Source organism: Curtobacterium sp. VKM Ac-2889 (assembly GCF_015350855.1).
Classification (GTDB): domain Bacteria; phylum Actinomycetota; class Actinomycetes; order Actinomycetales; family Microbacteriaceae; genus Curtobacterium; species Curtobacterium poinsettiae.
In genome coordinates this window covers 115344-171304 of the sequence record NZ_JADKSC010000001.1, presented here as the reverse complement: position 1 = coordinate 171304, position 55961 = coordinate 115344, and the positions used below count along the sequence as shown (strand labels likewise).

The window sequence follows — 55961 nt, the reverse complement described above, 5'->3', positions numbered from 1 at the left end:
GTATCGGTCGCTGGTCCTCGTTCCGTCCTGCCGAGCACGTCGTGCCCGGATGATCAGCCCGTCCCGCTCGAGCTCCGAGAGTGCACGGCGAACCGTGATCACGGCGACGCTCGTCATCTCTGCCAGGCGCTCCTGACCCGGGTAGCAGGAGTTGAACTCGTCGGCCATGTCGGCGAGGGCGAGGAGGACGAGCTTCCGCGTGCCGGGCAGCTTCAGCTCCCACGCCCACGACGTTGCCCTGTGCGCCATCGTCAGACCACCTCCGCCCGGATGGCCCGGGCAAGCATCGTCGCGACGGCGGGCAGCTGCCGGTTCACGTCGGCGTGCTGCAGTCGTCCCTGCTGCCCGTACACGGCCAGCCGGAGGACGTTCTGCAACTGCAGGAGGATGCCGAACGACACCCCCAGGACGTTGTCCGGGTTCGGGAGCTCCGGCGAGCGCTGACGGTCGGTGCGCTCGACGATGTGGTCGAGGAGCAGGAGCGCCGGCACGAGCTCGTCGAGCGAGTCCGTGGGGAGCTGCTGCGGGGCGACGGGACGGATGTCGAGGGTGAATGTGCCGTCCGCGACGGTGCCGTACCCGGCGTCGACGAGTTCCTGCGCGATCGACGCTGCGGCCCCGTCGGGCCATCCTCGGTCGGGTTCGATGATCGTGGCGATCTCGCACGAGGTGGAGAGGAAGTCGGCCAGCGCCTCGCGGGCGGCGGCCGACAGGGTAGAGCTGACTGCGAGATGGTGGGTCATGCGGGTACCTCGTGATTCGGGTTGATCATGAGTCGGTGTAGGAGATGTCGATGCGGCCGTCGCGACAGGCGGTGGCCTTGCTGCTGAGCGCTGCTGCGAGCTCGTCGGCGCGGTCGGGCGTGAGGGTGAGGGTGAAGCCGTCCCACTCGGGTGTCGCGCGGAGCTGGTCCAGCGCGATGGTGACGGCCGGTGGGTCGTCCTCGAACCGCTCCGAGGCCACGGGGAAGTCGGCCATCAGCTGGTGAGGGTTGCGGGCTTGCGGTTGAGGACGGCGGCGTACGCGCTCGCCTGCTTGTACGCGTCGGTGACGGCTAGGAAGCTCGCCGCCGAGAGGGCGAACGCTGCGTCGATGTCGACGTACACGACCCACTCGGTGTCCTGGTCGTCGTGCCGGCGGACGTCGATCGTCCAGTCCTCGCCGCGGAGGGTGAGGTCCGCGTGGTGCGCCTTCGGGTCGCCGGGTCCGTCGTCGAGCGGGTCGACGTGCAGCGTGTTGTCGCAGCCGAGCACGGGGCAGGGTCGGGGCGGGTCCTTCATGAGGTGGACGATCGCCTCGGTCACCTTCCGGACGTAGCTCAGTGCGGGTGACAGGACGCCGTCCTCGACCTTCGCGAGGTAGACGGTCGACGTGCCCGCCATCGCGGCGACGAGGGGCTGGGGGACCCGGGCTCGCTCGCGGAGAGCCTTGAGGTGAGTGCCGGTGCCGGCGGGTGCGTTCTTCATGCGTGCACCGCCCCGGCGACGCGGCGGAACTGGGTGGTGATCTCGAGCGTGGTCTGGTCGACACGAGCGCCGATGTACTCGTACACGCCGAGGTAGACGAACTCGAACCCGAGCGGGTTGCCTGGCTCGTCGGGGTCGTCGTGACCCCATCGGTATCCGGGCTCCTTGTCCCGCAGATGCAGCATGTGGTCGACACGGTCGGCGTAGACACTGATCGGCCTGACGTTGTCGCGGCGCGTCGTCAGACGGAAGCGGTCGCCGGTCCGGAACTCACGGTTCGTGATGCCCGGGTTCGCGTGGCCTCCGATGATCTCGACGATCTCGGTGCCGTACTTCTCGAGCACGGACGCCGCGGTGTCGGCGGTGTGTGACAGAGTGGAAGTGGACAAGTTCGTTCTCCTTCGGGAGGGAAGGCCCTGGCGTTGCAGCGCTGGGGCCTCCGTCGTTTCTGGGGTCAGGTGTTGGGGGACTCGGGGTCGGCGTCGACCCATCAGTCCGTGATTTCGACGTCGCCGGGCGTGGTGACGTCGAGGTCGCGCTGGGCCTCGCTCGCCGCGACCGGTGGTGGTTGCGCCAGCCGCGCGGTCCGAGGCCTTCGGTCACAGAGCGGACGGCAGGAACAGGGCTGCGAGGACCGCGGCGAAGAGCGCGATCGCGCTCAACCACTCCTTGAGTGCGTGCATGGGGACTCCTTCCACGGCGAGCGCCGTCGGTTCGGGGGAGAGGGGACGGACGCCAGGCGTGGGGGAACGCCGGCGTCCTGGTGCCCGCCATCGGGTGCCGATCCCGATGCGCCCCGCCGCCGCTTGCGCGTCGACTCCTGGGGACGGGCTGTCGCAGCAGTTCGACACCCGGCGCGGTGCGCTCGTGGTGGTGCCCCGTCGCTGCGACGGAAGTGTGTGTCTTGCTGTGTTGCCACGCTGTTGAGTTCTGAAGGTGCGAGTGCGGCGAGGGCATGCCCCTGTGGGAGCCGTTTCCAGGCGCGCCGACCAGCGCCGTCCGTACGGCGCGTTCGATCGGAAGAGGTGGGGGAGCGGCTAGGTGCGCTCGGGGAGGTTGGCCGCGTGGCGGTCGAGATCCTCCTTGCGGAACTTGATCCGCTTGGTGTCCCCGACGGGGATCAGCTCGCCCTTGGCGCGAAGGTCGTCGATGTCGCGGAGCGAGCAGCTGAGGTAGTAGGCCGCGAGTTCCCGGGTGAAGAGCGCGGGAGCGAATTCGATCCGAGGGTTCACGCGACCGCCCGTGTGGCTACTTCGAATGGCGGAGCCAGCAGATCTGCGATCGACACATCGAAGTGCTTCGCGATGTAGCCGGCTTCCTCGAGCGTGAAGGGCGAGTGCCCCAGAAGTCGTCGCTTCAGGGTAGATTCAGCGATGAGAGTTGCGGCTGCCAGTGCAGTGATCGTCTCGCCCCGGCTCGCCAGGAGAGAACGCACCGATCGGGAGACCTTGAGGCTCGGAGCGTCGTAGTTCGTGTGGACTACGGTAACTCATGCGAACTAGAAAAGTCCCAGAACTGGACACGGCGTGTCAAAACTGACACGATGAGTGTCGTGCCGAACTACGAAGTCAGTGATCTGACGCGACATGTCGCCTCCCGTCTTCGCGGTCTCATGGCTCAACACCGCGTCACCCAGGCAGAGCTCGCGGACTCGGTGGGTGTCTCGCAGTCGCAGCTCTCGAAGATGGTTCGTGGAGTGCGCCCCATCGATCTGGACCAACTCGACGGGATGTGTATCGCGTTGGGAGTCGACACTGGCGACCTCATCAAGGAAGCCGAGGCGGCGCTACAGAACTACGACTTCGTCCCCAACGCCCGCCTGATCTTTGTGGATGATGGTCTCCGGCTCAGCGAACCCATCGACACCACCGGTTGGGGTGACGGACCGATCGTCCTTCCTCACTCTGGTCGGAGGGAACGCAAGCGATCCGAGGACTAGATTCACCGCCGCTCCGGACCCTTCGGGCTCCGGCCGTCTAGGAACGGTCGTATGTCTTCAGCACTTGGGGCTGGGAAGGCAGGTGTAGACAGCGCTTTGAAAACGTCGAGCCTGGCTGCGACTCGTTCACCTGTTGCAATCCAGACCTGCAGGGCTTCGTCAGATCCGTCGTCGCGTCGTTGGAGCTCATCGACGAAGGCGCGCACCTCCTGATGCCGACGCCACACCGATGCCTGTTCCAGCAGCAGCGCCTCCTCCTGCGCCGCTCGGAAGAGCACGCGAGCCTGAGCCATCGCTGCCTCCCGATCTCGCTCTTTTCGCTCAGCGATCGCGTCGGCACGCTGCCGAGCGGCCCGAGCCTCGAGTCGCGATACCTCGACGAAGCGAAAGACCTCGCCTAAACGATCCTCGGTGCTCAGTGACTTAGTGTCTGACCACTTGCGGCCATCGAAGCTGAATCCAGGCCGAGCGGCCCGCACCTCGAGCTTCCCGGTCGGCACGAACCAGTAGTTGCGGTTCCGCTGCCACAAGGGGAGGCGCTGCACTTGGTCGTACCGCTTCCGATCGAATTCGCCGTCCTGGTAGTAATCAAACTTGTCGCCACCGCGACCCGGCAGCTCACGCACCTGCAGCCGCTGGACCATCTCATCAAGCTCTAGCTCGATGTGCCCACTCCACTCCCTGGCCGTGTCTCCGTTGCGGCGAGTGCGCTCGTCGACGGCGCGTGGATCTCTCGTCGCGATGCCGACTTTCGCTGCGTGCCGAACGATCGACTCGATGATGCGCGCCGCGCGGGGGAGTGACTCCTTCGTCACGAACTGATCGCCCTTGGATTCGAGGAAGGCCTTCGCGAGCGGGCCAAGGTGGGACTTTGAGGCGACCGCCTGGACCTCGGGGGCCTCAACCAAGTCCCAGAACCAGTCCCGGTACTCGAGTCGTAGCTGATTCTGGTCGAACCAACCCGGGTAGGACAGCTGCAGTTCCTTGCCACGAGGTCGGTACTCGCTCTTGTTGAAGCGCCAGACGAGTTTCCGGTAGTCGATGTCGTCACCGCGGTCGTCGACGTCGAGCCGCCCCCCGGCCGTCTCGACACGGTGTAGGAGGTCGACCACATCGTCGTCCGACTTACCAGGTCCATCGGTAGGGGGAGAGGGTGCTGGCTTAAGTTGAGCGACGCGTGATGCTCCTGCGTCAGTCAACGTCGCGCTCCACGATGTGCCATGGCCCTCGACCCGCACCAAACCGCGACTCGCCAGCGCCTTCGCGGTGATGCGATGGCCGTAGTTGTCGTCGACGTACTCGCCGTCGGGGCAGCCGCGCTCGACCCAGCGCAGGACGCGCAGCTGCTTGTCGTTGAGGCGATCGGAGGAACGAGGCATGCGGTAATGATGCCGGATCGAGTTCGCCAGAAGCTAGGTCGAGGGGCTAATGAGGCGACATCACTGAGTGGGTGTTTCTCCCATCAGCGATGCGCTGAAGTTGATCACTTCCCGCACATCACCGACGCTTACTTCGAGTTGATAGTTCCCCGGCGTGGGAATCGCCAGGTCACTCAAAGGGAAGACGAGAGGCGCTACCGCCCCAAATGATCCTGGGTCGTTCTCAACCTTGAATCGCGCCTCAACCTCGGCAACACGCTTAAGTACGTCGTCGACATGTGAAATGACCACACGGATCGAAGCCTCAGTGTCAATCAATTCACCGTCACTCGACCGCTCCAAACTAGCCAGAAGAGCAAGCTCAGCGCCGAGTGGAGCGGGAAAGGCCGGCCTTCGAAGGTTATTCAAGCCTCCTCCCAAAATATGGAGGAGCCCTTCACGAACGGTTGCGGCATCGCAGAGGATAGCCCCTACAAACTTCACGCGGCGGCTACCTTTCGACTGTGCGTGGTCGTTGTGTTGCCGACCCAAGGCATATTTGCTCCTGCGGCCCGCTTGGCAACTGTTCCAATGAACTTCGACAAATTCGTCGGGCTAGCAAAATTCTCTACTTTCCAGGCTGCCTCCGCAGCATGGAAAGAGCTCCAGTCCACTCGGAGATAAACAAGGTCAAACTCAGGATCGATGAATTCGACTACGGCAGTGCCGATGAAATCCGAATCCTCCTCGTCAGGCTGCACGACGGTAACCGACTGTCCCACGCGCACATTCGGACCCTCTGCAAGTTCAGCGGTATTCCAACCTGGGTTCCGGCGACTAACTTGGTTCGGATCGATTTCGAACCGCGGCTGCGTGATCACGCTTTGCGTCATCCGCACCTGGATGCCGTTCATCTATTCAGCCTTCTTTTGTCATCATTCTCGAACAAAGAGTAGAGCGTTTCAAACTCATCTATCTTTTCGAGATTCTTTATGAACAGGTCCCAATGGTGTTGCGGGGGTTCGGACTTCGCAATATGGAAACCTGCGACATTGAGTTGGGCTTCCGTGACGAACCCGACATGGCGTGCGGACGAAAGTTTCTTAGCGACATGATCTGCCAGAGAGGACGCCAGCTCTTCCGGGGTACAGGATCCGTCATATGACATGGTGTATACGGAGAGACTGGGTTTGGCATCCGTCATGCTCAGTTCTCCTCTCGACACCTGCGCTAGTTGATCCTTGTAGTCCGTCCTGCATCGCTTCTGGGAGTACTCAGGCTTCCAGCTCCAGCCTCGCGCAACGAGTAGGTCACCTGGACTCAGGTTCATCGGGCTCTGATCTTAGTTGCTTCAGTCTCAAGGCGGCCATTTTCTTGTTCAGCTCTCGGGTCAATATCGATACCTTCTCATCATCGCCACTGGTGAGCAAGGGGTGTCGCTTCCTGCCGCTGATTGGAAAGCGAGCACGGGCGGATCTGGCCTTCGGGGGACGTCACTGAGGTGGGGCCGTTGAAAGCGCGAAGTGTGATCCGAGGCGGTCCATGGCTTCGCGGGCGGCTGCGGACGACACGTGCTGGTATCGACGGGTGACGGCTTCGGACTGGTGTCCGACGATCTCGCCGATGATCTTCGCGTCGACACCAAGCTCCATGAGCACCGTCGCTGTCGTGTGCCGCGCCCAGTGCGTGGTCGGCACGGGGGAGCCGGGTCCACGCTGGTCCTCAGCAATGATGCCGGCCTCGAACAGGAGGTCGCGCCAGGTCTGCTCGTCCTCGCCCCAGAGGTAGGGCTCACCGTTCGCCTTGCGCCAAATCAGTCCGTACGGGTTCGGTCGGTCGGCTGTCTTGATCAGGTAGCGGCGGAGCGCTTCGGCGAGCGCCGGCATCAGCGGCACGTACCGGGGCTTGCCGGACTTCGGACGGATGAGGCAGAGGCGGCCGTTGAGCTGCTGGTACTCGAAGCCGTCAGGGATCCGGAGCCGGCGGCTTGCGCAGGAACCGGCACGGGTCTTGCCGCACCGCCAGCTGCCGTCGTCGGTGCGTCCACAGCCGTGCTCGAAGGGCACTTCCGACAGTGCCCACTCGACGCCGATCGTCGGCTGCTCAGAGTCGAGGTCCAAGGAGTCGAGGCGTGCACCGATGCGCTCGCCTTGGCGCAGGCCGCTGAGCAGTGCGACCCACCAGCGGGTGCCGTCGTCGTGCTCGGCTGCAACCTTGAGGACGGACAGTGCCGCTTCCGTGCTGAGTGCGCCGCGGTTCGACTCGCCCTGCACCGGCGCACTGACGTCCTCGCACACGTTGCGCGCGGCGATGCCCTCGACACGTGCCGACTCGAGCATGAGTGACAGCACCTGGTACGCCTTCCTCGCTGTCGCGGAGGTGCGGCCGGCGTCGGCGACGGCCTTCGTCATGATGCGCACGTCGGACGGCTTGAGGAATGCGACCTTCTTCGCGCCGATGGTCGGGACGATCCAGTTCCGGTTCACCGACTCGTACGACAGCAACGTGTTCGGCTTGAGGGTCGGTTTCCCGACCGTTTCCAGCCAGTGCGTCGCCCACTGCTCGAGCGTGGTCTTCGTGTCGAGTGCGGTGCCGTGCTGCTGGATCTGCTTCTTGATCGCATCGAGCTTGCGTCGCGCACCTTCCTTGGTCTTCGACGTCACAACGCGTTGGCGACGGCGGCCATCGGGGTGGAAACCGTCGTCGATGACACCCCGGTAGAGCTTGCCGCCGCGGATCGCGTAGAGCCCTCCGTCGCCGGAATCCCGCTTCCTTGGCACTGTTCCTCCCGGTACACACATCGGTACACACACATAACCGCAATCATGTGGTTGCAGTTGCTCTTCTCGATGGTAGTCCGATCCCTGTCATTCCGGGGATCGGCCGCTCGTTTCAGCGCTCACCGAGCAGCTCCAGTCTATCGCTCCTATTCACTCGTAATGAATAGGTCGTCGGTTCGATTCCGACAGGCGGCTCCGTGAACACCCCGGTCAGGCCTGCTCGAAGTGGCTCTGACCGGGGTTTTCGTATTCCGGACGAAATCCGTGTCCCTCACCCGAGGGACAGACCCCTGGCGTTCGCGCGGACTAACCTTGTCCGCGATACGGGGGACACCATGACCGAGCGCCAGCTCATCGCACCGACGGCAGTGACGCCGTGTTGAAGCGTGTGCTGGTCGTCGTCCTGGTCGCCGCCACCGCCGGAGCGCTTGCGATGACCGCAGCGGCCGTGCCCGAGTCGCGGGCGACATCTGCGTCGACCGCGTCGCCGGGTGCCCCATCGTCCGCGACGCCGACGGGGTCCTCGACCGGGCCGGCGTACCTGGCCGACCGTGAGCCGACCTTCTCGGAAGACTTCGACACCCCCGCTGCGGCCGGTGGTCCCTTCGCCGAGACGTACCGGAACTCGTGGCAGCCCTACCCCGACGGCGCCGGCGGCAAGTACTACTCGGACGAGCTCATCAGCGCGCACGACGGCTACCTTGACGTCGCGTTGGACGGTGAGCGGGGCGCCGCCGGCACCTTCGGCACCCCCACCGGCGCCTGGTCGCACGTCGGCGGCACCTTCAGCATCCGTGCGCGGGCGACCGGGGGCGACGGCAACGGGATCGCGGTGATGCTCTGGCCGACGTCCAACGCCTGGGCGGACGGCGAGCTGAACTACCCGGAGGGCCAGTTCGACGGCTCCCCGCGGGTCTTCCACCACTCGATGCTCCAGGGACTCGAACGCCGCACCGAGCACTACAACACCCGGGTGTCCTGGAACGACTGGCACACCTACACGACGGAGTGGGTGCCGGGGAAGATCATCCGGTACTACCTCGACGGCAAGCTCGTGTTCACGGTGCCGCGCAACGTGCCCACCACCCCGCACCGCTACATGTTCCAGATCGGCAACTGGGGTGCCCCGGGGCACGTCCAGATCGACTGGGTCCGCACCTACGACGCGGAGTGACCAAACCCCCCGGACGGGGGCTCCGAATCAGTCCGGTCGTACGACCCGACACCCGTGTGCTCGCGTCGATGACCCGAACCTCGACGCGGGTGCGCGGGTGGGGCCGTTCCCCGTTCTGGGGCTGCCCGTCGTCGTCGGGGCGGTCCACGATGAGTGGGAACCCGTTCCGTCGTCACCGAGAGGTCGTCATGCTGCTGTCCCTGGTCTACATGAGCGCGGCGAACCAGGTGTTCGACCAGGAGCTGCTCGACGCGTTGCTCGAGCACGCGCGGGAGCACAACACCGCGTCCGACCTGTCCGGCCTGCTCGTCTACAAGGACGGCCGGTTCATGCAGCTGCTCGAGGGTCCCGAAGCGGCCGTGCTCGAGACCTACCGGCGGATCACCGACGACCCGCGGCACACCGAGATCGGCCTGCTGGTCGAGGAGCGCATCCACACCCGGCGCTTCGGCGAGTGGAAGATGGCGTTCCACCGCGAGGCCGATGGCGACCTGCCCGACGGCTTCGACACGTTCCTCGCCCAGGGCGACGCGAGTGCGGACACCAGCCGCGCGCGCGAGCTCCTGCGCTGGTTCCGGAACCACCCGCTGGCCGCTCCCGACGCCGCGCTCGGCAAACACCGCCGCTGACGCACGGCACCGGCCGCACCGCGCAGCAGCCCAGCACCGCGCAGCACCGGCAGCCCCGCGCAGCAGCCCAGCACCGCGAGGCGCCACCGCCGCGGCGCTGGTAGACAGGACCCATGACGGTTCGCTGGGGAGTCATCGGTACAGGCGGCATCGCGCGCTCCTTCGTGGGTGACTGCGCCGCGGCAGGCGTCGTGTTCACGGCTGTGGGCAGTCGCACCCGCGCGCACGCCGAGGCCTTCGCCGCCGAGTTCGGCGTCGAGCGGGCGCACGGGTCGTACGAGGACCTCGTCGCGGACGACCAGGTCGACGCGGTCTACGTCGCGACCCCGCACATCCGGCACGCCGAGGACGCCCTGCTCGCGATCCGCGCGGGCAAGCACGTCCTGGTCGAGAAGGCCTTCACGATGACCGCGGCCGAGGCCCGGACGGTCGTCGACGCCGCGAGGCAGGCGGGTGTCGCGGTGATGGAGGCGATGTGGACGCGGTTCCTGCCCCAGATGGCGATGATCCGCGAGGTCGTCGCCGAGGGCCGCATCGGCCGCCCGATGGTCGTCGAGGCGACCCACCACCAGGCCCTGCCGACGGACCCCGACCACCGGCTGCGCGACCCGGCACTCGGTGGGGGAGCGATGCTCGACCTCGGGATCTACCCGGTGTCCTTCGCGGTCGACGTGCTCGGGGTGCCGACAGCGCTGGTCGCGGCGGGCACGCTGAGCGAGCAGGGCGTCGACGAGCAGATGGGCCTGGTGATGACGCACGAGGGCGGCGCACAATCGATGATCCACTTCGGCATGGACCTGCGCAGCCCGAACACGGCGTCGGTCATCGGTGAGTCCGGCCGCATCGACATCGACTCCACCTGGTACACGCCGACCACCTGGCGGATCCGCGATCGAGACGGCATCGTGGTCGAGGAGTTCGACGGTCGCGAGGAGCTCGCCGGCTACGCGCACGAGGCCCACGCCTTCGAGTCGATGATCACGTCCGGCCGCCACGACGGCGGCCCGATGGACCCGGACGAGACGGTCGCGATCATGGCCGTGCTGGACGAGGCACGTCGCCAGGTCGGGGTCCGCTACCCGGCCGACGGTCCCGCCACGGCGCCCTGATCCGGCTCCCGTCCGCCACGGATCCCGCATCCGGCCTGGAGGCTCCTGCCGCAGTTCCGTAGGATCGGTCGCGATGTCCGAGCAGCAGCCCACCCCGCCTTCCGTCCCGGAGCGGTTCCGCGCCGCCGTCGCCGCGGTGCGTGCCTCCGCGGCGCGACGCCCGGTGCCCTGGATCGCGGGTGGGCTCGCGGCGCTCCTCGTGGTCGGCTCCGGTGGCGCCGTCGCCGTCGCGGCGGCCACGACCTCGGCCTCCCGGTCGGCCGCCGCGCCGAGCCCGACCCGGGGCGGGTCCTCGGCGCCGGACTCGACGACCACCACGAAGCGCCCGACGACGAAGCCGTCGCCGACCCCGACCGCGGCCGCCCGTGCGGTGCCGAAGGACCTGGCCGGCCCGTCCGCACTCCGGACCTGTTCGATCGCCACCTCCGCGTCGGCGAGCGGCCTCGGCGACTTCGAGGGGTACGTGATGGACGCGAAGACGGGCAAGGTCCTGTTCTCGAAGAACGGGGAGCGGGCTGCCCAGACCGGCAGCGTCATGAAGACCCTCACCTCGGCGACCGCGCTCTCGGTGCTCGGGGGCGACCACCGCATCCCGACGACGGTCGCTCGGGAGTCCGCGAACACCGTTGCCCTGGTCGGCCACGGGGACGCCACCCTGTCCGCCGGTGGCGGCACCGTCTACCCGGGCGCCCCGACCCTCGCGCAGCTCGCGCAGCAGGTGAAGGCCAAGGTCGGCGACACCCCGATCACCACCATCGTCACCGACGACTCCTACTGGAGCGACGCCGACGCCTGGGACCCCACGTGGCCGGTGTCCGAGCGCACCATCGGGTACCAGCCGGAGGTCACCGCGCTGATGGTCGACGGTGACCGGGCGAACCCCGCCGCGGCGACCTCGCCCCGGTCGGAGGACCCCGTCGGTCGTGCCGGCGCCGCGTTCCGGACAGCACTGGCCAACGCGGGCGTCGCGGGCGCAGGTTCCGCACAGATCGTCAAGCGTGCGACCACAGGTACCGAGACGATCGCGACGGTGAACTCGCAGCCGGTGTCGACGCTCATCGGGCAGATGATCCCGAACTCGGACAACACCCTGGCCGAGATGCTCGCCCGGATCTCGTCGAAGGAGTCGGGGTCGAACGGCTCGGCGGCCTCACTGACATCGGTGTACCAGTCGGCGCTCCGCTCGTACGGCCTCGACCCGGCCGGCATCACGATCAAGGACGGCTCGGGCGAGAGCGCCTCGAACGCCGTGTCGCCGGAGTTCGTCGCGCACCTCATGGTGCAGGTCGCCTCGGGCGCGAAGGGCCTCGGGACGCTCGCGAACGCCCTGCCGGTGTCCGGGCAGTCCGGCACCCTCGCCAGCCGGTTCACCGGGGCGAACGCCGTCGCGCGCGGCAAGGTGCACGCGAAGACCGGCTGGATCGACAGCGCGAACACCCTCGGCGGCTACATCGACGCTGCTGACGGCTCCCGGTTGACCTTCGCCTTCTACGCCATCGGTTCACCACGCGCGGCCGCCCTGCCGGCACTGGACGCGGTGACGGCCGCCACCTACTCGTGCGGGAGCAAGCTCACCGGCTCCTGAGCCGACGGGTGTTGGATGGACCCATGGCAAGAGCACTGCTCGTCGTGGACGTCCAGAACGACTTCACCGAGGGCGGTGCGCTCGCGGTCACCGGGGGAGCGGCGCTCGCGGAGCGCATCACGGGGTTCCTCGGTCGGCACGGGGAGGAGTACGACCTGATCGTGGCGTCCCGTGACTGGCACCACGGCGACGACGACAACGGCGGGCACTTCGCCGGACCCGAGGGACCCGACTTCGTGGACACCTGGCCGGTGCACTGCGTCGCGGGCTCGCCGGGCGCCGACTACCATCCCGATCTCGACACCGCTCTGATCGACGTCGAGGTCTTCAAGGGCCAGGGCACGCCGGACTACTCGGCGTTCCAGGCCCGGACCGAGGCGGGCGTCCCGCTCGCCGCAGTACTCGCCGAACGCCGCGTGCACACGGTCGACGTCGTCGGGATGGCGACCGACCACTGTGTCCGGGCATCGGCACTCGACGCCCGTGCCGCGGGCCTCGACGTCGCGGTGTACCAGGACCTGGTGGCCGGCGTCGACGCTGAGCGCAGTGCCCGGGCGCTGGACGAGATCCGGGCGGCCGGCGGACACGTCGACCGCAGCGACATGGACGAGGGCCTCGCGAACCCAGGAGGAGCACGACTGTGACCGAAACCACCACGAACGACACCCCCACCACCGACGCCGCGGACGACGCGCGTCTCGTGACGACCGTCGCGGACGAGCACGTCCGCGTCCAGGGCGTCCCCACCGGCCTGTTCATCGGCGGCACCTGGCGTGCCTCGTCGAGCGGGTCCACCTTCGCCGTGCACGACCCGTCGACCGGCGCCGTGCTGGCCGAGGTCGCCGACGCCAGCGCCGAGGACGGCATCGCCGCGCTCGACGCCGCGGCCGCAGCGCAGGAGTCCTGGGCGGCCACGGCCCCGCGCACGCGTTCCGACATCCTCCGCCGGGCCTTCGACCTGGTGCACGAGCACACCGACGACCTGGCGGCCCTCATGTCGCTCGAGATGGGCAAGCCCCTGGCCGAGGCCCGGGGTGAGGTCGTCTACGGCGGCGAGTTCCTGCGCTGGTTCTCGGAGGAGGCCGTCCGCATCACCGGCGACTACCGCACGAACCCCGAGGGCACCGGCCGGGCGATCGTGCTGAAGCGTCCGGTCGGCCCCGTCTACGCCATCACACCGTGGAACTTCCCGCTCGCGATGGCGACCCGGAAGATCGGCCCGGCGCTGGCCGCCGGTTGCACCGTGGTCGCGAAGCCTGCCGACCTGACCCCGCTGACGACCCTGTTCCTGGTCGAGCTGTTCCGCCGCGCGGGGCTGCCGGACGGTGTGCTCAACGTGATCCCGTCGAGCGACGCCAAGGGACTGTCCGGACCGATCATCGCCGACCCGCGCCTGCGCAAGCTCACGTTCACGGGCTCGACCCCGGTCGGGTCGGCACTGCTCAAGCAGGCGGCCGACAACGTGCTCAAGACGAGCATGGAGCTCGGCGGCAACGCCCCGTTGCTCGTGTTCGACGACGCCGACCTCGACACGGCTGTGGACGCCGCGATGCTCGCGAAGTTCCGGAACACGGGCGAGGCCTGCACCGCTGCGAACCGGTTCTTCGTGCAGGACGGCATCGCCGACGCGTTCGTCGCAGCCCTCACCGCGAAGGTCGACGCACTGCGCGTCGGCCGGGGCACCGAGGACGGAACGACGCTCGGACCGCTCATCGACGACCGCGCCGTGGACAAGGCCGCCGGGCTCGTCGACGACGCCGTCGGCCGGGGTGCGCGGCTCGTCACCGGCGGACACCGGATCGACCGTCCGGGCACGTTCTACGAGGCGACGGTGATCGACGACGTGCAGCCCGGCTCGGAGATCATGACGACGGAGATCTTCGGACCGGTCGCGTCGGTCACGCGCTTCAGCACCGAGGACGAGGGCATCCGGCTCGCGAACGACACCGAGTACGGCCTCGTCGCGTACGCCTTCACGACCGACTTCCGGCGTGGTCAGCGGCTCGCCGAGCGCCTGGAGACCGGCATGCTCGGCCTGAACACGGGCGTCGTGTCGAACGCGGCGTTCCCGTTCGGCGGCGTGAAGTCGTCCGGCCTCGGCCGTGAGGGGGCACACGAGGGCATCGAGGAGTACCTCGAGACCGTCTACGTGCTCACCCCGGACCCGTTCGCCGCCTGAGCCTGCGCGTGGTCCCACGGTGCGGCCGCGGTGGACGCGGCCGCACCGACGCTCACACCAGCAGCTGGTGCTTCGCCAGGTCGCGGTAGAGCGGGGTCGACTGCACGAGCTCGGAGTGCGTGCCGCTGCCGACGACGCGGCCGTGCTCGAGCACGACGATCACGTCGGAGTCGACCACGGTCGACAGCCGGTGGGCGATGACGAGGAGCGTGCGGTCCTCGGCGACGGCGTCGATCGCGAGCCGCATCTTCTGCTCGTTGACCCCGTCGAGGGAGGACGTCGACTCGTCGAGCAGCAGGATCGGGGGAGCGGCGAGCAGCGCACGGGCGATGGCCAGGCGCTGCCGTTCCCCGCCGGAGAGCATCACGCCGTCCTCACCGACCTGCGCGTCGAGGCCGCGGGGATCGCGGTGCAGGACCTCGCCGAGGTTGACCGCCTCGAGCACGCGGACGCAGTCGTCCTCGGTGGCGTCGGGCGACCCGAGCAGCAGGTTGGCGCGGATCGTGCCGGCGAGCACGGGTGCGTCCTGCTCGACGTAGCCGATCTGGGCACGGAGCTCGTCGCGGTCCATGCCGCGCACGTCGATGCCGCCCAGGCGGATGACGCCGTCGGTGGGGTCGTAGAACCGCTCGATCAGCGCCAGGGTCGTCGACTTGCCGGCACCGGACGGACCCACGAGTGCGACGCGCGACCCGCGCGGCACGCGGAACGACACGTCGTGGAGCACCACGTCGTCGACCGGTCGCTCGTCGTCGACGCGATCCGGGCCTCCTGGGTGATCCGCGGCGTCGGACGCGACCGCGCCGTCGGCACCCGAGGCGTCCGCCTGGCGGCGGTACCGGAACGACACGTGCTCGAACGCGATGGCGTCGTCGGTCGCGACCGCCGCAGCCGGCCGGACGGACGCGTCGTCCTGGGACTCGGTCGGCAGGTGCAGGATCTCCTCGATGCGGCCGAGGGCACCGAGCGCCTGGGCGACGGCGACGACCGCGCCCATCGCCTGGCCGAGCGGCATGATCATCATGAAGAGCAGCAGGATGAACGTGATGAGCGTCGCGATGGTGATGGTGCCGGCCGCGACCTGCGCGCCGCCGACGCCCAGGACGGCGATGAACGCGACCTGCATGACGATGCTCGCGACGGGGACGACGAAGGCGGACATCTTGGCGATGTCGAGCCCCCGCTTGTACGCCTCGGTCGCGTGGCCGTCGACCTCGTGCACCTCGCGCTCGGTCGCGCCCGCTGCACGGATGGTGCGGACCGCGCCGATCCCGCGTTCGACCGCGGCGGTGAGGTCGCCGACCTTCTCCTGCGCGCGCTTCGACGCGACCCGGATGCGACGGCTCAGTCCGCCGACGACGACGATCGCGACCAGGACGATGACCACGACGATCACGAGCAACAGCGGGTCGATGACGGCCATCGCGATGACGGCGCCGACGAACGTCAGCGCGCCGCCGATCGACTCGATGAGCCCCTGGGTCAGGACGGCGCGCAGGAGCGTGGTGTCGCTGCCGACGCGGGACACCAGGTCGCCGGTGCGGCGGGTGTCGAACTCCGAGATGGGCAGGTTGAGGATGCGCGCGATGAGCTTGCGGCGGGTGGAGAGCACCACGCCCTCACCCGCGCGCTGCAGCAGGAAGTGCTGCACGCCGTTCAGCACGCCCGCGATCATGACGAGCCCGACCAGCAGCCACACGAGCGTGCTGAGGGTGTTGCCCTGCTGCACCGCCGTGATCACCTGGTTGACCAGCAGCGGCTGGGCGAGCGACGCCCCCGCGCCGAGGACGCTCAGCACGATGATGACCACCATCGCGGGCTTGTTCTCGAACAGGTAGGACAGCAGGCGACCGAACGTGGCGCGGGGGCCGTCGGAGGTCTTCGGGCGTGCGAAGGGGAAGCTCATCGTGCTCCTAGTTTCTGCCGTACTTCTTGTGCACTGCCTGTCGGCTGACACCGAGCAGCGTCGCGATCTCCTGCCACGATGCGCCGGCGGTGCGTGCACGGCGTGCGGCGAGTTCCTCGGCCCGGTCGAGCTCACGACGCAGCTCCCGCACGCTGGCGAGGGCGGAGAACGGGTCGTCCCCCGAGGCTCCGGCCGCGAGGCTCGTGATGGTCGGTCGGTCCACGCCTGTCAACGTACATTGACGCACCGACACTCGTCAATCTGGGTTGACGAGTGCCGGGTGAGGTGCGCAGACGCCGGCGTCTTCGTTCGACGCCGCCACGCGCGCGAGACGCCGCCGGATTCGGCGGCGTCTCGGCGGGCTTGCGGCGCCTTGCCGGTACGACGGCGTGTTGCGCGGGGCGCGAGGCACGCACACGACGGACGGGAGGCCCGGTGCCAGCTGGCATCCCTCCCTCGCAGGCTCGGTCGGCGCACCCCGCGCAACGCTTCGCGTCGCTGCTGAGCGGGGGCCTCCCGTCCCTCAGGTGGTCGCCGATCAGGCGTCGGCGATGTCCTTCGACTTCGTCTCGCGCACGAAGAGCAGCGCGACCAGCGTCACGACCGCGGCGATCGTCAGGTACAGGCCGACGAGGAAGATGTCGCCGTCCGGCCGCCAGAGCGCCAGCGCGACCGTCGGCGCGAGCGACGCACCGAGGATCGACGCGACGTTGTAGGCGATGGCCGAGCCGGTGTACCGGACGTTCGTCGGGAACAGCTCGGGCAGCAGCGCACCCATCGGGCCGAAGGTCAGACCCATCAGGGAGAGCCCCACGATGAGGAACGTCACCACCGTGATCGGCCCGCTCGACGCCGCGAACCAGAACTGGAACGTCAGGCCGAACAGCGCGATGCCGATCGTGGTCGGGATGAGGGTCTTGCGGCGGCCGAACCGGTCGGCGAGCAGGCCCGCGATCGGCGTGAAGATCCCGAAGAACACGACGCCGATCATCAGCAGCGTCAGGAACTCACCGCGGGAGTACCCGAGACCGACCTTCGGCACGAGCGCACTGTTCACGGTGCCGGTGGTGCCGTACTGCAGGGTGAACGTCGTCAGGAAGTAGAAGAGCACGTAGGTGGCGACCATGCCGAAGGTGCCGACGATGACGGCCTTCCACGAGGTGCGGAACACCCGGCCGAGCGGGACCTTCGCGACCGTGCCGGACTCCTGCACCCCGCGGAACACCGGCGACTCGACGAGCTTGAACCGCACGTACAGACCGATGATGACGAGCACCGCGGACAGCAGGAACGGGATGCGCCAGCCCCACGCCTGGAAGTCGGCGTTCGGGGTGCCGTCGGCACTGGCGGGCATCGCCGCGTTGATGGCGATGAACAGGCCGTTCGCGAGCAGGAAGCCGATGGGGGCACCGAGCTGCGGCATCGAGCCGAACACGCCGCGCTTGCCCTTCGGCGCGTTCTCGGTCGCGAGCAGCGCCGCACCGGACCACTCGCCGCCGAGGCCGACGCCCTGGGTGAAGCGCATCACGGCGAGCAGGACCGGAGCCCACACCCCGATGGTGTCGAACGTCGGCAGGCAGCCGATCAGGAACGTGGCCGTGCCCATCACGAGCAGCGACGCGACGAGGGTGGTCTTGCGGCCGATCCGGTCACCGAAGTGCCCGAAGATGATCGACCCGACCGGCCGGGCGAAGAACGCCAGGGCGAAGGTGACGAACGACGACAGCTGCGAGGCCGTCGGGTCCTCGTTGGGGAAGAACAGCGTGGGGAAGACGAGCACCGCGGCGGTCGCGTAGACGTAGAAGTCGTAGAACTCGATCGACGTGCCGACGAGGCTGGCGATGACGACGCGGGAGCGCGGGTTGCCGGCGGGGGCCGGAGCGGAGGTGGGCGTTGCGGGTGCCGGAGCGGCGGTCATGACAGGGCGGGGTCTTCCGTGCTGCGTGCTCCCGGGGGAGAGCACGAGGGTCCGGACGGCGGACACCGATCGGTTCGCGCGGGGTGGCGCGGGCACCGATCGGGTGCGTTCGGCTGAGGGGGACCGCTTGTGACGGAAGGCCGATCATACGACAGATGTCGTCTGGCTGCGAATCAGCCCAGAGTCAGCTGGTCGCGGCCGTCCGTTGCCCGTGCGCGCTCAGGCGCCGGCGCCGGCCCCGGCTTCGAGGTGCTCGGGCAGCTGGTGGCCCATCCGGTCGCGCTTGGTGTCGAGGTACCCGGCGTTCTGCGCCGAGATGCCGACGACGAGCGGCACGAGGGAGTCGACGGTGATGCCGTGCTCCTCGAGCTGGCGGCGCTTCTCGGGGTTGTTCGACAGCAGCCGGACGCGGGTGATGCCGAGGTCGGCGAGGATGCCCGCGGCACCGCCGTAGGCACGGGAGTCCGCAGGCAGCCCGAGCGCGAGGTTGGCGTCGAGCGTGTCGAGACCGTCTTCCTGCAGGCGGTAGGCCTTGAGCTTGTTGATGAGACCGATGCCGCGGCCCTCGTGCCCGCGCAGGTAGATCACCACGCCGCCCTCGGCCGCGATGGTGTCGAGCGCCGCGTCGAGCTGGGGGCCGCACTCGCACTTCAGCGAGCCGAAGGCCTCGCCGGTCAGGCACTCGGAGTGCACGCGGACGAGCGCGCCGTCGGCGGGCAGCGAGCCGTCGGGCAGGGCGCCGATGATGGCGACGTGCTCCGCGCTCGTGACGAGGTCGCGGTAGGCGCGCATCTGGAAGGTGCCGTGGGTGGTCGGCACGTTCGTGGACACCTCGAAGTGGACCGGGCTCCCCGGCGTGGGTGAGGTCAGCGCGTCGGTCATGTGGTGCTCCGGTCGTTCGTGGGCCCGTCGTTCCCGAGCCCGGATGTCGCGTCGTGCTGCCGCTGCAGCTGGTGGTCGTGGTGCTGTGTCCGCTGCGGCCGGGCTCGGACCAGCAGGTCGGGGCCGAGGCTGGTGGTCGATAGTACGTCCAACCGGCGACGGTCGGAGATGCTTCCCACGCCCAGGTCGCCGAGGGCCACTCGGGGACCGCCGAGCAGGACCGGGGCGATGTACACGAGGTACTCGTCCACGAGTCCGGCGGCGATCAGCGCCGAGGCGACCGTCGGACCCCCTTCGACGAACACCGAGTGCACGCCGTGTCCACGCAGGGCTCCGAGCGACGTGGCCAGGTCGTGTCCGGGCAGGGCGATGAGTCCGCGCGGGTGCCGGCGGACCGCGGCGTCGTCGGGCACCGGGCGGTCGCCGAGCACCACGGCGAGCGGCTGGTCGGCGAGCAGCTCGCCGGCGTCGCCGCGGGCGGTCAGACTCGGGTCGTCCGCCAGGACGGTGCCGGTGCCGACGAGGATCGCGTCGTGGGCGGCACGCTGCTCGTGGACGTGCTGGCGGGCGGCGGCGCCGGTGATCCACTTGCTCGTGCCGTCGGCAGCGGCGGCACGCCCGTCGAGGCTGGACGCCCACTTCACGGTGACCCACGGGCGACCGAGCCGCACCGACAGGAGCCACCGTTCGAGGAACGCTTCGGCCTGGTCGGCCTGGACCCCGGAGACGACCTGGACCCCCGCTGCGCGCAGTCGGTCGGCGCCGCCGTGCACGTCGGCTCCGGGGTCGTCGATTGCGTACACGACCCGGGCGACTCCGGCGTCGAGCAGTGCCACGGCACAGGGGCCGGTGCGACCGACGTGGTTGCAGGGCTCGAGGGTGACGACCGCTGTCGCGCCGCGGAGCAGCGCCGGGTCGACCTTGGCCATCGCGTCGACCTCGGCGTGCGGGGTCCCGGCGCCCTTGTGCCAGCCCTCGGCGAGGACCTCGCCGGTGGGGGACAGGATCACCGCGCCGACGCGTGCGTGGTCGCCGACAGCGGGTCCGAGGGCCGCGAGTTCGAGCCCGCGGCGCATTGCCCGGACCTCGGTGGGTCGTGCCGTGTCGCTCACGGGCCGAGCCTACCGGCGGCATTCGGGTGACGCGTCACCATGGTTGTGAGCGTGTTCAGACGACGGGCCACGGGAGGTCGGAGGCAGGTGCGCCGTCGGCGCGTCGGAGCGCCGTCCACGCCGCCGTGGGGCCCCCGTCCCGGTCCGGCACACGGGCTTCGCCGCGGCCGGTGTACGAGAACCCGGCCGCACGGGCGACAGCCGCCGACGCTGTGTTGCCCTCGTAGCACTCCCAGTAGACGTCCGGGGCGCCCTGCTCGAGCGCCCAGTCGACGACGAGCCGGACAGCGTCGTGCATGATCCCGGCGCCGCGCGCGGACGGCGCGAGCCAGAACCCGAGGTCGCGGCCGGCGGTGCGGTAGCTGATGATGCCCGCGAGCCACGTCGAGCCGGCGGGCCTGATCGCCCAGGTGTACTCACGGTCCGAGGCCCAGCCCGGGCCGACGAGCGCGTCGACGAAGGTGCGGGCGTCCTGTTCGCGGTACGGGTTCGGGACCGTGGTCCACCGGACGATCTCCGGGTCCTGGCAGGCTTCGGTGATCGCCGCGGTGTCGGCGCGGGTGGGCAGGTCGAGCCGGACGCGCGCCGACTCGAGCGTGACGGGCTGCACGCTCAGCCGCGCGACCGCGGGACGAACCCGATGCGGTCGTAGACGCGGGCCAGGGTGTCCTGCGCGATGGACTCGGCACGGTCGGCACCGACGGCGAGCAGGCGGTCGAGCTCGGCCGGGTCGTCGAGCAGTTCGAGCGTGCGGGCGCGGACCGGTTCGAGCTCGGCCACGACGGCGTCGGCGACCTCGCCCTTCAGGTCGCCGTAGCCCTTGCCGGCGAACGACTCCTCGAGCGCGGCGATCGACGTGCCGGTGAACGCCGACAGGATCGACAGCAGGTTCGTCACACCGGGCTTGGCCTGGCGGTCGGCCCGGATCTCGCGCTCGTCGTCGGTGACGGCCGACTTGATCTTCTTCGCGGTGCGCTTCGGGTCGTCGAGGAGGCGGATGAGGCCGTTCTCCGACGCTGCGGACTTGCTCATCTTGCTGGTCGGGTCCTGCAGGTCGTAGATGCGCGCGGTCTCGGTCAGGATCCGCGCCTCGGGCGTGACGAAGGTGTCGCCGAACCGCGAGTTGAAGCGTCCGGCCAGGTCGCGGGTCAGCTCGACGTGCTGTCGCTGGTCGTCACCGACCGGCACGACCTTGGTGTCGTACAGCAGGATGTCGGCGGCCATCAGGATCGGGTAGGTGAAGAGCCCGACCGACGCCGCCTCGGCGCCCTGGCGCGCCGACTTGTCCTTGAACTGGGTCATCCGGCTCGCCTCGCCGAAGCCGGTCAGGGTGTTCAGCACCCAGGCGAGCTCGGCGTGTGCGGGGACGTGGGACTGCACGAACAGCGTCGCCTTCGACGGGTCGATGCCCGACGCGATGTACTGCGCGGCGGTGGCCCGGGTGTTCGCACGGAGCTCGGCAGGGTCCTGCGGGGACGTGATCGCGTGCATGTCGACGACGCAGTAGATGGCGTCGTAGTCGTCGAGCAGAGTCCTCCACTGCATGAGTGCCCCGACGTAGTTGCCGAGGTGCAGCGAGCCGGCGGACGGCTGGATGCCCGAGAAGATGCGGGTCTTGGTCATGGTGGTGCTCCGGTGCGTCAGGTGAAGCGAGAGAAGTGGGGTCAGAGTTCGTAGTCGACGACCACGGGGGCGTGGTCGGACCATCGCTGGTCGTACGCCGCAGCGCGGTCGACCGTGTACTCCGTGACCTTCGCGGCAAGGTCGGGCGTCGCCATCTGGTAGTCGATGCGCCAGCCCGTGTCGTTGTCGAAGGCCTGACCGCGCCACGACCACCACGTGAACGGCCCGTCGACGTCACCGGCCTGGGCGCGCCCCACGTCGACCCACCCGAGGCCGGGACCCGTGGAGCCGTCGGCGCCCTCGACGGGCTCGCCGTCGGCACCGAAGAACCGCGAGAAGTAGGCACGCTCGCGCGGCAGGAAGCCGGCACGCTTGACGTTGCCCTTCCAGTTCTTGATGTCGCGCTGGTCGTGCCCGACGTTCAGGTCACCGACGACGACCGCGAGCGGGTTGTGCGCCCGGAGTGCGGGCAGCCGCTCGGTCATCGCGTCGAGGAACTTCCACTTCTCGTCCTGCTTGGGGGTGTCGACCTCGCCCGAGTGCACGTACGTCGAGACGACGGTCACGGTGGTGCCGCCGATCTCGTAGTCGGCTTCGAGCCACCGGCCGGCGGAGTCGAAGTCGTCCGGTCCGAGCGCGACGCGGTGGATCTGCGCCGAGTGTCGGGACGCGATGGCCACGCCGGCGCGACCCTTCGCGGTCGCCGGGTCGTGCACGATGTCCCACTCGTCGCCGAGCAGCGCCGTCAGGTCGTCGCTCGACGCGCGCACTTCCTGCAGGGCCAGCACGTCGACGTCACGGGTGGCGAGCCAGTCGCCCATGCCCTTGCGGAAGGCGGCGCGGACGCCGTTCACGTTGACGGATGCGAGGCGCAGGCGTGTCATGCAGAACACCTTATCGGCGGGTGCCGACAGCCCTGGACGCCCCCGACGGACGGACGGGAGGCACGGTGCCAGCTGGCACCGTGCCTCCCGTCCGTCTGGTGGTCGCGTGCAGGACGCGACCTGCGCGATCAGGCCGCGTCGTGGTCCGTCCCGAGGAACTCGACCAGGCTGTCCGCGGTGGTCTCGGCGTCGTCGCCCGAGACGGTGAGGGTGACCTCGTCGCCGTGCTCGATGCCGAGTCCGAGCAGGGCGAGGATGCTGCCGGCGTTCCCGGACTTGTCGCCCTTGGCGATCGTGACCTGGTGCCCCGACGCCGTCACGGTCTGGACGAAGAGGGAGGCGGGGCGAGCGTGCAGGCCGGATGCGCTGGCGACGGTCACGGTGCGGGTGGCTTCGGACATCGATGTACTCCTGTCGACGGGTGGTTGGCTCATGCTAGCGAGCGCTGGGTGGGCGGGAACGGGGCACGGTCAGGCTCGGCCGGGCCAGAAGACCTCGGTGCCGGCGGCCTCGACCTCGCGGACCAGGTCGAGGTTGACGGCGGGGTCGGTGATGATCGTGTCGATCGCGGCGAGCGGGGCGACGCGTCCGAACTCCTCGCGGCCGAACTTGGTGTGGTCGGCGAGCAGGATGCTCCGCCGTGCGGACTTGATCATCGCGCTCTTCACGGCGGCCTCGGCCACGTTGTGGGTCGTCAGGCCGCGCTCCGGCGTGATGCCGTTGATGCTGATGAAGGCGACGTCGACGCTGACCATGCCGATGAGCTGGTGCGTCCACGTGCCGACGCCGGCCAGCGAGTCGCTGCGGATGTTGCCGCCGAGCAGGTGCAGGTCGAGGCCCGGGCGGTTCGCGACGGCGGTGGCGACCGGCAGCGAGTGCGTGACGACCGTCAGGCCGCGGTCGGTCGGGAGCATCTCGGCCAGGCAGATGGTCGAGGTGCCGGCGTCGATCATGATCGAGCCGTTCTCGGGCAGTTCCGCCAGGGCGGCCTCGGCGATGACCATCTTCTCGGTCTGGTTGATGCCGCCGCGGTCACCGACGCCGGGGTGCAGGGTGATGCGCTCGACCGGGATCGCCCCGCCGTGCGCGCGCCGGACGAGGCCGCGGCGCTCGAGGCTCGTCAGGTCGCGGCGGATGGTCTCGGGCGTGACGGCGAGCAGCTCGGCCAGGTCCTTGACGTCCACCCGGCCCTGCGCGCGCGCCTGCTCGACGATGCGCTGGTGGCGTTCTGGTGCGTACATCGGACCTCGTCGTCTCGGGTCGGAACGGAACGGACATGTTCGGGCGCGACATCCGTGATGTCGGTGCCGTCGGTCGATCCGCCAGACGCAAACGGGCATCTGTTTCTGTATTTTTATCCCCGGATGTGTTTGTTTGTCAACGCTGATCGGGGTAGTGTGCTGATCAGCCGCACGGGCGTGGTCTGTTCCCGTGCCGCGTGCACCGAACGATCCACCCCACCGCAAGCGCGTGTGAGATGAAGGAGTCTCGAATGTCCGAACTGCTCGGCACCGGCGTCGGCCGTGGCGTTGCCCACGGCCCCGTACTCCGCATGGCTGACCCGCTCGGCGAACCGTCGAAGGATGCCCTGGTGGGTTCTGCGGACGACGCGAAGCAGGCCGTGCATGACGCACTCGCCGCCGTGGCGGACGACCTCAACAAGCGCGGACAGCTCGCCGGTGGCGACGCCCAGGCCGTGCTCGAGGCCCAGGCGCTGATGGCGCAGGACCCCACGCTGCTCGACGACGTGCACGCCCGCATCGACGGCGGCACGAACGCCGAGCGTGCCGTGTACGAGGCCTTCGCACAGTTCCGCGACCTGCTCGTCGGCATGGGTGGCTACATGGGGGAGCGCGCGGCCGACCTCGACGACGTCGCCCAGCGCATCATCGCCAAGCTCCGCGGCGTGCACGCCCCCGGTGTCCCCGAGTCGGACACCCCTTTCGTCCTCGTCGCCCGCGACCTCGCACCGGCCGACACCGCCCTGCTCGACCTCGACAAGGTCCTGGCGCTCGTCACCCGTGACGGCGGCCCGACCTCGCACACCGCGATCCTCGCCCGTGCCAAGGGCATCACCGCCATCGTCGGTGTGACCGGTGCGGACGACCTGGTCGACGGCCAGTCCGTCGTGGTCGACGCAATCGCCGGCACGGTCGTGACCGACCCCGACGCCGCACTGGTCGCGGACGTCGAGCGCCGCATCGCCGACCGCCTCGCCGCCGCAGCGGCACCGCTCACCGCCGGTGCCCTCGCCGACGGCCACGTCGTGCCCCTGCTCGCGAACCTCGGCAGCCCCGCCGACGCCGCCGGCGCCGTTGCTCTCGGTGCGGAGGGCGTGGGGCTCTTCCGCACCGAGTTCCTCTTCCTCGACTCGCCCAAGGCCCCCACGGTCGACGAGCAGACCGAGTCGTACCGCCAGCTCCTCGCGGCGTTCCCCGGCAAGAAGGTGGTCGTGCGTGCGCTCGACGCCGGCGCCGACAAGCCGCTGCCGTTCCTCACCGACAAGGACGAGGAGAACCCCGCCCTCGGGCGCCGCGGTCTCCGTGCCCTGCGGAACCACCCCGAGGTCCTGCGCGACCAGCTCACCGCGCTCGCCCAGGCCGACGCCGCGACCGAGGCCGACCTGTGGGTGATGGCCCCGATGGTCGCCGACGCCGAGGAGACCGAGTACTTCGTCACCCTGGCGCGTGAGCTGGGCATCCGCACCGCGGGCGTCATGGCCGAGGTGCCGTCGCTCGCGCTGATGGCCGACCAGGTGTTCCAGAACGCCGACTTCGTGTCGATCGGCACGAACGACCTGACCCAGTACACGATGGCCGCCGACCGCATGCTCGGCACCGTCGCGTCCTACCAGGACCCGTGGCACCCCGCCGTCCTGCGCCTCGTCGCGCAGCTCGGCACCGCGGGCGCGACCGCCGGCAAGCCCGTCGGGATCTGCGGCGAGGCAGCAGCCGACCCGCTGCTCGCCGTCGTCCTGGTCGGTCTCGGCGCCACCACCCTCTCCATGACCCCCGCGGCCCTGGCCGACGTGCGCGCCGAACTCGGTCGCTACACGCTCGAACAGGCCCGCGAGATGGCGACGGCGGCACTCGCCGCGAGCACGGCGGCGGCCGCGAAGTCCGCTGCCGCGTCCGCGGTGCACGCCGCCTGACCCACCACTCCCAGCACCACCCTCCCAGCACCACGCAGCAGCTCCACCACACAGAAAGTCACCGCACATGACAACGTCGTCCGTTGCAGCGCCCGACGCACCCGCGAAGTCGCGGGGCGGCGCACGCGTCGCCGTTCAGAAGTTCGGCACGTTCCTCTCCGGCATGGTCATGCCCAACATCGCGATCTTCATCGCGTGGGGCATCATCACGGCCTTCTTCATCGAGACCGGGTGGACGCCCGTCGGGATCCTCGGCGGGTTCGGTGAGACGAACGGCATCGCCAACATCGGCGTCGTCGGCCCGATCCTGACCTACCTGATCCCGCTCGCGATCGCCATCCAGGGCGGCCGCATGGTCTACGAGACCCGTGGTGCCGTCGTCGGCTCGATCATGACGATGGGCGTCATCCTCGGGGCCAACGCTGGAGAGAAGAACCCGACCACGATGATCCTCGGCGCGATGATCTGCGGTCCGCTCGGCGCCTACCTCATCAAGCAGATCGACCGCATCTGGGACGGCAAGATCAAGCCCGGCTTCGAGATGCTCGTCAACAACTACGCGGCCGGTATCCTCGGTTTCGCGTTGGCGATGGCTGGTTTCTTCCTCCTCGCTCCGGTCTTCAAGGCCATCGCGAACGGCCTCGGCACCGCTGTCGACTTCCTCGTCCAGCACTCGCTCCTGCCGATCGCCAGCGTCATCATCGAGCCGGCCAAGGTGTTCTTCCTGAACAACGCCATCAACCACGGTGTGCTCGACCAGCTTGGCGCAGACCAGGTCAAGGAGTCGGGCAAGTCGATCCTGTTCCTGCTCGAGGCGAACCCCGGCCCCGGCCTCGGCCTGCTGCTCGCCTTCACCTTCTTCGGTGTCGGTATCGCCCGTTCGACCGCTCCCGGCGCGATCATCATCCAGTTCTTCGGCGGCATCCACGAGATCTACTTCCCGTTCGTGCTGCAGAAGCCGATCATGTTCATCGCCGTCATCCTCGGTGGTGCGACCGGTGTCGCCACCAACGTCGCTTTCAAGTCCGGGCTCGTCGCTCCGGCGTCCCCGGGTTCGATCATCGCTGTACTCGGTGCGACAGCGAAGGACAGCTTCGTCGGGGTCATCCTCTCTGTTGTCCTCTCCGCTGCGGTCACCTTCGCGGTCGCGACCTTCTTCCTCCTCGCCAGCCGCAAGCGTGACCTTGCTTCCGGCAACGGTGGCGACATGAGCGCCGCGATGGCGAAGCTCCAGGCCAACAAGGGCCGTGACGTCAACTCCGCGACCGCCGGCCTGCTCGGCAACAACTCCCCGGCCAACGAGGAAGAGGCCGAGGCCTCCCTCGGCGGCGTCGGCTCGGCGAGCACGGCGACGGCGACGAAGGTCCAGAACCTGGTCTTCGCCTGCGACGCCGGCATGGGCTCCAGCGCCATGGGCGCCAGCGTCCTGCGCAACAAGATCAAGAAGGCGGGCATCGAAGGGGTCACGGTCTCCAACAAGGCGATCGCGAACCTGTCCGGTGACGAGGACCTGATCATCACGCAGGAAGAGCTGACGGACCGGGCGAAGCAGAAGAACCCGAACGCGCAGCACGTGTCGGTCGGCAACTTCATGAACGCGCCGCAGTACGACCAGGTCGTCGAGCAGCTGAAGAACCAGTAACGCCACAACCAGTAACGAAGTGCAGTATCGGAGGGGACGGGGCTGACCCGTCCCCTCCATCACGTCCTCAACACAAGGAGAACCCCCGATGCCCGTCCTGCAGGAGAGCCAGATCCGCATCCACACCGAGGACACCGCGCCGACCAAGTCGGAGGCGATGAAGGAGGCGGCCGAGATCCTCGAAGCTGCGGGCGCGGTCACGGCCGACTACTACCCGGCGATGCTCGAGCGCGAGAAGAGCGTGTCCACCTACATGGGCAACTTCCTCGCGATCCCGCACGGCACCAACGACGCGAAGGACGCCATCAAGTCGTCCGCCCTGTCGTTCATCCGCTACGCCAGCCCGATCGACTGGGACGGCAACCCCGTGCGCTTCGTCGTCGGCATCGCCGGCGTGAACAACGAGCACCTCGACATCCTGTCGAAGATCGCGATCGTGTTCTCCGACGAGGACGAGGTCCAGAAGCTCACCGACGCCGCCGACACCGCCGCGATCCTGGCGATCCTCGGCGAGGTCAACGAGTGAGCACCAGCACCGCCGTCCACTTCGGCGCCGGCAACATCGGCCGTGGCTTCGTCGGGCTCCTGCTCCACCAGGCCGGGTACGAGGTCGTCTTCGCCGACGTCGCCGCCCCGCTCATCGACGCCCTGGCCGCAGCCGACTCGTACACCGTGCACGAGGTCGGGTCCGGCGCCCAGGACCACGAGGTCACGGACTTCCGCGCACTGAACAGCGCGCAGGACGAGGACGGCGTGGTCGCCGAGATCGCGACGGCCGCGATCGTCACGTGCGCCGTCGGCCCGAACGTCCTGAAGTTCATCGCCCCGGTCATCGCACGCGCGCTGGTCGCCCGTGACGCGGACGCCGCACCGATCGCGGTGATGGCGTGCGAGAACGCCCTGAACGCCACGGACCGCCTGCGCGAGTTCATCGTCGCTGCCCTGCCCGAGGACGGCCGCGACGCCGCCCTGGCGAAGGCCGTGTTCGCGAACACCGCCGTCGATCGCATCGTGCCCGCGCAGCCCGAGGGCGGCGGACTCGACGTGACCGTGGAGACCTACTTCGAGTGGGCCATCGACCGCACACCGTTCGGTGGGAACGAGCCGGAGATCCCCGGCGCGCACTACGTCGACGGCCTCGCCGCCTCGATCGAGCGCAAGCTCTTCACGGTCAACACCGGACACGCCACCGTCGCGTACCACGGCTTCGTCGCCGGGGCCGACAAGATCTCGGACGCCATCGCGATCCCCGCCGTGCGCTCCGAGCTCGAGTCCGTACTCGCTGAGACGAGCGATCTGCTGGTCCGCCGGCACGAGCTCGACCCCGAGGTGCACCGCGCCTACGTGCAGGCGATCATCGGCCGGTTCGAGAACCCGCACCTGCCCGACACGGTGACGCGCGTCGGCCGACAGCCGCTCCGCAAGCTGTCGCGTGACGAGCGGTTCGTCTCGCCCGCCGCAGCGCTGGCCGAAGACGGCACCGAACCGACCGCGCTGCTCGACGCGATGGCAGCTGCGCTCCGCTTCGACGTCGCGGACGACGAACAGAGCGTCGAACTGCAGGCCCTCCTGGCCTCGGACACGTCGGACGCCGACGTGGCCACGCAGATCACCGGTCTCGGTGCGGAGCACCCGCTGCACGCCGCGTTCGCCGACCGGATCCGGTCCGCACGCGCCTGACGACGTCAGCACCGACGAACGGGAGGCCCGTCACCAGCTGGTGACGGGCCTCCCGTCCGTCCCGGGGCCGCGACGCGTAGCGTCGCCCGCATGACGAAGTACTGGGTGGCCCCACGGTTCGGCGGCAGCGAAGTCCTGGAGTACGTCGACACCGAGGTGCCGGCGCCCGGCCCCGGCGAGGTCACGATCGCCGTCCGCGCCGCCGGCATGAACCCTGCTGACACGAAGCACACCCGCCAGGGCGACCCCGCGGACCTGCCGATCGCCGTCGGGTACGAGGTCGCCGGTGTCCTGTCCGCCGTCGGCCCCGACACCGAGATCGCGTCCGGCGGGGGAGTGGTCGGCGACGAGGTCCTCGCCTTCCGCATCAGCGGCGGGTGGGCCGAGTCGGTCACGGTGCCCGCTGCCGACGTCTTCGCGAAGCCCGCCGCGCTCGGTTTTGCGGAGGCCGCCAACCTGCTCCTCGCCGGCTCGACCGCCGCCGACATGCTCCGCGTCACCCGCGCCGAGGGGCGCGACACCGTCCTGGTGCACGGCGCCTCGGGCGCGGTCGGCGTCAGCCTGCTCCAGCAGCTGCGGCTGCTGGGCACGCGCGTCATCGGCACTGCGTCGCAGCGTGGTGCGGACGTCGTGCGACGCTTCGGTGGCGAATGGGTCGCGTACGGCGACGGCCTGGAGGCGCGTGTCCGTGATCTCGCCCCCTCTGGCATCGACGTGGCACTGGACTGCGTCGGCACCGACGAGGCCGTCGACGTCTCGCTCGCGTTGGTCGCGGACCGGTCACGGATCGTGACGATCGCCGCGCAGGCGCGGGCCGCATCGGACGGCATCGCCGCCGTGGGTGGGGCGCAGCCGGCCAGCAAGGCGTTCCGGGACTCGGTGCGGCAGCGGCTCATCGACCTCGCCGGTGCCGGAGGGCTCGAGGTCCCGGTCGCGCGGACGTTCCCGTTGTCCGAGGCGAAGGCGGCGGCGGAGTTGCTGGAGTCCGGGCACCCCGGCGGCAAGCTCGCCCTCCTGCCCTGACGCGAGACCGAGCCGGGTGTCGTCCCCGCGGATGACGCTCGCCGGCTCGGGGGAGTGCCACACTCTGTGTGGACCGACAGCCCGCGCCGGAAGGAACGCACGCATGAGTGACCAGTACCCACCCAGGGACCCGTACGGGCAGCAGCCGGGTCAGTCCGGCCAGCAGCCGTGAAGGCAGCCGGGTCAGCAGCCTCCAGGGCAATACGGGCAGCCCGGTCCGGCTCAGCCGAGTGGTGGGAGATCCGAGCCGCCGCTCTGGGCGCCCTGGTACGGCATCCCCCTCCCCCAGGCGTTCCTGCGGTTCTGGAAGAAGTACGTGCGCTTCGACGGTCGGGCCAGCCAGTCGGAGTACTGGTTCTGGGCGCTCTGGTACCTGATCGGCTCGGCGGCCGCCGGCATCATCGGCAGCGGGTTCGACGTGTTGCCGTTCGTCAACGACGGCTCGGACGGACTCGGCAGCCTCTGGAGCCTCGCCTGCGCCCTCGGGTTCATCGCGTTGACCGTGCGCCGGCTGCACGACGTGAACCTCAGCGGCATGTTCGCGCTGTTCTTCATCATCCCGCCCATCGGCATCCTGTTCTCGTTGATCATCGGCCTGATGTCGACGAACCCGCAGGGGCAGCAGTACGACCGACCGCAGCAGGGGTAGCGCGGCGGATCGGCCCTGCCGCCCGCTCGGGAGTTCTGGTTGACTCGGACGTGTACATCAGCCAACACTCGAGGGGGACCACGTGAGCGACCAGTACCCGCAGGATCCGAACAACCAGCCGAACGCCCAGTTCGGTGGCACGCCGCAGTACGGCCAGCAGCCGCCGACCGGGCCCGACGGGGAACCGCCGCTGTGGGCACCGTGGTACGGGATCTCGTTCGGCAAGGCCGTCGGCCGCTTCTTCAAGAAGTACGCGACCTTCAGCGGTCGCGCCAGCCGGAGCGAGTTCTGGTGGTGGTACCTGGCCAACGGGATCATCGGCATCGTCCTCGGCATCCTGTACGGCATCGGCATCGCCACCTCCGAACGCTCGACCGTGTCGATGTCGACTGCGACGTCCACCAGCGTCCAGTCGACCGTCACCGAGCCGTCCGCCCTCTTCGTCATCGTCGGCATCGTCGCCCTGCTCTGGGGCCTGGCGATCATCGTCCCGACGCTCGCCCTCGGCTGGCGCCGACTGCACGACGCGAACCTCCCCGGTGCGCTGTGGATCATCGCGCTCTTCGTCGGCATCGTCGGCATCGTCTTCGGTCTGCTGCCCTCGAACCCGCAGGGCGCGCGGTACGACCGTCCGCAGGGTGTCCGATGACCGAGAGCACGCAGCAGTGGACGCCCGCGGAGCAGACCGGTCAGTCGACCGGCGCCGCGGGCGTCCCGCCGCGATGGGCTCCGTGGTACGGCATCTCGTTCCCGAAGGCCATCGCCCGCTTCTTCGCGAAGTACGCCACGTTCAGCGGTCGTGCGAGTCGGAGTGAGTTCTGGTGGTGGTTCCTGGCGAACACGATCGTCACCGGGGCCCTGGTGACCATCGGCGCCGTCATCCGCCTCACCACGCTCAACGCCCGGACGGTCGACTACTACGGCACTGCGTACCAGGTGGTGGACCCGGTCCCGCCGATCTTCTGGGTGGTGCTCGTCCTGCTGGTGCTCTGGGGCCTCGCGACCCTGGTGCCGTCGCTCGCCCTGGGCTGGCGACGCCTGCACGACGCGAACCTGTCCGGTGCACTGTGGATCATCGCGCTGTTCATCGGCGTCGCCGGTGTCGTCTTCGGACTGCTGCCGTCGAACCCGCAGGGCGCTCGGTACGACCGTCCGGACACGAGCCGATGAGCAACGACGGGACGCCGCAGTGGGGCCAGCCGGGCGGCGACCAGCCGCAGGGGCAGCCCGGGTACGGGCAGCAGCCTGGGTACGGGCAGCAGCCGGGCTACGGGCAGCAGCCCGGGTACGGGCAGCAGCCTGGGTACGGGCAGCAGCCTGGGTACGGGCAGCAGCCGTACGCCCAGCCCTACGTCGACCCGTACCCGCAGTTCGCGCAGCCGATCCCGCTCGGGCCTGATGGCACCCCGCCGCTCTGGGCGCCGTGGTACGGCATCGGGTTCCTCGATGCGTTCACGCGGTTCTTCAAGAAGTACGCCCGGTTCGACGGGCGCGCCAGTCGGAGTGAGTTCTGGTACTTCGTCCTCGCCAACGCCATCGTGACCATCGTGTTGTTCGGCGGGTTCTACGCCGTTCTGTTCGCGACGGTCGGGGCGAGTAGCGGCGTCGACGAGTACGGCAACCCCACGGGGAGCAGCGCTCCGTCGCCGTTCGCCTTCGTGCTGCTCGGCCTCTCCTTCCTGTGGTGGCTCGCCACGATCGTGCCGGGCATCGCGCTGGGCTGGCGTCGCGTGCACGACGCGAACCTGGCAGGCCCGTTCTGGCTGATCGCGCTGTTCGTCAGCGCGGCTGCGATCGTGTTCGGCTGCCTGCCGTCGAACCCGGCCGGCGCGCAGTACGACCGCCCTGACCTGCGGTAGCTCCACGAACGAGAACAGCCCACCCCACGCATCGAGCGCAGGGTGGGCTGTTCTCGTTGGACGGTCAGACCACCCGGAGACGGACGAGCGCGCCGTCGACGACCAGGTCGCGCACGGTGGCGGACGGGTCGGCGATCTGGAAGCGCAGGGCACCGCCCGGCTGCTCGAACCACGGCTGGACGAAGCGGACGTTCACCAGGAACGGCCGGTCGACGACGTAGCGGTGCGTCTCGGGCGACGAGGTCACGTGCGGCGGCAGCGAGCGGCTGGGCAGCGGGGTGTCGAGCGGGTGGAGCAGGTAGCCGTCCGGGCCACCGATGCGGTCGACGGGGACGCCGGCCGGGATCTGGATGGTCAGGCCCTGTTCGCCCGCCTGGGAGACCTGCTGCGCGAGCTGCGGGTAGGTCGACGCCGCACGGTCACGGAGCCCGTCGAGCTCGTGGCGGGGGATGTCGCGCGGCTGCGGGAACGGACGGTTCAGGAACCGGCGCAGCATCTCCACGGCGTCGTCCTCGCCCGTCGCCTGCGCGAGCCGACGAGCCGTGCCGTAGTCGACGACCTCGAGCGCGTAGTCGGAGGCGTCGGTCTGGACGATGCGGAGCGCCCCCTCGACCGGCGGTTCGTGCAGGGTCTCACCGGGGAGCTGCACGTACCGGGTCGTGTAGCCGAGCTGGTCGAGGATGGGGCGGGTGTCCGCGAACGTCATGGTCGGGAGCCTATCGGTCGGCGTGGTGCGGAGCTTGGACGGAGCCGGGACTACGCCCGACCCCGCATGATCGCCTGCTTGACCTCGGAGATCGCCTTCGTCACCTGGATGCCGCGAGGGCACGCGTCGGTGCAGTTGAAGGTTGTCCGGCAGCGCCAGACGCCTTCCTTGTCGTTGAGGATGTCGAGACGGACGTTCGCGGCGTCGTCGCGGGAGTCGAAGATGAAGCGGTGGGCGTTCACGATCGCGGCGGGGCCGAAGTACTGCCCGTCGGTCCAGAACACCGGGCAGGACGACGTGCACGCCGCGCAGAGGATGCACTTCGTGGTGTCGTCGAACCGGGCGCGGTCGGCGACGGACTGCACACGCTCCTTGCCGGGCGTCGGGGCCGACGAGGACTGCAGGAACGGCTGCACCTCGCGGTAGCTCTGGAAGAAGGGCTCCATGTCGACGACGAGGTCCTTCTCGAGCGGCAGGCCCTTGATCGCCTCGACGTAGATCGGCTTCGAGACGTCGAGGTCCTTGATCAGGGTCTTGCACGCCAGACGGTTCCGACCGTTGATGCGCATCGCGTCGGAGCCGCAGACACCGTGCGCGCAGGAACGCCGGAAGGTCAGGGACCCGTCCTGCTCCCACTTGATCTTGTGCAGGGCGTCGAGGATGCGGTCGGTCGGCAGCATCATGACGTCGAAGTCCTGCCAGCGCGGCTCGTCGTCGACGTCGGGATCGAAGCGACGGACGATGACCGTGACGGAGAAGGATCCGGGAGGGGCGTCCTGCACGGTGTCGGTGCGGGGTGCTTCGGAGACCAGGGTGTCGGTCATCTCAGTACTTCCTCTCCATCGGCTGGTACCGCGTGATGACGACAGGCTTCCAGTCGAGCGTGATGTGGTCGTCGGCGAGTGACGAGTGCGGGTCGCCCGTCAGGTACGCCATGGTGTGCTGCATGTAGTTCTCGTCGTCGCGCTTGGGGTAGTCGTCGCGCATGTGTCCGCCGCGGCTCTCCTTGCGGTTGCGTGCGGAGTAGACGACGACCTCGGCCAGGTCGAGCAGGAACCCGAGCTCGACGGCCTCGAGCAGGTCGGTGTTGAACCGCTTGCCCTTGTCCTGCACGGAGACCTGCATGAAACGGTTGCGCAGTGTGTGCAGGGTCTCGGTGACACGGGCGAGCGACTCGTCCGTGCGGAACACCTGCGCGTTCTTGTCCATCTCCTCTTGCAGTTCCTTGCGGAGGGCAGAGACGCGCTCGGTGCCGGTGGAGGCGCGGAGCTGGTCGAGCATGCCGCGGACGCCAGCAGCCGGGTCTTCCGGCAGCGGGAGGAACTCGGCGGTCTGGACCCACTCGGCGGCGTTGTTGCCCGAGCGCTTGCCGAAGACGTTGATGTCGAGCAGCGAGTTCGTGCCGAGACGGTTCGAGCCGTGCACGGAGACGCAGGCGCACTCGCCGGCGGCGTACAGCCCGGGGACGACGGTGGTGTTGTCGTACAGGACCTCGGCCTTGACGTTCGTCGGGATCCCGCCCATCGCGTAGTGCGCGGTCGGCATGACGGGGACCGGCTCGACGACGGGGTCGACACCGAGGTACGTCCGGGCGAACTCGGTGATGTCCGGCAGCTTCGTCTCGAGGACCTCGGCACCCAGGTGCGTGCAGTCGAGCAGCACGTAGTCCTTGTTCGGACCGGCGCCGCGACCTTCTGCCACTTCCTGCACCATGCAGCGCGCGACGATGTCACGCGGAGCGAGGTCCTTGATGGTGGGGGCGTACCGCTCCATGAAGCGCTCACCCGAGGCGTTCCGGAGGATCGCGCCCTCACCGCGGGCACCCTCGGTCAGCAGGATCCCGAGCCCTGCGAGGCCGGTCGGGTGGAACTGGAAGAACTCCATGTCCTCGAGCGGCAGGCCCTTGCGCCAGACGATGCCGACGCCGTCGCCGGTCAGGGTGTGTGCGTTCGAGGTGGTCTTGTACATCTTGCCGAAGCCACCGGTCGCGAAGATCATCGCCTTGGCGTGGAAGACGTGGAGCTCACCGGTCGCGAGCTCGAACGCGACGACGCCGGCCGGCTGCTGGCGGGTGACGCCGTCCTCGCCGACGACGTCGACCATGATGAGGTCGAGTGCGTAGAACTCGTTGTAGAACTCGACGCCGAGCTTCACGCAGTTCTGGAACAGCGTCTGCAGGATCATGTGCCCGGTGCGGTCGGCGGCGTAGCAGGCCCGGCGGACCGGGGACTTGCCGTGGTCGCGGGTGTGCCCACCGAAACGACGCTGGTCGATCTTGCCCTCGGGCGTGCGGTTGAACGGCAGGCCCATGTTCTCGAGGTCGATGACGGCGTCGATCGCCTCTTTCGCGAGGATCTCGGCGGCGTCCTGGTCGACCAGGTAGTCGCCGCCCTTGATCGTGTCGAAGGTGTGCCACTCCCACGAGTCCTCTTCGACGTTCGCGAGGGCTGCGGCCATACCGCCCTGCGCCGCACCGGTGTGCGACCGGGTGGGGTAGAGCTTCGAGATGACGGCCGTCTTCGCCTTCGGGCCGGCTTCGATCGCGGCTCGCATGCCCGCGCCTCCGGCGCCGATGATGACGATGTCGAACTGGTGGTGGTGGACGGTGGTCTCGGTCACAGGGGTCTTTCCGTAGACGGTGGGAACGCGGGCAGCAACGGTGGTGGTGCTACTGCGCCGGGCAGAAGGACGGCAGGTCGGCGGCAGCTGCGCCGGCGGGGCACGGGTCGAAGGTCCAGCAGACGAGGAGCCCGAGCACGATCAGCACGACGCAGGCGGCCAGGATCGCGATGAGGAGCGTCTTGCGGATGCCCGGCTTCGACACGTAGTCGTTGACGATGGTGCGCATGCCGTTCGAGCCGTGGATGAGGGCGAGGACCAGCATGAGCGAGTCCCAGACCTTCCAGAAGGGGTTGGCCCACTTGCCGGCGACGAAGGCGAAGTCGATCTGCTTGACGCCCTCGCCCGCCACCATGTTGACGAAGAGGTGGCCGAAGATCAGCACGACGAGCAGGACGCCCGAGGCGCGCATGTAGATCCAGCCCCACTTCTCCCAGTTGGTGGTGCTCCGGGCGGCCGCTGCCGAGCGGGGAGGTTCGACGATCTGCGTGGTCATGTCCGTGCCCCTCAGTTGAAGTCCGCGACGAGGTTCATGAGCTGGCGGGGCAGGAAGCCCGCGATCGCCACCGCCCACAGGACCATGACGATCCAGAACATGGCCCGCTGGTACTTCGGGCCCTTGGACCAGAAGTCGATCAGGATGATCCGCAGGCCGTTGAACGCGTGGAACACGATGGCCATCACCAGCGCGATCTCGCCGAGGTTCATGATCGGGGTCTTGTACGTGCCGATGACGGCGTTGTAGGCCTCGGGGGAGAGCCGCACGAGTGCCGTGTCGAGGATGTGCACGAGCAGGAAGAAGTAGATCGCGACGCCCGTGATGCGGTGGAGGACCCACGACCACATCCCGATGGATCCGCGGTAGAGCGTGCCCTGTGGCGTCCGAGAAGCCCTGGGCGCTTCGATCGAGACGTCGGGCACCGCCGTCGCCGTACCCCCGCCGGTGTGCTCAGCCATGAGCTCGTCCTTCCATAGGACGGGCTCGCCCGATCGGCGAGCCCTTGCCGTTCGTGTTCGTGTGGAACACGACCCATCCTATGCGCGAGCGCTGACCTTCTCGTCCCGACCTGCCCGGAGGCCCCGTCCGACGGGCGGCGCGCCGATGGTCCGGGCCGTGTCGTGGTGGTCGAGGAGCTGGTCGCCGACGGCCTCCCACGTGGTCCCCTCGACGCGGAGCCGACCGGCCGAACCCATCCGGTCGGCCAGGGCGCGGTCGTGGTGCAGCCGCAGGACGGCGTGCCGCAGGGCCTGGGGTGCGTCGGCGTCGTAGAGCTCCCCGTCGAGCCCCGGGGCGACCAGGTCGAGCGGGCCGCCGGACGCCGGTGCGATCACCGGTAGGCCGGAGGCGTGGGCCTCCTGCAGGGTCTGCCCGAAGGTCTCGGCCGGACCGGTGTGCACGAACAGGTCGAGTGCTGCGTACGCGTCGGCGAGGGCGTCGCCGCGCAAGGGGCCGGTGAAGGTGACGTCGAGGTGCCGGAGCCGCCGCTCGAGCATCGCCCGCGACGGACCGCCGCCGGCGACGACGACCCGGATGCCCGGGACACCACCGAGTTCGGCGAGTCGCTCGACCTCCTTCTCCGGGGCGAGCCGACCGACGTACCCGACGATCGTCTCGCCGTTCGGGGCGAGCCGGCGGCGGAGCGCGCGCACGTGCCCCGACGTCCGGCGTGCGGGGTGGAACAGTTCGGTGTCGACGCCGCGACCCCAGCGGGCGACGCGCGGCACGCCGTCCTCGGCGAGCATCGCGGCCGTCGCGCTCGACGGGGCGAGCGTCAGCGAGGCGCCCGCGTGGATGCGTCCGAGGATCTTCCGCACCAACGGGACGGTCGCGGTCAGGCCGTTGCGGCGGGCGAACCCGGCCACGTCGGTCTGGAAGACGGCGACGGAGGGGATGCCGAGCCTCCCGGCCGCCGTGATCGCGCGCCCACCCAGCAGGAACGGACTCGCGGCGTGGAGCACGTCGGCGCCGGAGGCGGCGAGGATCGTGTCGAGCACCGGATGGGGGAGCGCCACCGGGAACTGCCGGTAGGCGACGGCGGGGACACGGTGGACGTCGAAGGAGCGGTAGCGCTCGACGGCGCTGCGCGAGCGGAACTGCGCGAGTCCGGGGGTGTCCGGGGCGATCACGACCGCGCGGTGACCACGTCGTTCCAGGTGGTCGAGGACCGCCAGGACACTCGTGGTCACGCCGTTGAGGGTGGGCAGGAAGCTCTCGGTCACGACGGCGACGGTCCGGGGGGACGTGCCGCGCTCCACGCTGCGTGCGCTCATGGTGCTGCCCATGCTCCGGGCGTGACGTGACCCGACGGGGCCGACGACGTGAACGGGACGCGCGCGCCGGGTGAACAACGCGACGCCCTCCGGTGCGGACGCCGGACGGCGTCCCGCGGGAGGCCGCATGCGGGAATCGTGCGGAGACCACCCAGGATCCGCCCGGCGGGGGCGGTACGGTGAGCGCGTGGCTGACGCTCTCGAAGACTTCTACGCGATCATCCCCGCAGGGGGCATCGGATCGCGCCTGTGGCCGTTGTCGCGCGCGGACGCACCCAAGTTCCTGCACGACCTGACGGGTTCCGGCACCTCGCTGCTGCGGCAGACCTGGGACCGCCTGGCGCCGCTCGCCGGCGACCAGCGGATCATGGTCGTCACCGGCCGTGCGCACCGCGTCGCGGTCGAGTCGCAGCTGCCCGGCGTCGAGGACCACAACGTGGTGCTCGAGAGCGAGCCGAAGGACTCGACGGCGGCCATCGGCCTGGCCGCGGCGATCCTGGTGCGCCGCGAGCCCGACGTCGTCATCGGGTCCTTCGCGGCCGACCACGTCATCGGCGACGCACGCGGTTTCCGCCGTTCGGTCCGCGAAGCCGTCGCCGTCGCACGCGCCGGCTACGTCACGACCATCGGCATCACGCCGACGGAGCCCGCGATCGGCTTCGGCTACATCCACGCGCACGGCGACACCCTGGACATCGAGGGCGCACCGACCGCGCACGCCGTCCGGTCGTTCGTCGAGAAGCCCGACCTGGACACCGCCCGCTCGTACGTCGAGCAGGGCACGTACCTGTGGAACGCGGGCATGTTCATCGCCCGCGCCGACGTGCTGCTCGAGGAGATCGGCCGGAACAACCCGACCCTGCTGGCCGGCATCAACGAGCTGGCGGACGCCTGGGACACCTCGGCGCGCGGCGCGGTCGTCGACGCGGTCTGGCCCACGCTCGAGAAGATCGCGATCGACTACACAGTCGCCGAGCCCGCTGCTGCTGCTGGTCGCATGGCCGTCGTGCCAGGCGACTTCGACTGGGACGACGTGGGCGACTTCGCCTCGCTCGCCAAGCTGCAGTCCGGTGGGCGACCGAACAACCTCGCGGTGCTCGGGGACGGTGCGCGCATCCTGGCGGACTCGTCGAGCGGCATCGTGATCTCGCACAGCCAGCGACTCATCTCACTCATCGGCGTCGAGGACATCGTCGTCGTGGACACCCCGGACGCCCTGCTCGTCACCACGAGCGCGAACGCCCAGCGGGTGAAGGGTGTCGTGGATGCCCTGAAGATCAGCGGCCGGGGCGACGTCCTGTAGCGCTCCACCGACAAACCCCTCGAACTGGGGGTGAGCGGGCGACCCCGCGTTACGGGCGCGTTTCGGCGGGGTCGCGATCCCGTAACCGATCCACGGGACCCCCGCAACGGGTCCTGTACCGACCCGACGGTCGTGTACTGTCGCCACGATCGCCCGGAACGCACGTGGTCCGGGCACGCTCCCCGGAGGAACCAACCCGTGACATCTCGTACCCGACAGGTCGTCCTCAGCGGCCTCGCGCTCGCCGGCACCGTCGCCGTCCTGGCCGGCTGTGCCTCGGCGCCGTCCACCACCGAAACGGCGAAGAAGACCGACTTCCGCCCCTGCATGGTCTCCGACGCCGGTGGGTTCGACGACAAGTCGTTCAACCAGCTCGGCTACGAGGGCATGAAGGACGCCGCCAAGGACCTCGGCGCCACCTACAAGGAAGCCGAGTCCAAGGACGCCACCGTCTACGACTCGAACATCGAGCAGCTCATCGGGCAGAACTGCAACCTCGTCGTGACCGTCGGCTTCAACCTGGCCGACGCCACGAAGAAGCAGGCCGCTGCGAACCCCGACACCGACTTCGCGATCATCGACGACAACTCGATCGACGCCAAGAACGTCAAGCCGATCACGTTCGACACCTCGCAGGCCGCGTTCCTCGCCGGCTACGCGGCGGCGTCGTACTCGAAGACCGGCGTCGTCGGCACCTTCGGCGGCATGCAGATCCCGACCGTCACCATCTTCATGGACGGCTTCGCGGACGGTGTGAAGTACTACAACGAGCAGAAGGACAAGGACGTCAAGGTCGTCGGCTGGAACGTCGACACCGGCAAGGGTTCCTTCACCGGTGGCTTCGAGGCCGGCACGCAGGCCAAGTCGGTCGCGCAGACGCTCCTCGACCAGGACGCCGACGTGATCCTGCCCGTCGGTGGCCCGATCTACCAGTCCGCTGCCGAGGCCATCAAGGACGCCGACAACGGTTCCGTCCTGATCGGCGCGGACAGCGACCTCTACGAGGCCGACCCCCGCTACAAGGACATCGCCTTCACCTCGGTCGAGAAGGGCATGCGCCCGGCCGTGAAGGACGTCGTCGAGCAGGCGGCTGACGACAAGTTCTCGAAGGAGCCGTACGTCGGCACCCTGAAGAACGACGGCGTCGGCATCGCTCCGTTCCACGACTTCGAGTCCAAGGTCGACAAGGGCCTGCAGGGCGAGCTCGACGACGTGAAGGCCGGCATCATCGACGGCTCGATCAAGGTCAAGACCCAGTCCTGACCCGGTGAACGCGGGCGGGGGAGCATCCCTCGCCCGCGTTCTCGTGCGCCCAGGTGGCGCACCCCAGACCGTGCATCCCCAGGGTGCACCCCCAGACCGTGCACCCAAGGGTGCGCGCCAGACCGTGCTTCCGCAGGGTGCACGCGACAGCGTGCGCCCGCGTGGCGCGCGCGAGACAGAAATAGACTCCCGAACATGAAGCTCGAACTCCGCGGCATCACCAAGCGGTTCGGCGCCCTGGTCGCCAACGACCACATCTCGCTCACCGTCGAGCCGGGTGAGGTCCACTGCCTCCTGGGTGAGAACGGCGCCGGCAAGTCCACCCTGATGAACGTCCTGTACGGCCTGTACGACGCCGACGAGGGCGAGATCCTGCTCGACGACGTGGTGCAGGACTTCGACGGCCCCGGTGACGCCATGCGCGCCGGCATCGGCATGGTGCACCAGCACTTCATGCTCGTGCCCGTGTTCACGGTCGCCGAGAACGTGATGCTCGGGCAGGAGCAGACGACCTTCGGTGGCCGTCTCGACCTGGCCGGTGCCCGCAAGCGCGTGCAGGAGATCTCGGACCGTTTCGGGTTCGACGTGGACCCGGACGCCAAGGTCGAGGACCTGCCCGTCGGTGTGCAGCAGCGCGTCGAGATCATCAAGGCGCTGTCCCGCGATGCCTCCGTGCTGGTGTTCGACGAGCCGACGGCCGTCCTCACCCCGCAGGAGACCGACGAGCTGATGGGCATCATGCGCCAGCTCCGCGAAGCCGGCACCGCCATCGTCTTCATCACCCACAAGCTCCGTGAGGTGCGCGAGGTCGCCGACCGCATCACGGTCATCCGCCTCGGCAAGGTCGTCGGCGAAGCTTCGCCGACAGCCACGAACAACGAGCTGGCCGCGCTGATGGTCGGCCGCGCCGTCTCGCTCGTGGTCGACAAGGAACCCTCGACCGGTGGCGACGACGCCCTGGTCGTCGAGCACCTCACCGTCACCGACCCGTCCGGCATCGTGCTCGTCGACGACGTCTCCTTCACGGTGCGTCGCGGCGAGGTCCTGGCCATCGCCGGGGTGCAGGGCAACGGGCAGACCGAGCTCACCGAGGCGATCATGGGCCTCGAGCCCGCGCACGGTGGCCGCATCACCCTGGACGGCAAGGAACTCACCGGCCGGAGCGTCAAGCAGGTGCTCGACGCGGGCGTCGGCTTCGTCCCCGAGGACCGCAAGGAGGACGGCCTGGTCGGCGAGTTCACCATCGCCGAGAACCTGATGCTCGACCGCGCCGACCACGCCGAGTTCGTCCGCGCCGGCACCATCCGGTCGGCGGAACGTGACGCGTTCGCCGACGAGAAGATCGCCGAGTTCGACATCCGGACGCCTGGTCGCACCACCGCTGCCGGTCGGCTGTCCGGCGGCAACCAGCAGAAGATCGTCCTGGCGCGCGAGCTGAGCCGCGAACTGCGGCTGTTCGTCGCCGCGCAGCCCACCCGCGGCATCGACGTCGGCTCGATCGAGTTCGTCCACAAGCGCATCGTCGCCACCCGCGACACCGGTGTGCCGGTCATCGTCGTCTCCACCGAGCTCGACGAGGTCGTCGCACTGGCCGACCGCATCGCCGTGATGTACCGCGGTGGCATCGTCGGCATCGTCCCCGCGACCACCCCCCGCGACGTCCTCGGCCTCATGATGGCCGGGGAGATCCCTGAAGGAACGGAGCTGGCCGCATGACCGGTTCGGCCGGCGAGATCCACGCCACACCCACGACCGGAACGGAGCTGGCCGCATGACCGGTTCGGCCGGCGAGATCCACGCCACACCCACGACCGGAACGGAGCTGGCAGCGTGACCACCCCACCGCCAGACAACACGCAGCAGCCGGCCCCGGCGGCGAACGACACCGCCGACGCCCCGCTCACCGACGACCGTCTGCAGGAGGTCGAGTCGACCCCGCACCTGATGACGGACTCGGCAGCGGACACCGAGCGCCGCAACGGCGCCGGCGGCGACCGCTGGCACGCCGCCCTGCAGGGGATCCTGAACGGCTCCGTGCTCGTCACGGTGCTCGCCGTCGTCCTCGCGCTGGTCGCCTGCGGCATCCTCATCGCGGTGACGGACGAGAACGTCCGTGCCACCGCTGGGTACTTCTTCGCTCGCCCGACGGACATGCTCCAGGCGGTCGGCACCGCGGTCGGCGGCGCGTACGCCTCGCTGTTCCAGGGCTCGGTGTTCAACTTCGGCGCGGACTCGTTCCAGCAGGCGATCGGGCCGCTCACGCGCTCCGTCGACTACTCGGTGCCGCTCATCGCCGCAGGCCTGGGGATCGCGCTGTCGTTCCGCGCCGGACTGTTCAACATCGGCGGTCAGGGCCAGATCCTGATGGGGGCCGCGGCCGCCGGGTGGGTCGGGTTCTCGTTCGACGGCCCCGCCGCGGTCCACATCCCGCTCACGATCCTCGCCGGCATCGTCGGCGGCGCCGTGTGGGGTGGCATCGTCGGGGTGCTGAAGGCCCGGACGGGTGCGAACGAGGTGGTCGTCACGATCATGCTCAACTACGTCGCGCTCTACCTGGTCAGCTACCTGCTCCGCACCCCGGGCCTGCTGCAGGCCCCGGGCAGCAGCAACCCGATCTCGCCCCCCACGAAGGACAGCGCCCTGCTGCCGCAGCTCTTCGGCGTCCGGTACGGCGTGGACCTGGGGTTCATCGTCGCGATCATCGCGGTCATCGTGGTCTGGTGGCTCGTCAACAAGTCGTCCCTCGGCTTCCGGTTCCGCACCATCGGTGAGAACCCCCGTGCCGCCCGCGTGGCCGGCATGAGCGTCCCGTCGCTGACCATCTGGGTGATGCTGATCTCCGGTGCCCTGGTGGGCATCGCCGGCGCCTACCAGGTGCAGGGCGCCGTCACGTCGGGCTTCACCTCGGGCATCGACGCCGGCATCGGCTTCGACGCCATCACCGTGGCCCTGCTCGGCCGTTCCAAGCCGTGGGGCGTGTTCTGGGCGGCCATCCTGTTCGGCGTGCTGAAGAACGGTGGCTACGCCATGCAGGCCGCCAACGGTATCCCGATCGACATCGTCGGGGTCATCCAGGCCCTCATCGTCCTCTTCATCGCGGCGCCGCCGCTCGTCCGCGCGATCTTCCGGATCCCGCAGCCGGGTGCCCGCAAGCGCACGAAGACGAACAAGACCAGCAAGAAGGCGGTCGCCGCATGAGCACCCTCAGCCCCACCGCGGCCCCCGCGTCGCCGCTCGCGGACCGTCCGCTCGAGACCACCAGGAGCTGGAAGCTCCCGATCGGGTACGGCGTGTTCACGCTCATCGCGATCGTGCTGTTCGGCCTGCTGCCGCGTTCCGGCACCACCACGTTCCGCCTGGCGAACGCCGGTGACTTCTTCGCGCTGCCGAACGTCCCGTTGCCCGCGCTCGGGACGGGCATCGTCGTCATCGTCCTGCTCGCGATCCTGACGGTCTACGCGTTCATCGAGACGCGTGCGCTCCGCCGGGTCGCGCTGTGGGTCACGTCGGTCTTCGCGGTGGTGTTCGTCGTCGGGTTCCTGACCTGGGCCGCCGCCGGCTCGTCCCTGCCGATCCCCGGCCTGCTGCTCGGCGCGCTGAGCCTGAGCGTGCCGCTCGTGTTCGGTGCCCTCGGCGGCGTCATCTCCGAACGGGTCGGCGTCGTGAACATCGCGATCGAGGGCCAGTTCCTCGCCGGTGCGTTCAGCTCCGCGATGGTCGCGTCGATCACCGGGTCGCCCTGGGTCGGCCTCGTCGCCGCGCTCGTCGCCGGCATGCTCGTGTCGTTCGTCCTCGCGGCGTTCAGCATCAAGTACCTGGTCGACCAGGTCATCGTCGGTGTCGTCATCAACGCGTTCATCTCCGGCCTGACCGGCTTCCTGTACTCGCAGGTGCTCTCCCCGAACGAGGAGACGCTCAACATCGGCATCCGGTTCCCGAAGGTCGAGATCCCGCTGCTGCACCAGATCCCGGTCATCGGACCGGTGTTCTTCGAGCAGACGGTCGTCGTCTACCTCGCCTACATCGCCGTCGCGGTGGTCACCTTCGGGCTGTTCAAGACCCGCTGGGGGCTGCGGCTCCGCGCCGTCGGCGAGCACCCGCAGGCCGCCGACACGGTGGGCATCAACGTCACGAGCACCCGGTTCTGGAACGTCTCCCTCGCCGGTGCGATCGCCGGTCTCGGCGGGGCGTACTTCACGCTCGACGCGGTCGGGCCGTTCACGAAGGACATGACCGCGGGCGCCGGCTACATCGCCCTGGCCGCGGTCATCTTCGGCCGGTGGGATCCGATCAAGGCGACGCTCGCGGCGCTGCTGTTCGGCTTCGCGTCGAACCTGCAGAACACGCTCGGGGCGATCGACTCGCCCGTGCCGAGCGAGTTCCTGCTGATGCTGCCGTACGTGGTGACGATCTTCGCCGTGGCAGGCCTGGTCGGGCAGTCGCGCGGCCCCGCCGCGTCCGGCAAGCCCTACATCAAGAGTTAGTTCCCTTCCGCAAGACACCGGTGTTCGTGCTCCGCACCGCGGTTCGCGGGTGTTCGATCGACGAACACCGGTGTGTTGCGGACCACCCACCGGCCTGGAGGCACGACACATGACCGACACGCACGCTGCGGGTGACCAGGGGGTCACCGCCACCGACCTGACGGACGCGGCCACGGGCCTCCCGGCCGACGACGTGGACTGGGGCGCCCTGCGGGACGCCGCCACGGCCGCGATGCGGCGCGCCTACGCGCCGTACTCGTCGTTCCCGGTGGGCGCCGCGGCGCTCACCGACGACGGCCGGATCGTCTCCGGCTGCAACATCGAGAACGCGAGCTACGGGGTGACGCTCTGCGCCGAGTGCTCGCTCGTGTCGCAGCTGCACATGACCGGCGGCGGCAAGCTCGTCGCGTTCACGTGCGTCGACGGCGACGGGGCGACCCTGATGCCGTGCGGGCGCTGCCGCCAGCTGCTGTTCGAGCACTCCACCGAGGGCATGCTCCTGGAGACGCTCTCCGGCATCCGCACCATCGACGAGGTCCTGCCGGACGCCTTCGGGCCGCGCACCCTCGCCACCTACCAGCAGGAGCACTGACATGGCAGTCGAGCCGTTCGACACCGTCGACCTCATCCGTACGAAGCGCTCCGGCGGCGCGCTGAGCACCGCCGAGGTGGACTGGCTCGTCGACGCGTACACCCGCGGCTACGTCGAGGACCCGCAGATGGCCGCGATGGCGATGGCGATCTTCCTGAACGGCATGGAGCGGCGCGAGATCAAGGACCTCACGCTCGCGATGATCGCGTCGGGGGAGCGGATGTCGTTCTCGTCGCTCGGCAAGACGACGGTCGACAAGCACTCCACCGGCGGGGTCGGCGACAAGATCACCCTGCCGCTGGCACCCCTGGTGGCGTCGTTCGGCGTCGCCGTGCCGCAGCTGTCGGGCCGCGGACTCGGGCACACGGGCGGCACGCTCGACAAGCTCGAGTCGATCCCCGGGTGGCAGGCGTCGATCTCGAACGACCGCATGATGCAGGTGCTGCAGGACGTCGGCGCGGTCATCTGCGCCGCCGGGTCCAGGCTGGCCCCCGCGGACAAGAAGCTCTACGCGCTCCGCGACATCACCGGCACCGTCGAGTGCATCCCGCTCATCGCGTCGAGCATCATGTCGAAGAAGATCGCCGAGGGCACCGGTGCACTCGTGCTCGACGTCAAGTTCGGGTCCGGCGCGTTCATGCCGACGTACGAGGCGTCGAAGGAGCTCGCGCAGACCATGGTCGACCTCGGCAACGACGCCGGGGTGGCGACCTCGGCGCTGCTGACCGACATGGAGGTCCCGCTCGGGCTGACGATCGGCAACGCGCTCGAGGTGCGGGAGTCGGTCGAGGTGCTCGCCGGTGGCGGACCGGCCGACGTCGTCGAGCTGACCGTGGCACTCGCGACCGAGATGCTGACGCTCGCCGGACTGCCCGACGCCGATCCCGCTGCGGCACTCGCCGACGGCCGGGCCATGGACACGTGGCGTCGGATGATCGAGGCGCAGGGCGGGGACCCGTCCGCGGCGCTGCCCGTCGCCCGGGAACAGCACGTCGTGACCGCGCCGACGTCCGGGGTCCTCACGCAGCAGGACGCGCTGCCGTTCGGCGTCTCGGCCTGGCGGCTCGGAGCCGGTCGTGCCCGTGCGCAGGACCCGGTGCAGGCCGGTGCGGGCATCGAGCTGCACGTCAAGCCGGGGGACACCGTGACCGAGGGGCAGCCGCTGTGGACGCTGCACTCCGATGACGCGTCGCGGATCCCGCGCGCGCTGGAGTCGCTCGAGGGGGCGTGGGCGATCGGCTCGGCGGACTCTCCCGCCGCAGCACGTGGTCCGATCGTGCGCGAGCGCATCGGGTCCTGAACCCGGCCACCCGGCCGACCGGAGGCTCCCTGCACAGCTGTGGGGAGCCTCCAGTGTCTTCCGTTGTGGGTTGTGCACAGGTGCCTGCGCGGCGGCGGTGACCACCGATAGCCTGGGGGAATGAGCGCCGACGCCCCGACCTACCGTTTGCCCGACGCCGGGGCGGTCATCAACGACCTGCCGAAGGTCTCGCTGCACGACCACCTCGACGGCGGCCTGCGTCCCGCGACCATCATCGAGCTCGCAGCATCCGCGGGTGTCACGCTCCCCACCACCGACCCGGAAGAGCTCGGGCAGTGGTTCGCCGACCAGTCGAACTCCGGCTCGCTCGTCGAGTACCTGAAGACGTTCGACGTGACCACGTCCGTCATGCAGACCGCACCGCAGCTCACCCGCGTCGCCCGCGAGTTCGTCGAGGACCTGGTCGCCGACGGCGTCGTCTACGGCGAGGTCCGCTGGGCGCCGGAGCAGCACCTGCAGGGCGGGCTGACGCTCGACCAGACGGTCGAGGCCGTACAGGTCGGCATCGAGGAAGCCGTCGACGCCGCCGGTGGGCGCATCCGTGTCGGCCAGCTCGTCACCGCGATGCGGCACGCCGACCGGTCGCTCGAGATCGCTGAACTCGCCGTCCGGCACCGCGACGCCGGAGTCGTCGGCTTCGACATCGCCGGTGCCGAGGCCGGGTTCCCCGCCTCGAACCACCGCGCAGCCTTCGACCACCTGGCTTCCGAGCTGTTCCCGGTCACCGTCCACGCGGGCGAAGCCGACGGACTCGCCTCGATCCGCTCCGCGCTCGTCGACGGCCGGGCGCTCCGCCTCGGACACGGCGTCCGCATCTTCGAGGACGTCGCCCTGTCCGACGCCGGGGACGGCTCGACGCTGGCCTCCCTGGGCGAGGTCGCCTCGTGGGTCCGTGACCGCGAGATCCCGCTCGAGGTCTCGCCGTCGTCCAACCTGCAGACCGGAGCGATCGCCGCGTGGGGCGACGACCTCGCCGACCACCCGTTCGACGTGCTCTACCAGCTCGGCTTCCGCGTCACGGTGAACACCGACAACCGCCTGATGAGCGGCACCTCGCTGTCGAAGGAGCTCGCACTGCTCGCCGGCACCTTCGGCTACGACCTCGACGACCTGGCGGCGTTCCAGATCAACGCCGCGCTCGGCTCGTTCCTGCCGCTCGAGGACCGCGAGGAGATCATCGCCACCATCACGGCCGGGTACCAGGAGGCCTGACGCATGGGACTGCCACCGCTGCCGGACACCGCTGTCCTCCTCGGTGCGGACGCGCCCGCATGGCGTGACGCGATGCGCCTGGTCGGCGGTGCGCTCGTCGCGTCGGGCGCCACCACCGACGAGTACACCGACGCCATGATCGGCATGGTCGAGGAACACGGGCCGTACATCGTCATCTCGCCGGGGCTCGCGTTCGCGCATGCCCGGCCCGGTGGCGCCGTGGTGCGGGACGGACTCGCGGTCGTGACGCTCGCATCGCCGGTGGCGTTCGGCCACCCGCACAACGACCCCGTCCGTGTCGTGCTCGGGCTCGCGGTGGCCGAGGTCGGCACCCACCTGGAGTCGATCGGCGAGATCGCGAACCTGTTCAACGACGCCACCGTCACCGGGCGGATCGCGGCGGCGACCACGGCGGACGAGGTCCGCGCGATCATGGGGGTCTCCGCGTGAAGATCGTGACCATCTGCGGTGCCGGCATCGGGTCGAGCGGCATCCTCAAGGTGAACGCCGAGAAGGCGCTCGACACCCTCGGGCTGTCGGCGTCCGTCGTCGCTGCGGACGTCGCATCGGTGCGGGACGTCTCCGACGACGCCAACGTGATCCTGACGAGTCAGGAGTTCGTCGAGGCGATCGGGGACACCTACGCCGAGGTGATCGTGATCAAGAACCACTTCGACCAGGGCGAGATCACGGCGGCGGTCGACCGGGCGCTCGGCGAGCACTGAGCGCGTAGTGCGCCCTTTAGAGTTGGGGCATGAGCACCGAGAACCCGCTGAACGACCCCGCTGCCGACCCGTTCGAGGTCGCGCGGGACGCCGCCGCCGTCATCGCCGAACAGTCCGGCATCGAGCGGCACGACATCGCACTGACCCTCGGTTCGGGTTGGGGCAAGGCCGCCGACATCATCGGTGAGACCGTGTCCGAGATCCCGGCCGACCAGGTCCCCGGCTTCAGCGCCTCGGCCGTCCCCGGACACTCCGGCACGATCCGGTCGATCCGCCTCGCCGACGGCCGCCACGCGCTCGTCATCGGCGCCCGCACGCACTACTACGAGGGTCACGGCGTCCGCCGGGTCGTGCACAGCGTCCGCACCGCCGCGGCGACGGGTGCCTCGATCATGGTGCTGACCAACGGTGCCGGTGGCATCAAGGAGCACTGGACACCCGGCACCCCGGTGCTCATCAGCGACCACATCAACCTGACCGCCGACAGCCCGCTCGAGGGCGCGACGTTCATCGACCTGACCGACCTGTACTCGGCGCGTCTGCGTGAGGTGGCCCGGACGGTCGACCCGTCGCTCGACGAGGGCGTGTACACGCAGTTCCGCGGCCCGCACTACGAGACCCCGGCCGAGGTCCAGATGGCGAAGGCCATCGGTGGGCACATCGTCGGCATGTCGACCGCGCTCGAGGCCATCGCTGCTCGCCAGGCCGGCATGGAGGTCCTCGGGTTCTCGCTCATCACGAACCTCGCCGCCGGCATCCAGAAGACACCGCTGTCGCACACCGAGGTGCTCGAGGCCGGCAAGCAGGCGGAGCCGGTGATCGCGGACCTGCTCGCACGCGTCGTCACCGCACTCGGGCAGCCGGCGTCGTGAAGCTCGACCTCGACCGGGTGCTCGGCACCGCGCGGGCGTGGCTGGCGCAGGACCCCGACCCGGAGACCCGCGACGAGCTGGCCGCGGCGATCGACGAGGCCGCCGACGGTGACGGTCCTGCGGTCCGGGCGCTCGCCGAGCGGTTCGACGGGCGACTGCAGTTCGGCACCGCCGGACTCCGCGCCGAGCTCGGCTGGGGCCCGCTGCGGATGAACCGCGTCGTCGTGACCCAGGCGGCGGCGGGGCTCGCACGGTTCCTGATCGAGACCGGGCGTTCGCCGAGTGTCGTCATCGGCTACGACGGCCGGGTGAACTCGGACGTCTTCGCGCGCGACTCCGCCGAGGTCATGCGGGGTCTCGGACTCGAGGTCACCCTGCTGCCCTCGGCCCTGCCGACGCCGGTGCTCGCGTTCGCCGTCCGGCACCTTGACGTCGGTGCCGGCGTCATGGTGACGGCGAGCCACAACCCGCCGCGGGACAACGGGTACAAGGTCTACCTCGGACAGGACGACGACGGTTCGCAGATCGTGCCGCCCGTCGACGGCGAGATCGCGGCCGCCATCGACGCGGTCGCCGCTGGTTCGGTCGCCGATCTGCCGCGCGGCACCGACTACACCGTGGCGACGTCGGCCCTGGTCGATGCCTACGTGGCCGCCACAGCCGCGATCGTGCCCGCTCCGGCGCTCCCGGTCGACGAGCAGCCGAAGGTCGTCTACACGGCCATGCACGGCGTCGGGTGGGAGACCGCGCGTGCGGTGTTCGCCGCGGCCGGGTTCGCCGAGCCGGCGGTCGTCCCGGAGCAGATCGATCCCGACGGTGCGTTCCCCACGGTGTCCTTCCCGAACCCCGAGGAACCGGGCGCGATGGACCTGGCGATCGCCCGCGGTGTCGCCGTCGGTGCCGACCTGGTGATCGCGAACGACCCCGACGCCGACCGGCTCGCGCTCGCGATCCCGACCGCCTCGGACGCCGGTGCGCCGTCGTACCGTCGGCTGTCGGGCAACGAGGTCGGCTGGTTGCTGGGGTGGCGGGCCGCTGCACGGGCGTCCGAGTCCGGCGCGACCGGCACCCTCGCTGCGTCGATCGTCTCGTCGCCAGCGTTGGCCCGGGTGGCTGCGCGCCACGGGCTGGAGTACCGCGACACCCTGACCGGCTTCAAGTGGGTGTCGCGGGTGCCCGGGCTGCTGTTCGGCTACGAGGAAGCCCTGGGCTACCTGGTCGACCCGTCGGTCGTGCGCGACAAGGACGGCATCTCGGCGGCGCTGGAGCTGCTGTCGTTGGCGTCGGACCTCGCCGCGGCCGGATCGTCGATCGCCGGGCAGCTCGACGCCTTCGCCGCCGAGTTCGGGGCGTTCGCCTCGGGGCAGGTCGCGACCCGGGTCGACGACCTGTCGCGCATCGGCGAGGTCATGGCGTCGCTCCGGTCCACGCCGCCTGCGTCCCTCGGTGGCCTCGACGTGCACACGGTGACGGACTACTCGGACGGGGTGCAGGGCTTCCCGCCATCGGACATCCTGCGCTACGACCTGGCCGGCGACGCACGGGTGATCGTCCGCCCGAGCGGGACCGAGCCCAAGGTGAAGGTCTACATCGACACCGTCGCGAACACCCCCGCCGAGGCCCAGCGCCTGGTCGACGCCATCGCCGACGCCGTGCGCCCCCTGGTGTCCTAGGGCAGGGTGGGCTTCCGCAAAACACCGGTGTTCGCGCTCTGAACACCCGCACAACGCGGTGCAGAACGCGAACACCGGTGTTTTGCTGTTCCTCCACAGGGGGTGGGGGAACGCGGGCTGCTCACAAGGAGGGGGAGGCCGTCGTGTAGGCCGCGCGGAGCCGTGACGGTTGGGCCATGGCTCACATCACGGTGTTCGGCGCGGCTCCGAGCGATCCCGATCCGAGAGCGCACCGACGGCTTGCAGATGCCGCGCGCCGCGGGACCCTCATCCGCCTGACGGCGGGTCGGTACGTTGAACGAGAGGCGTTCGAATCAGCGAGTGCAGCGGAGCGCCATCGTGCACGGGTCGAAGCGGTCGTGCCGAACATCCACCCTGCCCTCGTGATCTCCCACGAGTCGGCTGTGGCGATGCTCGGACTCCCGTGGCTCGGGGAGTTCCCCACGCACGTCGTCGCCACCGATCCGCGTCGAGCCACCGGTCAACGTCGCGCGCACCTGCAGAAGGTCGGAGGGGCGGGTCGCCCCATCGCCTGTGCGAGCGTCGGCGGCCTGCCCGTCACGACCCTCGTGGTCACAGGGGTCGACGTCGCGCTCCGAGCGTCGTTCCGCACGGCGGTGGTCGTGTTGGACGCGGTCCTGGCCCGAGGAGTGCCGCAGGACGCGCTGCTCGCCGAACTGCGCAGCAGGGAGCCCCGTCCGCGGGCGTCCACCCGTGCGCGACGCGCGATCGAGTTCGCGGACGCTGCTGCTGACTCGCCGGGTGAGTCGGTGGCGCGGATGTGCTGGGCAGAAGCGGGGTTCCCGCCGCCGGTGCTGCAGAAGGAGTTCCGCGATGCGGCCGGCCTGATCGGCCGCGTGGACTTCTGGTTCGAGGACGCCGGCGTCGTGGTGGAGTTCGACGGGCTGGTCAAGTACCGCGACCGGACGATGCGCGCTGGTCGATCGCCCGAGCGCGTCGTCATCGACGAGAAGCTCCGGGAGGACCGCCTCCGTGCGCATCGCCACGTCCGTCGGGTCGTCCGCGTGACGTGGCCGGACGTGGAGCCAGGCGGCAACGGCCCCGTGGCACTCGAGGCAGCCGGAGTGCGCCGTGTTCGATGAAGCAAAACACCGGGGTTCACGAGCCGAACCGCGGCATGCACGTGTTCGACCGGCGAACACCGGTGTTTTGCGGGAGGGAACCCGCGCGCTACGCGAGCTCGAGCAGCACGTGACCGGACGAGACCGTCTGGCCGACCGGGGCGTTCAGCCCGGTGACGACACCGTCCTTGTGGGCCTGCACGGGCTGCTCCATCTTCATGGCCTCGAGCACGACGAGCAGGTCGCCCTTCACCACGGTGTCACCCTCGGCGACCGCGAGCTTCACCACGGTGGCCTGCATGGGCGACGCCACGGACGACCCGGACTTCGCCAGACCGCCACGGACGGCCGACGAGCGGCGCTTCGGGGGAGCGGTTGGCCCGGCGGGACGACGACCGGCGACACCGGCACCGGCAGCACCGCCACCGACGATCGACGGCATGGTGACCTCGATGCGCTTGCCCTGCACCTCGACGACGACGCTGTCGCGCGCAGCCGGGGCCGGCAGTTCCTCGGGGGAGCCGCTCCACGCCGGGATCTCGTTGACGAAGTCGGTCTCGATCCACTGCGTGTACACCGAGAACGGCGCGGAGTCGTCGGTCGCGAACGCCGGGTCGGACACCACGGCACGGTGGAACGGGAGCACGGTCGGCAGGCCGGTGACCTCGAACTCGGCCAGTGCGCGTCGGGAACGCTCGAGCGCCTCGGTACGGGTGGCGCCGGTGACGATCAGCTTCGCGAGCATCGAGTCGAACGAGCCGGACACGACATCACCCGCGATGACACCCGAGTCGACGCGGACGCCGGGGCCGGACGGTGCGTTGAACGCGTGCACGGGGCCGGGCGCGGGGAAGAAGTTGCGGCCCGGGTCCTCGCCGTTGATGCGGAACTCGAACGAGTGTCCACGCGGTTCCGGGTCCGAGTAGTCGAGCACGCCGCCCTCGGCGATGCGGAACTGCTCGCGCACCAGGTCGATGCCGGTGACCTCTTCGGACACGCAGTGCTCGACCTGCAGGCGGGTGTTCACCTCGAGGAACGACACGGTGCCGTCGGCGCCGATGAGGAACTCGCAGGTGCCGGCACCGACGTAGCCGACCTCGCGCAGGATCGCCTTCGACGACTCGTACAGCGCGGTCTGCTGCTCGGGCGTCAGGTACGGCGCCGGGGCTTCCTCGACGAGCTTCTGGTGGCGACGCTGCAGCGAGCAGTCGCGGGTGGAGACCACGACGACGTTGCCGTGCTCGTCCGCCAGGCACTGGGTCTCGACGTGGCGCGGCTTGTCCAGGTACTTCTCGACGAAGCACTCGCCGCGACCGAACGCGGCGATCGCCTCGCGCGTGGCGGACTCGAACTGCGAGGCGACCTCGTCGCGGGTCCGTGCGACCTTCAGCCCGCGGCCACCGCCACCGAACGCCGCCTTGATGGCGACCGGCAGGCCGACCTCGTCGGCGAACGCGATGACCTCGGAGGCGTCCTTGACGGGCTCGATGGTGCCGGGAGCGAGCGGCGCGCCGACCTTCTCGGCGACGTGGCGCGCGGAGACCTTGTCACCGAGGCGCTCGATCGAGTCCGGCGACGGTCCGATCCAGACGAGCCCGGCGTCGATGACGGCGCGGGCGAAGTCGGCGTTCTCGGCAAGGAACCCGTAGCCCGGGTGCACGGCGTCCGCACCGGAGCGGCGGGCGACCGAGATGATCTTGTCGATGACCAGGTACGTGTCGGCGCTCGTGGTGCCGTTCAGCGCGTAGGCCTCGTCGGCGAGGCGGGCGTGCTGGGCATCGCGGTCCTGGTCGGCGTAGACCGCGACCGATGCCTTGCCCGCGTCGCGGGCCGCGCGGATGATGCGGACGGCGATCTCGCCGCGGTTCGCGATGAGGACCTTGCTGATACGGGGCATGACACAGCAGCGTATTCGTGCGGCGTGCGTGCGTTTTGACTGACGCCCACAAAGAAGCACCCGGATCAGGTGCGGATGTCTACAGTGCCCACAGATCGTGCCAGTCGATGCCGAAGCCACGCAGGAGCATCGAGCGCAGCATCGGCAGGGACATCCCGATCACCGCGGACGGTGCCCCGTCGATCCGCGTGATGTACGCGGCGGCCCGGCCGTCGATGGTGAACGCGCCGGCGACCTCGAGCGGCTCGCCGGTCGCGACGTACGCGTCGATCTCGTCGGGGGACACGTCGTCGGCGAAGGTCAGCACCGCGCTGTCGACGGCGACCACGCGGTCGCCGTCGGCGGCCAGCGCCGACCCGCCGGGGGCGACGTCGCCGAGCTCGGGGACGCCGGCGGCGGACGTGACCAGGGACCGGACGGGAGGCACGGTGCGGGCCGGTCCCGTGCCTCCAGGCCGTCCCGTGGTCGGCTCCAGGTCCGGGCGCCGGTCGTCCCGTCGCCGGTCGATCACGCAGTGCCCGCTCCACAGCGTGCCGCCGCCGGCGGCCAGCATCTGCCGCCAGCGCTCGCGCGCGACCTCCGGGTCGTGCGGCTTGCCGTACAGCTGCCCGTCGACCTCGAAGGCGGAGTCGCCGCCGAACACGACCCCGTCGACCGGCGACCCGGCCACCGTGGCGTCCGCGACGGCGGACGCCTTCGCGACGGCGAGGAGCGAGACGAGTTCCGGACCGGTCAGGTCACGGCCGAGCGATGCCGCGGCGGCGGTGCCGACGGCGTCCTCGTCGACCCCGGGGGACACGAGGACGGGTTCGATCCCGGACTGGGCGAGGAGTGCTCGGCGGGCGGGGGATGTACTCGCGAGGTACAGACGCATGGGACCATCTCACCATGGGTGAATCCGTCGGCACGCTGCTCGAACTCGACGTCACCGGGATCGCCCACGGCGGCATCTCGGTGGCACGGCACGAAGGACGGGTGGTCTTCGTCTCGGACGCGATCCCCGGGGAGCGCGTCGTCGCCCGGGTGACCGAGGACCGCAAGAAGTCGTTCTGGCGCGCCGACACGGTCCGTGTCCTGACTCCGAGCGAGCACCGCGTCGACCACGTCTGGCCCGAGGCAGCCCTCGATCGCGACCCCGAGACGCGCCCGGGCGGTGCCGAGTTCGGCCACATCGCCCTCGCACACCAGCGCACGCTGAAGCACGACGTCCTCGTCGACTCGTTCGCACGCTTCGCGCGGATGGACCTCGCCGAGGTGCTCGGCCACGACGTCGTCGTCGAGGCCGCGCCCGGCGACGACGCGGCGAACGGCCTCGGCTGGCGCACCCGTGTCCGACTGCACGTCGACGAGCAGGGCACCGCCGGCCCCTTCGCTGCCCGCTCCCACTCCGTGA

At 69.6% G+C, this 55961-nt stretch carries 59 protein-coding genes, 1 tRNA gene and 1 pseudogene (2 of these 61 cut by a window edge); 31 read left to right on the top strand and 30 right to left on the bottom strand.

The genetic code is table 11. From position 1 onward, the window contains the following. From ITJ50_RS00800 to ITJ50_RS17985, 7 genes are all read right to left on the bottom strand, one after another. Positions 1–249, bottom strand: the 5' end (the start) of a protein-coding gene (locus tag ITJ50_RS00800) for a helix-turn-helix domain-containing protein (RefSeq protein ID WP_194589707.1). It extends 516 nt beyond the left edge of the window; the window shows 249 of its 765 coding nt (coding positions 1–249); it begins with the start codon at positions 247–249; the stop codon falls past the left edge of the window. A 2-nt stretch (positions 250–251) separates the two neighbouring features. Then, positions 252–743: a hypothetical protein gene (locus ITJ50_RS00795; protein WP_194589706.1), complete on the bottom strand. Its 492-nt coding sequence runs from the start codon at positions 741–743 to the stop codon at positions 252–254. A 25-nt stretch (positions 744–768) separates the two neighbouring features. Continuing rightward, entirely contained in the window at positions 769–978 is a 210-nt protein-coding gene (locus ITJ50_RS00790) for a hypothetical protein (RefSeq protein ID WP_194589705.1), read from the bottom strand. Continuing rightward, the gene (locus ITJ50_RS00785; RefSeq protein WP_194589704.1) at positions 978–1466 is read right to left on the bottom strand and encodes a helix-turn-helix domain-containing protein; all 489 of its coding nucleotides are present in this window, start codon (positions 1464–1466) and stop codon (positions 978–980) included. The genes ITJ50_RS00790 and ITJ50_RS00785 overlap by 1 nt, the downstream gene beginning before the upstream one ends. Beyond that, entirely contained in the window at positions 1463–1855 is a 393-nt protein-coding gene (locus tag ITJ50_RS00780; RefSeq protein ID WP_194589703.1) for a hypothetical protein, read from the bottom strand. The genes ITJ50_RS00785 and ITJ50_RS00780 overlap by 4 nt, the downstream gene beginning before the upstream one ends. 648 nt (positions 1856–2503) lie before the next feature. Continuing rightward, complete coding sequence (locus tag ITJ50_RS00775) at positions 2504–2698, bottom strand: helix-turn-helix domain-containing protein (protein WP_111123337.1); 195 nt, start codon at positions 2696–2698, stop codon at positions 2504–2506. Further along, entirely contained in the window at positions 2695–2901 is a 207-nt protein-coding gene (locus tag ITJ50_RS17985; RefSeq protein ID WP_194589702.1) for a helix-turn-helix domain-containing protein, read from the bottom strand. The genes ITJ50_RS00775 and ITJ50_RS17985 overlap by 4 nt, the downstream gene beginning before the upstream one ends. Before the next feature lie 117 nt (positions 2902–3018). Here ITJ50_RS17985 and ITJ50_RS00765 point away from each other — a divergent pair, with 117 nt between their 5' ends. Further along, complete coding sequence (locus tag ITJ50_RS00765; RefSeq protein ID WP_161598121.1) at positions 3019–3405, top strand: helix-turn-helix domain-containing protein; 387 nt, start codon at positions 3019–3021, stop codon at positions 3403–3405. Positions 3406–3407: 2 nt separating this feature from the next. On the opposite strand, the gene ITJ50_RS00760 is transcribed toward ITJ50_RS00765, so the two are convergent. The 5 genes from ITJ50_RS00760 to ITJ50_RS00740 form a co-directional block, all read right to left on the bottom strand. Next, the gene (locus ITJ50_RS00760; RefSeq protein ID WP_194589701.1) at positions 3408–4784 is read right to left on the bottom strand and encodes a hypothetical protein; all 1377 of its coding nucleotides are present in this window, start codon (positions 4782–4784) and stop codon (positions 3408–3410) included. 60 nt (positions 4785–4844) lie between these two features. Then, positions 4845–5267: a DUF6941 family protein gene (locus ITJ50_RS00755; protein WP_194589700.1), complete on the bottom strand. Its 423-nt coding sequence runs from the start codon at positions 5265–5267 to the stop codon at positions 4845–4847. Then, the gene (locus ITJ50_RS00750) at positions 5264–5677 is read right to left on the bottom strand and encodes a hypothetical protein (RefSeq protein WP_194589699.1); all 414 of its coding nucleotides are present in this window, start codon (positions 5675–5677) and stop codon (positions 5264–5266) included. The genes ITJ50_RS00755 and ITJ50_RS00750 overlap by 4 nt, the downstream gene beginning before the upstream one ends. Beyond that, positions 5674–5967 carry a hypothetical protein gene (locus tag ITJ50_RS00745; RefSeq protein WP_194589698.1) on the bottom strand — a complete coding sequence of 98 codons (294 nt, stop codon included), beginning with the start codon at positions 5965–5967 and terminating at the stop codon, positions 5674–5676. Before ITJ50_RS00745 ends, ITJ50_RS00750 begins: the two co-directional genes overlap by 4 nt. 289 nt (positions 5968–6256) lie before the next feature. Continuing rightward, positions 6257–7543, bottom strand: a complete 1287-nt coding sequence (locus tag ITJ50_RS00740) for a tyrosine-type recombinase/integrase (protein ID WP_194589697.1) — start codon at positions 7541–7543, stop codon at positions 6257–6259. A gap of 102 nt (positions 7544–7645) precedes the next feature. Between ITJ50_RS00740 and ITJ50_RS00735 the strand changes: the two genes are divergently transcribed. The 7 genes from ITJ50_RS00735 (at position 7646) to ITJ50_RS00705 (ending at position 14219) form a co-directional block, all read left to right on the top strand. Further along, positions 7646–7738 (top strand) — tRNA-Thr (locus ITJ50_RS00735). Positions 7739–7919: 181 nt separating this feature from the next. Then, positions 7920–8717: a glycoside hydrolase family 16 protein gene (locus ITJ50_RS00730; protein ID WP_071251846.1), complete on the top strand. Its 798-nt coding sequence runs from the start codon at positions 7920–7922 to the stop codon at positions 8715–8717. A 68-nt stretch (positions 8718–8785) separates the two neighbouring features. Further along, complete coding sequence (locus tag ITJ50_RS00725) at positions 8786–9346, top strand: BLUF domain-containing protein (protein WP_156155325.1); 561 nt, start codon at positions 8786–8788, stop codon at positions 9344–9346. Between the two features lie 113 nt (positions 9347–9459). Then, the gene (locus tag ITJ50_RS00720; RefSeq protein ID WP_194589696.1) at positions 9460–10455 is read left to right on the top strand and encodes a Gfo/Idh/MocA family protein; all 996 of its coding nucleotides are present in this window, start codon (positions 9460–9462) and stop codon (positions 10453–10455) included. Between the two features lie 73 nt (positions 10456–10528). After that, positions 10529–12040, top strand: a complete 1512-nt coding sequence (dacB, locus tag ITJ50_RS00715) for a D-alanyl-D-alanine carboxypeptidase/D-alanyl-D-alanine-endopeptidase (RefSeq protein ID WP_194589695.1) — start codon at positions 10529–10531, stop codon at positions 12038–12040. Between the two features lie 23 nt (positions 12041–12063). Next, the gene (locus ITJ50_RS00710) at positions 12064–12684 is read left to right on the top strand and encodes an isochorismatase family protein (protein ID WP_194589694.1); all 621 of its coding nucleotides are present in this window, start codon (positions 12064–12066) and stop codon (positions 12682–12684) included. Positions 12685–12740: 56 nt separating this feature from the next. Then, on the top strand, positions 12741–14219 hold the full coding sequence (locus ITJ50_RS00705) for an NAD-dependent succinate-semialdehyde dehydrogenase (protein ID WP_031260549.1): 1479 nt from the start codon (positions 12741–12743) through the stop codon (positions 14217–14219). Between the two features lie 52 nt (positions 14220–14271). Here the strand turns inward: ITJ50_RS00705 and ITJ50_RS00700 are convergent, their stop codons facing one another. The 10 genes and pseudogenes from ITJ50_RS00700 to ITJ50_RS00655 form a co-directional block, all read right to left on the bottom strand. Beyond that, positions 14272–16125 carry an ABC transporter ATP-binding protein gene (locus ITJ50_RS00700; RefSeq protein ID WP_140448913.1) on the bottom strand — a complete coding sequence of 618 codons (1854 nt, stop codon included), beginning with the start codon at positions 16123–16125 and terminating at the stop codon, positions 14272–14274. A gap of 7 nt (positions 16126–16132) precedes the next feature. Further along, on the bottom strand, positions 16133–16348 hold the full coding sequence (locus ITJ50_RS00695; protein WP_017888718.1) for a helix-turn-helix domain-containing protein: 216 nt from the start codon (positions 16346–16348) through the stop codon (positions 16133–16135). Positions 16349–16663: 315 nt separating this feature from the next. Further along, entirely contained in the window at positions 16664–18043 is a 1380-nt protein-coding gene (locus tag ITJ50_RS00690) for an MFS transporter (protein WP_071251843.1), read from the bottom strand. 219 nt (positions 18044–18262) lie between these two features. Then, positions 18263–18892: pseudogene (ribA, locus tag ITJ50_RS00685) on the bottom strand (GTP cyclohydrolase II); the annotation flags it as partial. A 29-nt stretch (positions 18893–18921) separates the two neighbouring features. Continuing rightward, positions 18922–20001 (bottom strand): bifunctional diaminohydroxyphosphoribosylaminopyrimidine deaminase/5-amino-6-(5-phosphoribosylamino)uracil reductase RibD, encoded by a 1080-nt coding sequence (ribD, locus tag ITJ50_RS00680; protein ID WP_228500264.1) that lies wholly within the window; start codon positions 19999–20001, stop codon positions 18922–18924. A gap of 91 nt (positions 20002–20092) precedes the next feature. Next, entirely contained in the window at positions 20093–20647 is a 555-nt protein-coding gene (locus tag ITJ50_RS00675) for a GNAT family N-acetyltransferase (protein WP_052481769.1), read from the bottom strand. Between the two features lie 2 nt (positions 20648–20649). Beyond that, positions 20650–21660: a tryptophan--tRNA ligase gene (gene trpS, locus ITJ50_RS00670; RefSeq protein WP_071251841.1), complete on the bottom strand. Its 1011-nt coding sequence runs from the start codon at positions 21658–21660 to the stop codon at positions 20650–20652. 41 nt (positions 21661–21701) lie between these two features. Next, on the bottom strand, positions 21702–22544 hold the full coding sequence (locus ITJ50_RS00665; RefSeq protein ID WP_017888724.1) for an exodeoxyribonuclease III: 843 nt from the start codon (positions 22542–22544) through the stop codon (positions 21702–21704). Between the two features lie 128 nt (positions 22545–22672). Then, on the bottom strand, positions 22673–22945 hold the full coding sequence (locus ITJ50_RS00660) for an HPr family phosphocarrier protein (RefSeq protein ID WP_017888725.1): 273 nt from the start codon (positions 22943–22945) through the stop codon (positions 22673–22675). Positions 22946–23014: 69 nt separating this feature from the next. Further along, positions 23015–23785, bottom strand: a complete 771-nt coding sequence (locus ITJ50_RS00655) for a DeoR/GlpR family DNA-binding transcription regulator (protein WP_017888726.1) — start codon at positions 23783–23785, stop codon at positions 23015–23017. A 251-nt stretch (positions 23786–24036) separates the two neighbouring features. On the opposite strand from ITJ50_RS00655, the gene ptsP reads away from it, so the two are divergent. The 9 genes from ptsP (at position 24037) to ITJ50_RS00610 (ending at position 32548) form a co-directional block, all read left to right on the top strand. After that, positions 24037–25695: a phosphoenolpyruvate--protein phosphotransferase gene (gene ptsP, locus ITJ50_RS00650; protein WP_017888727.1), complete on the top strand. Its 1659-nt coding sequence runs from the start codon at positions 24037–24039 to the stop codon at positions 25693–25695. Positions 25696–25762: 67 nt separating this feature from the next. After that, positions 25763–27337, top strand: a complete 1575-nt coding sequence (locus tag ITJ50_RS00645; protein ID WP_031260552.1) for a PTS mannitol transporter subunit IICB — start codon at positions 25763–25765, stop codon at positions 27335–27337. Positions 27338–27425: 88 nt separating this feature from the next. Beyond that, positions 27426–27863 carry a PTS sugar transporter subunit IIA gene (locus ITJ50_RS00640; RefSeq protein ID WP_017888729.1) on the top strand — a complete coding sequence of 146 codons (438 nt, stop codon included), beginning with the start codon at positions 27426–27428 and terminating at the stop codon, positions 27861–27863. Then, positions 27860–29017: a mannitol-1-phosphate 5-dehydrogenase gene (locus tag ITJ50_RS00635; protein WP_194589692.1), complete on the top strand. Its 1158-nt coding sequence runs from the start codon at positions 27860–27862 to the stop codon at positions 29015–29017. Before ITJ50_RS00640 ends, ITJ50_RS00635 begins: the two co-directional genes overlap by 4 nt. A gap of 90 nt (positions 29018–29107) precedes the next feature. Beyond that, positions 29108–30040 carry a quinone oxidoreductase family protein gene (locus ITJ50_RS00630; protein ID WP_056070794.1) on the top strand — a complete coding sequence of 311 codons (933 nt, stop codon included), beginning with the start codon at positions 29108–29110 and terminating at the stop codon, positions 30038–30040. Between the two features lie 316 nt (positions 30041–30356). Next, a complete protein-coding gene (locus tag ITJ50_RS00625) occupies positions 30357–30689 on the top strand; it encodes a DUF805 domain-containing protein (RefSeq protein WP_052481768.1) in 333 nt (110 codons plus the stop codon). 82 nt (positions 30690–30771) lie between these two features. After that, positions 30772–31338: a DUF805 domain-containing protein gene (locus ITJ50_RS00620; RefSeq protein WP_017888733.1), complete on the top strand. Its 567-nt coding sequence runs from the start codon at positions 30772–30774 to the stop codon at positions 31336–31338. Further along, positions 31335–31859 carry a DUF805 domain-containing protein gene (locus ITJ50_RS00615; protein ID WP_071251836.1) on the top strand — a complete coding sequence of 175 codons (525 nt, stop codon included), beginning with the start codon at positions 31335–31337 and terminating at the stop codon, positions 31857–31859. The genes ITJ50_RS00620 and ITJ50_RS00615 overlap by 4 nt, the downstream gene beginning before the upstream one ends. Then, complete coding sequence (locus ITJ50_RS00610) at positions 31856–32548, top strand: DUF805 domain-containing protein (protein WP_056070800.1); 693 nt, start codon at positions 31856–31858, stop codon at positions 32546–32548. The genes ITJ50_RS00615 and ITJ50_RS00610 overlap by 4 nt, the downstream gene beginning before the upstream one ends. A 64-nt stretch (positions 32549–32612) precedes the next feature. Here ITJ50_RS00610 and ITJ50_RS00605 read toward each other — a convergent pair whose 3' ends face one another. The 6 genes from ITJ50_RS00605 to ITJ50_RS00580 form a co-directional block, all read right to left on the bottom strand. Beyond that, a complete protein-coding gene (locus ITJ50_RS00605; protein ID WP_031260557.1) occupies positions 32613–33254 on the bottom strand; it encodes a TNT domain-containing protein in 642 nt (213 codons plus the stop codon). A 50-nt stretch (positions 33255–33304) separates the two neighbouring features. Next, positions 33305–34078: a succinate dehydrogenase iron-sulfur subunit gene (locus ITJ50_RS00600; protein WP_017888736.1), complete on the bottom strand. Its 774-nt coding sequence runs from the start codon at positions 34076–34078 to the stop codon at positions 33305–33307. A 1-nt stretch (position 34079) separates the two neighbouring features. Then, a complete protein-coding gene (gene sdhA, locus ITJ50_RS00595; RefSeq protein WP_042538838.1) occupies positions 34080–35873 on the bottom strand; it encodes a succinate dehydrogenase flavoprotein subunit in 1794 nt (597 codons plus the stop codon). Between the two features lie 49 nt (positions 35874–35922). Further along, complete coding sequence (sdhD, locus tag ITJ50_RS00590) at positions 35923–36369, bottom strand: succinate dehydrogenase, hydrophobic membrane anchor protein (RefSeq protein ID WP_056070803.1); 447 nt, start codon at positions 36367–36369, stop codon at positions 35923–35925. Between the two features lie 11 nt (positions 36370–36380). Then, entirely contained in the window at positions 36381–36830 is a 450-nt protein-coding gene (sdhC, locus tag ITJ50_RS00585; protein WP_017888739.1) for a succinate dehydrogenase, cytochrome b556 subunit, read from the bottom strand. Between the two features lie 78 nt (positions 36831–36908). Next, positions 36909–38144, bottom strand: a complete 1236-nt coding sequence (locus ITJ50_RS00580; protein ID WP_042538921.1) for a glycosyltransferase family 4 protein — start codon at positions 38142–38144, stop codon at positions 36909–36911. Between the two features lie 187 nt (positions 38145–38331). On the opposite strand from ITJ50_RS00580, the gene ITJ50_RS00575 reads away from it, so the two are divergent. From ITJ50_RS00575 to ITJ50_RS00515, 13 genes are all read left to right on the top strand, one after another. Beyond that, the gene (locus tag ITJ50_RS00575) at positions 38332–39447 is read left to right on the top strand and encodes a mannose-1-phosphate guanylyltransferase (protein ID WP_017888741.1); all 1116 of its coding nucleotides are present in this window, start codon (positions 38332–38334) and stop codon (positions 39445–39447) included. A 198-nt stretch (positions 39448–39645) separates the two neighbouring features. After that, entirely contained in the window at positions 39646–40710 is a 1065-nt protein-coding gene (locus ITJ50_RS00570; protein ID WP_017888742.1) for a BMP family lipoprotein, read from the top strand. A gap of 195 nt (positions 40711–40905) precedes the next feature. Further along, positions 40906–42426: an ABC transporter ATP-binding protein gene (locus ITJ50_RS00565; RefSeq protein ID WP_017888743.1), complete on the top strand. Its 1521-nt coding sequence runs from the start codon at positions 40906–40908 to the stop codon at positions 42424–42426. Positions 42427–42540: 114 nt separating this feature from the next. Continuing rightward, a complete protein-coding gene (locus ITJ50_RS00560; RefSeq protein WP_194589691.1) occupies positions 42541–43908 on the top strand; it encodes an ABC transporter permease in 1368 nt (455 codons plus the stop codon). Next, positions 43905–45194 carry an ABC transporter permease gene (locus ITJ50_RS00555; RefSeq protein ID WP_017888745.1) on the top strand — a complete coding sequence of 430 codons (1290 nt, stop codon included), beginning with the start codon at positions 43905–43907 and terminating at the stop codon, positions 45192–45194. Before ITJ50_RS00560 ends, ITJ50_RS00555 begins: the two co-directional genes overlap by 4 nt. Positions 45195–45303: 109 nt before the next feature. Beyond that, a complete protein-coding gene (locus ITJ50_RS00550) occupies positions 45304–45786 on the top strand; it encodes a cytidine deaminase (RefSeq protein WP_017888746.1) in 483 nt (160 codons plus the stop codon). Between the two features lies 1 nt (position 45787). Then, positions 45788–47086 (top strand): thymidine phosphorylase, encoded by a 1299-nt coding sequence (locus tag ITJ50_RS00545; RefSeq protein ID WP_194589690.1) that lies wholly within the window; start codon positions 45788–45790, stop codon positions 47084–47086. 120 nt (positions 47087–47206) lie between these two features. Next, positions 47207–48319 carry an adenosine deaminase gene (locus tag ITJ50_RS00540; RefSeq protein ID WP_194589689.1) on the top strand — a complete coding sequence of 371 codons (1113 nt, stop codon included), beginning with the start codon at positions 47207–47209 and terminating at the stop codon, positions 48317–48319. 3 nt (positions 48320–48322) lie between these two features. Continuing rightward, on the top strand, positions 48323–48769 hold the full coding sequence (locus tag ITJ50_RS00535; protein WP_140448904.1) for a PTS sugar transporter subunit IIA: 447 nt from the start codon (positions 48323–48325) through the stop codon (positions 48767–48769). Then, positions 48766–49044, top strand: coding sequence for a PTS sugar transporter subunit IIB (locus ITJ50_RS00530; RefSeq protein WP_017888750.1), 279 nt, complete (start codon positions 48766–48768; stop codon positions 49042–49044). Before ITJ50_RS00535 ends, ITJ50_RS00530 begins: the two co-directional genes overlap by 4 nt. Before the next feature lie 29 nt (positions 49045–49073). After that, complete coding sequence (locus tag ITJ50_RS00525; protein ID WP_140448903.1) at positions 49074–49916, top strand: purine-nucleoside phosphorylase; 843 nt, start codon at positions 49074–49076, stop codon at positions 49914–49916. Continuing rightward, the gene (locus tag ITJ50_RS00520; RefSeq protein WP_194589688.1) at positions 49913–51589 is read left to right on the top strand and encodes a phospho-sugar mutase; all 1677 of its coding nucleotides are present in this window, start codon (positions 49913–49915) and stop codon (positions 51587–51589) included. Before ITJ50_RS00525 ends, ITJ50_RS00520 begins: the two co-directional genes overlap by 4 nt. Before the next feature lie 383 nt (positions 51590–51972). Next, positions 51973–52692 carry a hypothetical protein gene (locus ITJ50_RS00515; protein ID WP_194589687.1) on the top strand — a complete coding sequence of 240 codons (720 nt, stop codon included), beginning with the start codon at positions 51973–51975 and terminating at the stop codon, positions 52690–52692. Positions 52693–52780: 88 nt separating this feature from the next. Here ITJ50_RS00515 and ITJ50_RS00510 read toward each other — a convergent pair whose 3' ends face one another. Together ITJ50_RS00510 and ITJ50_RS00505 are read right to left on the bottom strand one after the other, a co-directional pair. Further along, positions 52781–54568 carry an acetyl/propionyl/methylcrotonyl-CoA carboxylase subunit alpha gene (locus tag ITJ50_RS00510; RefSeq protein WP_194589686.1) on the bottom strand — a complete coding sequence of 596 codons (1788 nt, stop codon included), beginning with the start codon at positions 54566–54568 and terminating at the stop codon, positions 52781–52783. Positions 54569–54647: 79 nt separating this feature from the next. Beyond that, complete coding sequence (locus ITJ50_RS00505; protein ID WP_194589685.1) at positions 54648–55442, bottom strand: Maf family protein; 795 nt, start codon at positions 55440–55442, stop codon at positions 54648–54650. 14 nt (positions 55443–55456) lie between these two features. Here ITJ50_RS00505 and ITJ50_RS00500 point away from each other — a divergent pair, with 14 nt between their 5' ends. Further along, positions 55457–55961: the 5' portion of a class I SAM-dependent RNA methyltransferase gene (locus ITJ50_RS00500; protein WP_194589684.1), read on the top strand. 755 nt of this gene lie beyond the right edge of the window; only the first 505 of its 1260 coding nucleotides appear in the window; it begins with the start codon at positions 55457–55459; the stop codon falls past the right edge of the window.

Coding starts and splice junctions, on each gene's coding strand:
- ITJ50_RS00795 (WP_194589706.1), bottom strand. CDS start 743: ATGACCCACCATCTCGCAGTCAGCTCTACCCTGTCGGCCGCCGCCCGC.
- ITJ50_RS00790 (WP_194589705.1), bottom strand. CDS start 978: ATGGCCGACTTCCCCGTGGCCTCGGAGCGGTTCGAGGACGACCCACCG.
- ITJ50_RS00785 (WP_194589704.1), bottom strand. CDS start 1,466: ATGAAGAACGCACCCGCCGGCACCGGCACTCACCTCAAGGCTCTCCGC.
- ITJ50_RS00760 (WP_194589701.1), bottom strand. CDS start 4,784: ATGCCTCGTTCCTCCGATCGCCTCAACGACAAGCAGCTGCGCGTCCTG.
- ITJ50_RS00750 (WP_194589699.1), bottom strand. CDS start 5,677: ATGAACGGCATCCAGGTGCGGATGACGCAAAGCGTGATCACGCAGCCG.
- ITJ50_RS00745 (WP_194589698.1), bottom strand. CDS start 5,967: ATGACGGATGCCAAACCCAGTCTCTCCGTATACACCATGTCATATGAC.
- ITJ50_RS00725 (WP_156155325.1), top strand. CDS start 8,786: ATGACCCGAACCTCGACGCGGGTGCGCGGGTGGGGCCGTTCCCCGTTC.
- ITJ50_RS00720 (WP_194589696.1), top strand. CDS start 9,460: ATGACGGTTCGCTGGGGAGTCATCGGTACAGGCGGCATCGCGCGCTCC.
- dacB (WP_194589695.1), top strand. CDS start 10,529: ATGTCCGAGCAGCAGCCCACCCCGCCTTCCGTCCCGGAGCGGTTCCGC.
- ITJ50_RS00710 (WP_194589694.1), top strand. CDS start 12,064: ATGGCAAGAGCACTGCTCGTCGTGGACGTCCAGAACGACTTCACCGAG.
- ITJ50_RS00700 (WP_140448913.1), bottom strand. CDS start 16,125: ATGAGCTTCCCCTTCGCACGCCCGAAGACCTCCGACGGCCCCCGCGCC.
- ITJ50_RS00690 (WP_071251843.1), bottom strand. CDS start 18,043: ATGACCGCCGCTCCGGCACCCGCAACGCCCACCTCCGCTCCGGCCCCC.
- ribD (WP_228500264.1), bottom strand. CDS start 20,001: ATGCGCCGCGGGCTCGAACTCGCGGCCCTCGGACCCGCTGTCGGCGAC.
- trpS (WP_071251841.1), bottom strand. CDS start 21,660: ATGACCAAGACCCGCATCTTCTCGGGCATCCAGCCGTCCGCCGGCTCG.
- ITJ50_RS00665 (WP_017888724.1), bottom strand. CDS start 22,544: ATGACACGCCTGCGCCTCGCATCCGTCAACGTGAACGGCGTCCGCGCC.
- ITJ50_RS00660 (WP_017888725.1), bottom strand. CDS start 22,945: ATGTCCGAAGCCACCCGCACCGTGACCGTCGCCAGCGCATCCGGCCTG.
- ITJ50_RS00655 (WP_017888726.1), bottom strand. CDS start 23,785: ATGTACGCACCAGAACGCCACCAGCGCATCGTCGAGCAGGCGCGCGCG.
- ptsP (WP_017888727.1), top strand. CDS start 24,037: ATGTCCGAACTGCTCGGCACCGGCGTCGGCCGTGGCGTTGCCCACGGC.
- ITJ50_RS00645 (WP_031260552.1), top strand. CDS start 25,763: ATGACAACGTCGTCCGTTGCAGCGCCCGACGCACCCGCGAAGTCGCGG.
- ITJ50_RS00640 (WP_017888729.1), top strand. CDS start 27,426: ATGCCCGTCCTGCAGGAGAGCCAGATCCGCATCCACACCGAGGACACC.
- ITJ50_RS00630 (WP_056070794.1), top strand. CDS start 29,108: ATGACGAAGTACTGGGTGGCCCCACGGTTCGGCGGCAGCGAAGTCCTG.
- ITJ50_RS00615 (WP_071251836.1), top strand. CDS start 31,335: ATGACCGAGAGCACGCAGCAGTGGACGCCCGCGGAGCAGACCGGTCAG.
- ITJ50_RS00610 (WP_056070800.1), top strand. CDS start 31,856: ATGAGCAACGACGGGACGCCGCAGTGGGGCCAGCCGGGCGGCGACCAG.
- ITJ50_RS00605 (WP_031260557.1), bottom strand. CDS start 33,254: ATGACGTTCGCGGACACCCGCCCCATCCTCGACCAGCTCGGCTACACG.
- ITJ50_RS00600 (WP_017888736.1), bottom strand. CDS start 34,078: ATGACCGACACCCTGGTCTCCGAAGCACCCCGCACCGACACCGTGCAG.
- sdhD (WP_056070803.1), bottom strand. CDS start 36,369: ATGACCACGCAGATCGTCGAACCTCCCCGCTCGGCAGCGGCCGCCCGG.
- sdhC (WP_017888739.1), bottom strand. CDS start 36,830: ATGGCTGAGCACACCGGCGGGGGTACGGCGACGGCGGTGCCCGACGTC.
- ITJ50_RS00580 (WP_042538921.1), bottom strand. CDS start 38,144: ATGAGCGCACGCAGCGTGGAGCGCGGCACGTCCCCCCGGACCGTCGCC.
- ITJ50_RS00565 (WP_017888743.1), top strand. CDS start 40,906: ATGAAGCTCGAACTCCGCGGCATCACCAAGCGGTTCGGCGCCCTGGTC.
- ITJ50_RS00555 (WP_017888745.1), top strand. CDS start 43,905: ATGAGCACCCTCAGCCCCACCGCGGCCCCCGCGTCGCCGCTCGCGGAC.
- ITJ50_RS00550 (WP_017888746.1), top strand. CDS start 45,304: ATGACCGACACGCACGCTGCGGGTGACCAGGGGGTCACCGCCACCGAC.
- ITJ50_RS00545 (WP_194589690.1), top strand. CDS start 45,788: ATGGCAGTCGAGCCGTTCGACACCGTCGACCTCATCCGTACGAAGCGC.
- ITJ50_RS00540 (WP_194589689.1), top strand. CDS start 47,207: ATGAGCGCCGACGCCCCGACCTACCGTTTGCCCGACGCCGGGGCGGTC.
- ITJ50_RS00535 (WP_140448904.1), top strand. CDS start 48,323: ATGGGACTGCCACCGCTGCCGGACACCGCTGTCCTCCTCGGTGCGGAC.
- ITJ50_RS00525 (WP_140448903.1), top strand. CDS start 49,074: ATGAGCACCGAGAACCCGCTGAACGACCCCGCTGCCGACCCGTTCGAG.
- ITJ50_RS00510 (WP_194589686.1), bottom strand. CDS start 54,568: ATGCCCCGTATCAGCAAGGTCCTCATCGCGAACCGCGGCGAGATCGCC.
- ITJ50_RS00505 (WP_194589685.1), bottom strand. CDS start 55,442: ATGCGTCTGTACCTCGCGAGTACATCCCCCGCCCGCCGAGCACTCCTC.